Source organism: Thauera sp. (assembly GCF_047601425.1).
In the GTDB taxonomy this organism is placed as follows: domain Bacteria; phylum Pseudomonadota; class Gammaproteobacteria; order Burkholderiales; family Rhodocyclaceae; genus Thauera.
In genome coordinates, this window is sequence record NZ_JASGJL010000001.1 from 2,027,879 (window position 1) to 2,085,549 (window position 57,671).

Consider the following 57,671-nt stretch of genomic DNA (forward strand, 5'->3'; position numbering starts at 1 on the left):
CCGTTTTTGCTTCGGCCATGAATCTCAGGCCGAGAACGACGAACCGCAGCCACACGTGCTGGTGGCATTCGGATTGCGGATCACGAACTGCGAGCCTTCGAGGCCTTCGGTGTAATCGATTTCCGCGCCGACCAGGTACTGGTAGCTCATCGAGTCGATCAGCAGCATCACGCCATTCTTCTCGTAGGTCGTATCGTCCTCATTCACCTCCTCGTCGAAGGTGAAGCCGTACTGGAAGCCTGAGCAGCCGCCGCCGCTGACGAACACACGCAGCTTCAGTTCGGGATTGCCTTCTTCCTCGATCAGTTCACGCACCTTGTTGGCGGCGCTGTCGGTAAAGACCAGGATGTCGGGGGTTGCGACTTCTGCGCTCATGATTTCTCCTCTGTAGGGGATGCGGCGGATGATGGAGCCATCCGCTCTGCGCTTGAAAGAATCGGATCGTGCTCCGCGGCCAAGGTTCCCGTCAAGGACTGACCGGGACGATGTCCAGCCCGGCCTCTTCATCGAAACCGAACATGATGTTGAGGTTCTGCACCGCTTGCCCCGCCGCCCCCTTGACGAGGTTGTCGATGACCGACAGCACGACGATAGTGTCACCACCCTGCGGCCGGTGAACCGCAATACGGCACAGATTCGACGCACGCACGGAGCGCGTCTCGGGATGGCTCCCCGCCGGCATCACATCGACAAAGGCTTCGTCCGCATAGCGCTTCTCGAACAAGGCCTGCAGGTCGGGCAGCTCGGCCCCCGGCTTGATCCGGCCATACAAGGTGGCATGGATGCCGCGGATCATCGGCGTCAGATGGGGAACGAAAGTCAGGCCCACCGCCTGCTTCGCGGCAAATGACAGGCCCTGGCAAATTTCCGGCAGATGGCGATGACCCGGCACGCCGTAGGCCTTGAAGCTGTCCGCTGCCTCGGGCAGCAGCGTATGCACTTCCGCCTTGCGCCCAGCGCCGGACACACCGGACTTGGCATCCGCGATCAGGTGATCGGTATCGATCAGGCCGGCCTCGACGAGGGGCAGGAAGCCGAGCTGAACGGCTGTCGGGTAGCAACCGGGGTTGGCCAGCACGCGTGCGCTACGTATCTGCTCCCGATTCACTTCAGGCAGGCCATACACCGCCTCGGCAACCAGCTCGGGCACGGCATGTTCCATGCCGTACCACTTCTGCCACTCGGCTACGTCGCGGATGCGGAAATCGGCCGCCAGGTCGATCACACGCACGCCAGCAGCGACGAGTTCCGCCGCCTGCTTCATTGCAATGCCGTTGGGCGTGGCGAAGAACACCGCATCGCATTTTTCGAGCGCGGCATCCTGCGGCGCGACGAACTTCAGATCGACACGGCCGCGCAGGCTCGGAAACATCTCGGCAACCGCCATGCCGGCTTCGCCACGCGACGTGATCGCGGTCAATTCCACCTGCGGATGACGCGAAAGCAGGCGCAGCAACTCTACGCCCGTGTAACCGGTACCACCGACAACACCAACCTTGATCATCTCGTTTCCCTTTTGCAAGTCAGGACGTGAGTGCGATTATCTCACCCCGGCGCCCAAGGACAATGAAGAAGCGATGAAAGCGCCCACCCGCTCTCTCACTGTACGCGGCAGGCCACGGAGGCACAAAAAAGCAAAAAGCCGCCCCTCGGGACGGCTTTCCGCATACAGCCAGAAGCAATCAGCGCTTCGAGAACTGCTTGGCACGGCGCGCCTTGCGCAGACCGACCTTCTTACGCTCGACTTCGCGCGCATCGCGGGTCACGAAGCCTGCGGCACGCAGTTCGCCCTTCAGCTCGGCGTTGTAATCGACCAGCGCACGGGTGATGCCGTGACGCACGGCGCCGGCCTGGCCGGATTCGCCACCACCGGTGACATTCACCATGATGTCGAACTTGCCTTCGTTGCCGGTCAGAACCAGCGGCTGGCGCACGATCATGCGGCCGGTTTCGCGCGAGAAGAACTCGTCGACCGGCTTGCCATTGACGACGATGTTGCCGGTACCCGGCTTGATGAACACACGGGCAACCGCGGTCTTGCGGCGGCCGGTTCCGTAGTTGTAAGTCACAGCCATTTATCGGCTCCTGTCAGATCTCGAGAATTTGCGGCTGCTGAGCGGTGTGCGGATGCGACGGACCCGCGTAGCACTTCAGCTTCTTCAGCATGGCGTAGCCCAGCGGGCCCTTCGGCAGCATGCCCTTCACCGCCTTCTCGAGCACACGTTCGGGGAAACGCTGCTGGAGCTTGGTGAAGTTGGTTTCGTAGATACCGCCGGGGTAACCCGAGTGGCGGTAGTACTTCTTGTCCTGCGCCTTGTTGCCAGTCACGCGCAGCTTTTCGACGTTGACGACGACGATGAAATCGCCGGTATCAACGTGCGGAGTGTAAATGGCCTTGTGCTTGCCACGCAGACGGCGGGCGACTTCGGCGGCAAGACGGCCAAGTACCTTGTCCGTGCCGTTGACAACGAACCAGTCGCGCTTGACCTCGTGCGGCTTGGCAGAAAACGTCTTCATGTAAAACCTCGATTTTTGTCAGGCCGGACACATTCAGGCCGTCAAACGGAAAGCTCGCAAGCTTAATGCGACCACCGCCCTCATGTCAATCACTAAACGAAGTGCAGGCAGTATCGAACAGCTCGGACGAAAAAAAACGCAGTCCGCGAGGACTGCGTTAAATCCACACCAAAGGAGGAGGGTGGAGGAGACACCATTTGGATCGGCGCGTCGTTGTCGCCGCGTCAGCGATCCGACTGATGCGCATTATCCAGACTCACCTCTGCTCCCGCAAGCGGAATTTTGTGCATCGCACTATAAATGTTTTGATTTTTTTATAAGACAGGCTTATTAGAAAATAAGCCATTGATTTTTATACTTTTTTTAACAATACATGAAACCAACACCCTCTACCAATGGAGCGCCATTTCCATCCCGAAAAGCACTTTTTGTGCACCGCACGAATACGGAGCCGTATTGAAACACAGAACCGCCATGCAGACAGCCTCCCAGCCTTCCCCCGCTTGCTCTCCGGTAGAATCCTCCACTGCAGCGCACCGCCAATCCTCGGCGGATCACAAGCAAGCCCTCGAACAGGAAAGAAACACATGGAATGCACGATCAGATGGTCCGACGGCATGAGCTTCGTCGCCGAAACCGGCTCCGGCCACCTCGTCACGATGGACGGTGCACCGGAAGCCGGCGGCCGCAATCTCGCGCCGCGGCCGATGGAGCTGATGCTGGCCGGTGCAGGCGGCTGCACGGCCTTCGATGTGGTGCTGATCCTCAAGCGCGGCCGCCACGACATCCGCGGCTGCAGCGTCCGTCTGGAAGCCGAGCGCGCGGACACCGACCCGAAAGTATTCACCCGTATCCGCTTCATCTACACGGTGACCGGCCGCCAACTGAAGCGCGAAGCCGTCGAACGCGCCATCCACCTGTCGGCGGAGAAATACTGCTCGGCCTCGATCATGCTCGGCAAGACTGCCGAGATCACCCACGAGTGCGAGATCGTCGAAGCCGACTGAGCTTCGCAGCGCATGCGGCGCCGGGCAGCCCGGTGCCCGGCTCAGATGCGGTAGGTCAGCGTCGTCATTACCTTGGAGGCGAGCTTCATCGCCCCCTTCACCGGTGCAGGCAATTCATGCCCGCCCAGCCGGATCGCCATTTCGGCGTGCTCGGCTTCATCGACCTTCATCTGCTCGACGATCGCGCGTGATTTCTGATCGTGTGCCGGCAAGGTGTCGAGATGACCCTTGAGATGGTTCTCGACCTGGCGTTCGGTTTCGGCCAGAAAGCCCAGATTCCAGCGATCGCCGAACCGACCTGCCAGCAGGCCAAGGCCGAGCGCGCCGCCATACCACAACGGATTGAGCAGGCTCTTGCGACCGCCAAGTTCGGCGATACGGCGCTCGGTCCAGGCGAGATGCTCGGTTTCCTCCACTGAAGCCTGCTTCAGCGCATCGCGCAGCGACGCGTCCCTCGTCATCAGCGCCTGTCCCTGGTACAGCGCCTGGGCGCAGATCTCGCCCACATGATTGATCCGCATCAGTGCCGCGGCATGGCGGCGTTCCGCCTCGTCCAGCTCGGCCTCGGGCAGGCCGTCACCCGGAACGTCCCGAATGCTGCGCGCCGGCGCAAAGACGGTACGCAACGCCTTGTCGAATTCGATGATGGCGGTATCGAACATTATCGGACTCCATAAGTTCTGGACGCGTCGAACGGACTGCGCAACAGCCTCAGCGCATGCTCCAGATCGCGCGGCGCAGCAGGCCCATCACAGAAATGATCGTAGGCCAGCGCCGCCCGCGGGCGATTGTAGGCATTGTCGTTGATCGGCTGCCAATCGCTCTTCTTCATCGGCGTCCATTCGCCGTTCCGGCGCCCGCTGGCGTAGATCCGGCGCTCACCGGTGGCACAGCGCAGTCCTTCGTAGGTGATGTTCTCGGCACCGCCGGGCGTGCGGACCACCAGGGTGTAACGCACCACACGGTCTTCACCGACGCTGAGGCTGCCTTCATCGACGAAGAAGCTGTTCGGCGACGCGCTGCTGACGAAGAAGGGTCGCAAGCGGGCATCGTCCACCGGTGGCGGCATCGTCACCTCGCTCTCCTTCCAATCGGGATCCTCTTCGAACAGCAAGCCGCCCAGGGCGTTGCCGGAAACCAGGGCCAACGCGGCAAGGCCTGCGCCAATGGCGCTACATACACGTGAAAAATTCAATCCCAGCAGCCTCCAGGGAGATGAGAGAGCCTCAAGGTCCGGGGCCTCAGCGTTGCGACGCACCGAGGACCACCTGCACCGGGCGCTCGGCGTCAGGCAGGCGATAACTTTCCGGCAGCTCGAAGGTTCTAGAGCGGAACAGGACGCGCGCCAGTTCGACGAGTGCCATCTGGTAAACCTGCCGCTTGAACTCGATCACCGCATCCAGCGGCACCCAGTAATTGCTCCATCGCCAGGCATCGAATTCCGGGTGCGAGCTCGCACGCAGGCAGACGTCGGAATCGCGTCCCACCAAACGCAACAGAAACCAGATCTGCTTCTGTCCACGGTAGGTGTTGCGCCATTCGCGCCGTATCCAGTGCCGCGGCACTTCGTAGCGCAGCCAGCCCCGCGTGCGGCCGAGGATCTTGACGTGCTCCGGGCGCAATCCGACTTCCTCGAACAGCTCCCGGTACATCGCCTGCTCAGGCGACTCGCCGTGCTTGATGCCACCTTGCGGGAACTGCCAGGAATGTTCGCGGATGCGCTTGCCCCAGAAAACCTCGTTGCGCGCGTTTACCAGAATGATGCCGACGTTCGGGCGGAAGCCTTCACGATCAAGCATGACTAACCTTCAAATTCGGTTCATTGGTGTCGATTTTTTCACACTTGGGTGCGCTTTGAAAGCGCACCATCGGCGTGCATCACCCCACCGCACCCGATACGCCCCTTTGCAGACGGTGCCTTGCGCTAGAATCGCGCGTTCGACAACGCCTTTCCAGACTGAAGACCCTCATGCGTGCCAGCCAGTTCCATCTGTTCACCCTCAAGGAAGCCCCCTCCGACGCCGAAGTCGTCAGCCAGAAGCTGATGCTGCGCGCCGGCATGATCCGCAAGGCCGCTGCCGGCATCTACAGCTACATGCCAATGGGCCTGCGCTCGATCCGCAAGGTCGAGACCATCATCCGCGAGGAAATGAACCGCGCCGGCGCGATGGAGCTGACCATGCCGATGGTGCAGCCCGCCGAGCTGTGGCAGGAAACCGGCCGCTGGGACAAGATGGGTCCGGAACTACTGCGCCTGAAGGATCGCCACGACCGAAACTTCGCCATGCAGCCGACCTCCGAGGAAGTCGTCACCGACATCGCGCGCCAGGAACTCAAGAGCTACCGCCAGCTGCCACGCAACTTCTACCAGATCCAGACCAAGTTCCGCGACGAGCGCCGGCCGCGCTTCGGCATCATGCGGGGGCGCGAATTCACCATGAAGGACGCCTACTCCTTCGATCGTAACGAAGAAGCCGCCGGCCGCAGCTACGAAACGATGTTTGCGGCCTACACACGCATTTTCGACCGCCTCGGCCTCCAGTACCGCGCCGTCGCTGCTGACACGGGCGCCATCGGAGGCGACCGCTCGCACGAATTCCAGGTCATCGCCGACACCGGCGAGGACGCCATCGTCTATTGCCCGGATTCCAGCTACGCCGCCAACATCGAACTGGCCGAAGCCGTGTCGCTGCTGGCGGGCCGCGCCGAAGCGAAGCAAGCGCTGGAAAAGACGCCGACTCCCGGCAAGGCCACCTGCGAAGACGTCGCCGCCCTGCTCGGCGTCCCGCTCGACACCACGGTCAAATCGCTGGTGCTGGCCACCGACGACGTCGATGACAAGGACGAGCCGTCCGGCGTCACCGTCTGGCTGCTGCTGGTGCGCGGCGACCATGCCCTGAACGAAGTCAAGGCCGGCAAGCTGGAAGGGCTCAAGGCCGGCTTCCGCTTCGCCACCGAGGCGGAAATCCTCGAGCACTTCGGCTGCAAGCCGGGCTACCTCGGCCCGATCGGGCTGAAGAAAACGGTCAGGATCGTCGCCGACCGCACGGTCGCCGACATGGCCGACTTCATCTGCGGCGCCAACGAAGCCGACTACCACTTCACCGGCGTCAACTGGGGCCGCGACCTGCCCGAACCGGACCTCATCGCCGACATCCGCAACGTCGTCGAAGGCGATCCATCGCCCGACGGCAAGGGCGTGCTCGCGATCCAGCGCGGCATCGAAGTCGGCCACGTGTTCTACCTCGGCACCAAATATTCCAAGGCAATGAACGCCACCTTCCTCGACGAGGACGGCAAACCCAAGCATTTCGAGATGGGCTGCTACGGCATCGGCGTGACCCGCATCCTGGGCGCCGCAATCGAGCAGAACCACGACGCCCGCGGCATCATCTGGCCCGAGGCGATCGCGCCTTTCGAAGCCGTGATCTGCCCTGTCGGCTGGGGCAAGTCGGAAGCCGTGCGCGACGAAGCGCAGAAGCTCTATGACGCGCTGCTGGCGCAGGGCGTGGACGTCATCCTCGACGACCGCGACGAACGTCCCGGCGTGATGTTCGCCGACTGGGAGCTGATCGGTGTGCCGCACCGTATCACCATCGGCGACCGCGGCCTGAAGGAAGGCCTGGTGGAATACCAGGGCCGCCGTGACGCCGAGGCCGGCAAGCTCGCCACCAGTGACATCGCGGCCCACGTCCTGGGCCTGCTCGGCAAGGCCTGAGCATGCACCCGTCGTCGGCCCTGCTCCGCACTGCCGCCGCGCTGCTGCTCGCGCTGGCAGCCAGTGCGGTACAGGCCGGCGCGCAGCAGTATGAGCCGCTGGCCGCCAGCGTGCGTGCAGCACTGCACGAAGCGGTCAGCGACGCAGCGGCGCCGATGCTGCCGATTCCCGACGCTGGCGAGCGCGCGCAGTGGCTGGCGGAAATGTCACGCCGGCTGCAGAAGCGGATTCCTGATGCCAGCTACCGCAACGAACTGCTGACCAGCATCCACTACGAAGCCACCCGCGCCGGCCTCGACCCGCAACTGGTGCTCGCGCTGGTCCAGGTCGAAAGCAACTTCCGCAAATATGCGATCTCGTCGGCCGGCGCGCGCGGCTACATGCAGGTGATGCCGTTCTGGCTCAAGGTCATGGAGCGCCCGGACGACAACCTCTTCCACCTGCGCACCAACCTGCGCTACGGCTGCACGATCCTGCGTCACTATCTCGACATCGAGAAGGGGGATCTTTTCCGCGCGCTCGGCCGCTACAACGGCAGCCTGGGCAAGCCGGCCTATCCCAACCTGGTGCGCACGGCCTGGGAAAAGCAGTGGAGCTGGCAAGCCCAACGGCTTGCAGCCAATGCCGGCGCGCTCCCAGCCCCACAGTAAATCGAACCCGCGGGGGCGCCACCGCCCCCGCCAGGATTTCAGCCGGCCACCGCCGCGATCGGCTTGCTGTCGTTGCTGCGGCTCTCGACCGCACGAAGCCCTTCCTTCGTCCCCGCCCTGGCAAGCGACTGCACGTCGCCCGAGACTTCACCACCTTCCTCGATCAGGATCTTGCCGTAGCGAATCTTGCCGCTGACACGCCCGGTGGCATGGATGATCAACTGCTGGCGGGCAGTCAGTTCGCCTTCGAAGCGGCCATGGATCTCGGCGACATCGATGCCGACCGTGCCTTCGTAGGAGCCGTTCTCGGCGATACGGATGACGCGGCTGTCCATCGTCGCTTCCACCCGGCCTTCGACGACCAGGGTATCGCAGTCCAGGATCTCGGCCCCCTTCAGCTTGACGTCAGGCCCGACGATCAAGCGGCTGCCCCCCGTCTCGACATCCGCGGGCGCAGCAGCAGGTTTCGCCGCATCCGCTTGCGCCACCTCCTGCACCGGGTCGGAAGACGCAGGTACGCCGGAAGCAAAAGTGCTGCTTCCCATCGTTGCGGGTCGCGCCGGTGCGGCACGCTGACCAGCGGCGGGTTCGGGCTGCTTCGGAAAAAGACTTGGCTTGTTGAACATGGACATGGCATCTCCTTGGACTGGCTTCAACCGTCCGACACGGTTGCTGAACCTTCAGCCCATTGGCAAATCTCATGCCACTGATTTTTTCCGGAGTGATTTCAGACGTTTGCAAGCTGGCGGCGGGCAGCACACCATCCCGGCACCGATAGCCGGCCGCCTATTTGTCGCCCTAGCCCGACATTCGATCAGCACTACTCCGGCAACCATTTGTTATTCAATGGATTTACAGTGTCACTCCAGAGCGACAGGCATCTGAACCAGCCCAATTCCAGATGATTTGCCTGCGCCAGCCAGCCCGAGGCTCGCTAGAATCGCAAAGTCAGTTCTTTCCGCCGAGCACCTCCACGATGCTGCGTCCGTCCTTCACTTCGACCCTGCTCGCGAGCTTCCTGTCGATCGTCGCCATTCTGAGCGCTGCGGCCGTCAGCGGCTGGCTCGACCTCGAAAGCTTTGCTCGCGACAGCCGTCGCAGTTCCGCAGCAGCACTCGCGCTCAACAGCGACATGCAGCAACTCGCCGAACGCACCGTCGATTTCGAGCGCGGTGCGCGCCAGTACCTGGTGCACGAAGAGGCGTCCTTCCTCGAACGCTTCAACGGCGCCAAAGCCGAAGCCCTCTCCGCCCTGGCCCGCATCGAGACTCAACTGGCCAGCGTCGCCCCCCTCGCTTCCCGGTGGCGCGATCAGGCAGCAGCGGCCGACACCGCAGTCGCCAGCGACGCCTCGTCCATGTCCCCCGAGCTGCGCAGCCAGACAGCCTTCACCGCCCTGGGGGAACTGGTGCAGCTCAACGACAGCCTGGCCCAGGCCGTCCGCACGCATATCGTCGACAGCAACGTCGAACTGCTCGACGCGCTCGATCAGCGCCGCGGACAGCTGAGCCTGCAGATCCTCGGCGCGCTGGCTCTTGCCGTCGCCCTTGCCGCACTGACCGGCTGGTGGCTGCTGCGCCCGCTGCGCCACATCGGCCGGAGCATCTCGGACCTCGGTGAAAACCGCCTCAACCAGGCCATCCGCATCGGCGGCCCTGCAGACCTGCGCCAGGTCGGCAAGCAGCTCGACTGGCTGCGCGTGCGCCTGAGCGAACTGGAAGCCAACCGGAATCGCGTATTGCGCCACGTCTCCCACGAACTCAAGACGCCGCTCGCATCCCTTCGCGAAGGCGTCTCGCTGCTCGCCGACGGCGTACTCGGCCGGCTCACGCCCGAGCAGCGGGAAGTCACGACCATCCTCGAACACAATACGCGGGCCCTGCAGGAACGCATCGAACAGCTGCTGCACTACAACGCCATCCAGTTCGACTCCCGCCGCCTCGACCTGCAGCCGAGCGCGCTGCTGCCGATGGTGCGCGAAGTTGCCAGCGAGCTGCAGTTGCAGGCACAAGCACGCGGCGTGGCGATCGACATCGCCGGCGACGCCCCGCTCGTGCGCGCCGATCCCGGCAAGCTGCGCATCGCGCTGTCGAACCTGATTGCCAACGCCGTAGGCTTCAGCCCGGCGGGAAGCAAGGTACGCGTCGAGCTATCGACCCGGGATGAAAAAGTGCTGATCGACTGCATCGACGACGGCCCAGGCATCCGCCCGGAAGAATCCGAACGCATCTTCGAGCCCTTCTTTCAGGGCAGCCATCCCGACGAACGCACTTCCAAGGGCACCGGACTCGGTCTGGCGATCGTGCGCGAGTTCATTGCCGCACATCACGGCAAGGTTTCCGCGCTGCCCACCGAACGCGGCGCTCATTTCCGAGTCGAACTCCCCCATGCAACCTGACTCCCATTCGACGCCGATGCCACGCGCCTCCGCCCACGCCACCCCGTTTGGCACCTCATCCGCCGCCCTTCTCCTGCTGCTGGGTCCGCTACTGCTGTCGAGTTGTGGCTTGCTGCCTCCCCAGCCGCCACATGATCCGCCTTCGCCCAAGGCAGGCGCCGAACAGACCTTGCAGGCCGCAATCAGCGCCGCCAGGCCGCGCCAGTCCAACCTGCCGCGCGCCCGCAACCTGCTGCAAGGCCTGCTGGCCGCCGAAGACGCCGAGTCACGCGCACTGCAGCCCTATGCGCGGGCGCTTCTCGATCAGATCCAGGAGCGTCAGCGGCTCCTCGGGCTCAACGAACGCCTCAACCAGCAGCTCGAACAAAGCGCCGCGGCACTCAAGGACAGCGAACAACGCAACGAGGCACTGCAGCGCAAGCTCGACGCCCTGGCCGAAATCGAGCGCAGCCTGGCGCCTGCCGTTCCGCATTCGCGTCCCCAGTGAGCCGGCGCCATCCTCCCGTTGCAGCAGCCTGCGCGCAGCACCTGCTGCTGATCGACGACGACACCGACCTGCTGCGCCTGCTGTCGATGCGCCTGAAGGCCAGCGGTTATCGGGTCGCCACCGCGGCATCCGCCGTCGAGGCACGCAGCCGGCTCGGCACCGAGCGTTTCGACCTGGTGCTCAGCGACGTGCGTCTGCCCGATGGCGACGGCCTCGCCCTGTTCGATGAAATCCGCCAGCAGCACCCGGCGCTGCCGGTCATCCTGATCACCGCCCACGGCACGATTCCGGATGCGGTCGAAGCCACCTCGCGCGGCGTCGCCGGCTACCTGACCAAGCCCTTCGACAGTCAGGCGCTGCTGACGCGCATCACCCAGACCCTTCAGCTCGGCGCTCCTGCCCCGGCTACCGGCCACGCCGCGGACGAAAGCTGGCGGGCCGACATCATCAGCCACAGCACGCGCATGCACGCGCTGCTGGACGAGGCGAGGCTGGTTGCCGCATCGGACGCCAGCGTGCTGATTCGCGGCGACAGCGGCACCGGCAAGGAGCTTCTCGCCCACGCCATCCACCGCGCCAGCCCGCGTGCCGCAGCGCCTTTCGTCGCCATCAACTGCGGCGCGATTCCCGAACCCCTGCTCGAATCCGAACTGTTCGGCCACGTACGCGGCGCCTTCACCGGCGCCACCAGCAACCATAGCGGCCTGGTGCAGGCCGCGCATGGCGGCACCCTGTTCCTCGACGAGATCGGCGACATGCCGCCTTCGCTGCAGGTCAAGCTGCTGCGCGTGCTGCAGGAACGCGCCGTACGCCCGGTGGGCGCCACGCGCGCCGAGCCGGTCGATCTGCGCATCCTGTCCGCCACCCACCGCGACCTCGATGCAGCGCTGGCCACCGGCCAGTTCCGCGAAGACCTCTATTACCGCATCAACGTCGTCGGCCTGGAACTGCCCACGCTCGCCGAACGGCGCGAAGACATTCCGCTGCTGGCCGAGCATTTCCTGCGCCAGGTGGCACAAAAATACGGCAAGGAACTGAGCGGCTTCGCCCCGGATGCGCTCGAAGCGCTGGCCCTGGCCAGATGGCCGGGCAACGTGCGCCAGTTGCAGAACGTCATCGAACAGGTCTGCGCCCTGGCGACGACGCCGCTGATTCCGCGCAGCTTGGTCGAACGCGCGCTGCGGGTACAGCCGATCGAAGCGCTCGGCTATGCGGAGGCCAAGCGCCGCTTCGAGAGAAACTACCTGATACAGCTCCTCAAACTGACTGCGGGTAACGTGTCCGACGCTGCACGGCTGGCCGAACGCAACCGCACCGAGTTCTACCGCCTGCTGCAGCGCCACGGCCTGACGCCCGATCTGTTCCGCGGCGGCAGTCCGGACGTCGAACGCTGAACGGACCAAAGGAGCACACCATGATCAAGCGTCAGACCATCATCACCCTCATCACCACCACCGCGCTCGCCTACGCCATCTGCACGCCGGCGCAGGCCACCAGCCTGCTGCCGGCCACCGAACTGGATCGGACGAGCAACTGCACCGGCGACGAACACGATACCAGCGGCACCAAGGACAAGGCCGGCAAGCCCGTCCAGAGCTGAACGGGCGCCCCCGGCGCACGGACTTCAGGCCGTGCCGCCAACCGTCAGGCCGTCGATGCGCAACGTCGGCTGGCCGACACCCACCGGCACGCTCTGGCCGTCCTTGCCGCAGGTGCCGACGCCGGGGTCGAGCCGCATGTCGTTGCCGATCAGCTTCACCTTGGTCAGCGCATCCGGGCCATTGCCGATCAGCGTCGCCCCCTTCACCGGGCGCGTGACCTTGCCATCCTCGATCAGGTAGGCCTCGGCGGTCGAGAACACGAACTTGCCCGAGGTGATGTTGACCTGGCCGCCACCGAAGTTCACCGCATACAAGCCCTTCTTCACCGACTTGATGATCTCTTCCGGGTCCTTGTCGCCGTTCAGCATGTAGGTGTTGGTCATGCGCGGCAGCGGCAGGTGGGCAAAGGATTCGCGCCGCCCGTTGCCGGTCGGCGCCATGTCCATCAGCCGTGCATTCATCATGTCCTGCATGTAGCCGGTAAGGATGCCGTCCTCGATCAGCACCGTCCGCCGGGTCGGGTTGCCTTCGTCATCGATCGACAGCGAACCGCGGCGGTCCGGCAGCGTGCCGTCATCGACCACGGTGACGCCCCTGGCAGCGACCTGCTGGCCGATGCGGCCTGAAAACGCCGAACTGCCCTTGCGGTTGAAATCGCCTTCCAGGCCATGGCCGATCGCCTCGTGCAGCAGGATGCCCGGCCAGCCCGGCCCCAGCACCACCGGCATCGAGCCGGCCGGCGCCGGGTCGGCACCGAGGTTGACGCGCGCCTGATGCACCGCGGCGTGCGCATATTCATGCAGGCGCTCGTCGCTGAAATACCCATAGTCGTAACGTCCGCCGCCACCGCCGCTACCCTGCTCGCGACGGCCGTCCTCTTCCATGATCACGGTGATCGACACCCGCACCAGCGGCCGCACGTCGGCCGCCAGGTGGCCGTCGCTGCGCGCCACCATCACCACTTCCCAGGTGCCGGCGATATGCGCCATGACCTGGGTGACGCGCGGGTCTTCGGCGCGGGCGAAACCCTCGAGCCGTTCCAGCAGCCTGACCTTGGCGGTGTCGTCGAGCGAATCGAGCGGATCGTCGCTGCGGTACAGCCGCGTCTTGAGCTTGTGCGGCACGATGCTCACGCTGCGGCGCTCGCCGGCCGCGGCGATCGCGCGGGTGGCAGTCGCAGCTCCCAGCAACGCATCGAGCGAGATGTCGTCCGAATAGGCGAAAGCCGTCTTCTCGCCGCTGATGGCGCGCACGCCCACGCCCTGCTCGATGTCGAAGCTGCCCGACTTGACGATGCCTTCCTCCAGGCTCCAGGCCTCGGAGCGCTGATACTGGAAATACAGGTCGGCGAAGTCGATGTCATGGCGCATCAGCTTGCGGAAGGTCTTCTCCAACTCCGCCTCGCCCAGGCCATAAGGCGACAACAGGTAACGGTCGGCGATTTTCAGCGGATTCTGGCTCTTGCTCATGCTGGGTCCTTGGATTCGTTGCCGGCTTGGACCGGCCAGACGCACAAATGATCGCGCCTGATTCTGGTTCGATATATTCGGCGGCCCGCTCAGCCCAGGCAGCGGTGATGCAGCGCCGGCAGGCTCTCGCGCACAGCCGCGATGCGCGCGACGTTGACCTCCGCCAGCACTACGCCGGGGCCTTCGTCGCGGCAGGCGAGCACCTCGCCCCATGGGTTTACGATCATGCTGTGGCCCCAGGTCACCCGCCCGCTTGGATGGCGCCCGCCCTGGGCCGGCGCCATCACGTAGCACTGGTTCTCGATCGCACGGGCACGCAGCAGCACCTCCCAGTGCGCACGGCCGGTGGTATGGGTGAAGGCAGCCGGCAGCACGATCAGGTTGACCTCGCCCATGGCACGAAAGAGTTCGGGAAAACGCAGGTCATAGCACACCGACAGCCCCACGCGTCCAACGGGGGAATCGAAGCTGCACACGGTAGCGCCCGGCTCGATCGTCACCGCCTCGTCATAACGCTCGGCCCCGCGCTGGAAACCGAACAGATGGATCTTGTCGTAGCGCGCCACGCGCCGGCCAGCATCGTCGTACACCAGCGTACTGTTGCGCACCTTGTCGTCGGCCTCGGCCACCAGCGGCACGGTCCCGCCCACCAGCCACACGCCATGCCGGCCAGCCAGCCCGGCAAGGAAATCCTGCAGCGGCCCGCTGCCATCGGCCTCGCGGATGCCGATCTTGGCCTGCTCATCGGCGCTGATCAGCGGAAAATATTCCGGCAAGGCCACCAGGCGCGCGCCTGCCGCAGCGGCCTCCGCCACCAGGCCGGCGGCGGTTTCGAGGTTGGCGGCCACATCGGGGCCGGACACCATCTGGATGGCGGCGACAGGCGTGCAGCCGGAAGCGGATACGGGTGCGGAAGAAGACGATCTGTTCATGCAGGACTTGGCAATCAGGGATGGGAGTGGTTCCAGGAAGGACACTAAATCACAGGCAGGCCATCCAGCATCTCATTCGGCCGGCGGCGGCTGTGCGCCGCCCAGGCGCCGGACGGCTGGATCGCTCCAGGTACCAGTGATTTCGTATTCATAGGCAAAGAGTCTTTCGATCGGATCGCTGAGCGCCTTCTGCGCCAGATAGGTCACCACGCCCGCAACCGGGTTCAACAGACCCGCCGCAGCGCCGATCGCGACCGACTCCGACAGGGTGGGCTGCACCGCGACACGCAGATCCTGTGTTTCGGCCTCGACGTCGGCCGAACCTCGCATGCGCACACGCGCAGCCGGCCCGCGAATCTCGAGATCATCGGTGCGCATCACGCCGTCGGCCACGTCGATGCTACCGGAAATGCCATCGAAGGCGAATCCTGCCGAAAACACATCGCGGAAATCGAGCGTGATCCGGCGCGGCAGGGCCTGCAGACTGAGAATGCCCAGCAGGCGGCCGACACCGGGCTCCAGCTTGTTGAACTGGCCCGCCTCCGCCGCCAGCTCCATCCGGCCGGCCAGCGTCGGGTAGTCGAGCCGGGTCGGCGCTCCATGCCAGCGCACTTGCCCGCCCAGCGTGGCCTTGCCGCCGCGCACCACGTCGCCGTAGCCGAGCCGCTGCGAGAAGCGGCCGATGTCCTCCACCTGCAGATCGAAATCGAGCCGGGTGGACTGCTGGCCTGTGGTACGCCATTCGCCACTGCCGTTCAATCGGCCATCCGCATTGCGGAGCCCGAGATGTTCGAGCTGCCATACGCCGGCGCGATTGCGCGCGAACACTTCAAGCCGGCCGAGATCCCTGCCTCCCAGTACGAACTGCTCGGCGACCACGTCGAGCGCCGGCAGCCGGCGCGGCGGCGTTTCGGTCTCCGAGGCAGACGCCTCGTTCCGCCCGCCCTCCTCCGTCTCCTGCGCCTGGCCGATGTTCAGCCGCTCGAAGCGCGCGCGCAGGGCACCGGGGCCGCTGTCGCGCCAATCGAGCTCGCCCGCGGCACGGTCGCTGTCGATGCGCGCCTTCCAGCCGCCCGCATCACTCACGCTGTGCAGGGCAAAGCCATTCAGCGTCTGGCCGAAAACCTGCAGCCGGCCGATCTGCAGCGTCAAATCGGCCAGCGGCAGGGCCACTTCTCCCTCGCCATTACCCTCACCGGCTTCAGCGTCGAAACTCTTGCGCCAGGCGTCGGCGTCGAGCGCATCGAGACGCCCCTCCACCCGCAGGCCGCGCTCGGCCAGCTTCATGGGGGCCGTACCTGCAGCATTCAGCACCACACCACCGCGCATCGCCCCCCTGGCAGGCCAGAGCAGCTCGGCCCGCAGCGGCATGCCGTGCTCTCCAGCCAGCTCCAGCTTCAATGTCCGAGCCTCCGATCCGCCCGGCGCATCGAAGCGGACCTGCAGCGGCCAGCGCTCGCCCACGCTCTTGTTCAGGGGAGGGGGCAGGCTCGACGCCAGTCCGGTAAGGTCCGACTCCACGCCCACGTGTACGCCGCCGCCAGCCACGCCGACCTGCGCCTTCCACGCCATGCTGCCCGACAGATGTGCCAGCAGGGGCAGCTCCCCGGCTGCCGACAACGCCCCGGCGCTCGCCGCGCCGCTGGCCTCGAAACGGACCGTGCCATCGTCCAGCGTACGCGCGGTGATGCGGACGGGCGAGCCGAGAAATTGCGCCCGCCCCTCGGACATCGACAAGCTGTCCTCGGTAAAGCCCAGCCGGCCTGCCGCGCCTTCCAGCACCGGCAGCCCCTCGGCCAGCCACAGCCGGTTGGCGCTGAAGCGGTATTCGCCGGCGACCGTGCTCTCATCGACGTTCTCCAGCGGCATCACCAGGCGAAGATCGAGCGTCCCCCTGCCCTCTGCCCGCATGCCGTCGGTGAAACCGCCGATGCGGGCCGATACCGGACTCTCCGACACGAAACGCAGGAAATCGGCAGTCGTCCCGCTGGCCTTGCCGGTGATGGTCATCAGGTCGGAAAGCCCCATGTCCAGTTCCGGCATATTGACGACGACGTCGCTCAGCGCCACACCGAAGATGCGGCCACGGGTCGCTTCGATGCGCATCCCCGGCCCGATGAAACGCACTTCGCCGAAGATGCCCTCGATCGCAGGCCAGCCATCCGCATAGTCGAGCACCCCATCGGCAACACGCACCGCGACACGGAATTCGCCCTCGCCATTGCGGAACGGGAAGTCGTCCAGCGCGCCACGCAAGCGCAAGCTGGCCTCCGGTACGTCTGCACGGCGGATGGCGTCGCGCACCCAGTCATGCGTGTGGGAGCCGACCACGCGCGGCAGATATCGCCATACGGCCCGGCCCTCGGCGCGCGTCAGCCGGGCCTGCAGGTCGATCTCCCCTGCGCTGCCTGCCTGCGGCCGATAGACGCCGGAAGCACTGCCGGCGGCATCCGCGTTATCGAACTGGGCGCTGTCCAGCGTGACCTCGAGCCGCCCGCCGCGCTGTTGCCAGCCGCCGTCGGCACGCAGCATGTCGAACTGCAGACGGCCGGACTCGAACACCTCGGGCAGGTCGAGGTGGGCATCGCGGCTATCCAGCCGGTACCGCCCGCCCTGCTCGTTGCCGTCGAACATGCCGCTCAGGCCGCCGAGGCCGGGCATGCCTTCTCCCGCCTGCAGCCCCAGTCCGGCAAAACGTGCGGCAGCAGCCCAGCTCCTTGGTTCGGCCGGCGCTCCGTCCCAGCGCCAGCTCAAGGCCTCAAGCCGGCCCTGCGGCTCGAGTGCGGCGAGCCGGGTCCGTACTGCCTCGTCCAACGGCAGGAAAGCGGCCAGGCGAGCCAGCGTATCGAAATCGAGCCGGTTGGCCACCAGCTGCCCGCCTTGCTGACCGGACGCTTCGTCCCTGAACTGCAGTTCCAGATCGGTCGGCTGCAGCGCCAGACCGTCCATCGTGCGCAGCGCCAGCCCCTGCGTGCTCAAGCGGTATTCGCCAGCCGAACGCTCAACGCTCAAGCGCCCGTCCAGGCGCTCCAGCAGCAGCTCCGGCAAGGCCTCGCCGAGCTGCGTGCGCACCCCGTCCAGCGCAAGGTCCGCCGTCACCGCCCAGCCGCGCCCAACCGTCTGGCCGAAACCCAGGCCGCCCGGCAGCGCGAAGCGCCCTTCCTGCCGCGACTCCAGCCACGCACGCACGCCGCCATGGCCCTGCAGCGGCAGCGGATAATCCAGCCATGGCTGCCAGCCCCCCAGATCGGCGCGGTCGAGCGAAACATAGAGCCGCCCGGCCGACGCCGGCGAAAATGGCGCATCGGCATCAAGGCGCTGCAGTTCGCCGCGCACGTCCAGCATCGACGCCAGCGCCAGCGGCGGCTGGGCGCGCAAGGCGAAGCGGCGCTGGCCGAAACGCTGGTCGAGGCGCAGCTCCACCTTTTCCAGCACCAGCTCCGGCGCTACCCGCAGCCGGTCGTCCCAGCGCAGCACGGCGTCGTGGATCACGATCTGGCGCTGTGCCAGCAGCCAGTCCAGGCCGCCACCATCGCCCTCGCCGTCTGACACCGGCAGGCCGGCAACGAACACCCGCCCATCCACATCGCGCCTCAGCCTCAGCTCCGGCGCCGTGATCTCCAGGCGGTGGAAATGCGCCTGCCCGCGCAGCAGGGAAGTCCACGCCAGCGTGGCGTCCACCCTGGGCAGGTGCAGGGCCGGCCGGCCCTCCGCATCCGACACGGTGACACGCTGCAGCACGAGGCGCGGACGCCAGCCGGCCCAGTCGCCGTCGATCGACTCGATCGCCACCGGCAAGCCGAGCGAACGCCCGGCGATGCCGGCAATCTCGTCGTTGAACCCGCCGACCGCGGGCAGCACCACATGCCTGAGCAACAGCATCACGCTGGCGACGGCGATCCAGCCCCAGACCAGCGCCCTGCCGATCCGGCCCAGCACCACGCGCGAACGCCGGGCACGCCGCGCCGTGGGCGACTCCGGCGCGGGCGACTCGGGAAGGGGTTCGGGAAGCGGATTCATGCAGCATCGCAACGGCTTGCCGAGCCGAAATTCGGGATGAACGGACAACCGCGGCACGCAGGATCGCGTCCAGCCCCGTTCCCGGGCACCCGCCGGCACGCACGGAGACGGCGGCGCCCGGATACACTACGCATGCTCGCGCAGACGGCGCCCGCCAGCGCCATTCGCCGCGGGGCCGACATTCTATCAATGATCAGACCAAGGCACCGGAACCGCCATGCCCGCCACCCCCGACGCCCCGCCGGCACTGCCACAAGCGGTGCACGACGCCCGCCGCTTCTCCCGCTACCTGGGCCGCATGCTCGACAGCCAATCCTGGCTGGGCGAAGCGCTGGCGGCCAGCATCGGCGGCCCGATCGACGCGCGCCGCATGGAAGCCTTCATCGCCGCGCGCGAAGCCGCCTTCGGCAGCCCGGACGAAGCCTTGCGCCCTACCCTGCGCCAGTTGCGCATCTGGGTGCTGTGCCACCTGATCGTGCGCGACCTGTGCTGCGGCGCGCCGCTGGCCGAAGTCACCGAAACCATGACGACGCTGGCCGAAGTCGCGGTGCGCCACGCCCACGACGTGCTGCGCGCCGCCTTGGTCGAACGCTACGGCCTGCCGCTGTCACCCACCGGCTGGGAGCAGGAGCTGCTGGTGATCGGCATGGGCAAGCTCGGCGGGCGCGAACTGAACGTATCCTCCGACATCGACCTGATCTTCATCTACCCCGAAGACGGCGACACCGGCGGCAACAAGGCCATCAGCAACTACGAATTCTTCGAGCGCCTGGGCAAGCAACTGATCAAGGCCCTGGCTGAAGTCACCGAACACGGCCAGGTCTTCCGCGTCGACATGCGCCTGCGCCCCAACGGCGACTCCGGCCCGCTGGTGTGCTGCTTCGACATGCTGGAAAACTACTTCGTCACCCAGGGGCGCGAATGGGAGCGCTACGCCTGGATCAAGGCGCGGGTGATGCTGGGCGAGCGCTGGACCGAACTGGGCAACATCGCCCGCCCCTTCGTGTTCCGCAAATACCTCGACTTCGGCGCCATCAACGCCATGCGCGACCTGCATGCGCAGATCCGCCGCGAAGTCGCCCGCCGCGACCGCGCCAACAACGTCAAACTCGGCCCCGGCGGCATCCGCGAGATCGAATTCATCGCCCAGGTGTTCCAGCTCATCCGCGGCGGTCGCGACACCGCGCTGCAGATCCGCCCGACCCTGGCCGTGCTGGCACAACTGGCCGAACGCGGCATCCTCGCGGCCGAAACCGTGGCCGAGCTGACCGCGGCCTACGACTTCCTGCGCCGGCTCGAACACCGCCTGCAGTACCTCGACGACGCCCAGACCCACGACCTGCCCGCCAGCGAGGACGACCAGGCGCTGATCGCGCAGGCGATGGGTTTTGCCGACTCCGCCGCACTGTTCGCCGTGCTCGACACCCACCGCGCGGCGGTCAGCCGGCACTTCGACGCGGTGTTCGGCGACCCTTCGGACGAGGACCACAGCCTGGACACCACCTGGGCCAACGCCGAGGACGTGGACAGCGTCGCTTCGGCACTGGGCGAACTCGGCTACCGCCGGCCGCGCGACGCCGCCGAACGCCTGGCCTCGATCCGCGCCAGCGCGCGCTACAGCCAGTTGCCCAACAACATCAAGAGCCGCTTCGACGCGCTGATTCCGCGCATCCTCGAAGCCGCCGCGGCCACCCCGGGGCCGGACGACACCCTCGCCCGCTGCCTCGACCTGATGGAAGCCATCGGCCGCCGCGGCGCCTACCTCGCCCTGCTCCAGCAGTATCCGCAGGCGCTGCGCCGCGTCGCCGATCTGGTGAGCGCATCGCGCTGGGGCGCGCAGTATCTGACGCGCCATCCCATCCTGCTCGACGAGATGCTGGACACCCACAGCCTGGAGAGCACGCCAGACTGGCAGTCTTTCCGCGCCAGCCTCGACGCCGAACTCGAAGCGCTGGAGCCCGACATGGAGCGCCAGATGGACGTGATGCGCGAACAGCACCACGCCCAGGTGTTCCGCCTGCTGACGCAGGACATCGCCGGCCTGCTGACGGTGGAAAAGCTCGCCGACCACCTCTCCGAACTGGCCGACATCATGCTCGACCTGACGCTGCCGCGCTGCTGGAGCCGGATCAAGATCCGCCACCGCGACCAGCCGGCCTTCGCCGTCATCAGCTACGGCAAGCTCGGCGGCAAGGAGCTCGGCTACGCCTCCGACCTCGACATCGTCTTTCTCTATGACGACGAAGCGTTCGAAGCCGCCGAGGTCTACACCCGGCTCGCCCAGCGCACCAACACCTGGCTGTCGAGCCAGACCGCAGCCGGCCAGCTGTTCGAAACCGACCTGCGCCTGCGCCCCAACGGCGACGCCGGCATGATCGCGGTGTCGCTCGAAGCCTTCCGCAAGTACCAGCTCGAATCGGCCTGGGTGTGGGAACACCAGGCGCTAACCCGCGCCCGCTTCTCGGCCGGCGACCGCCGCCTCGGCGAAGCCTTCGAACGCATTCGCGACGAAGTCCTGCGCCTGCCGCGCGAACTCGACAGCCTGCGTGCCGAAGTGCTGGCAATGCGCCACAAGATGCGCGATGCCCACGCCGGCAAGGACCCCGAGCGCTTCGACCTCAAGCACGACCGCGGCGGCCTGATCGACGTCGAGTTCCTGATCCAGTATCTGGTGCTGGGCCACTCGTACGCCCATCCGCAGCTCACCGGCAACCTCGGCAACATCGCGCTGCTGCGCATCGCCGGCGAGCTCGGCCTGATCCCGGCCGAACTCGCCGCCGCCTGCGCCGACAGCTATCGCGAACTGCGCCGGCTGCAGCACCGCCAGCGGCTCAACGGCCTGCCCTCGCGCGTCCCGCCCGAGGAAGCAGAAGCCGCGCGCGCGCCGGTCGTCGCGCTGTGGCAGCACGTCTTCGGCGAATGACGCCCGACTTGAAACATAAACATCATCGAACCGTGCATGACGCCCTCTTGGCGGATGACTAGAATCCGGAGGTTTTCATCCCAACGCCCCTCGCCGGGGCCAAGCATCATGAGCCAGGAAATCGAGCTGAAACTTGCCTTGCCGAAGCGCGCACTCGCCGCGCTGCGCCGCCACCCGCTGGTCGCCAGCGCGGAAAAGCTCGGCAACACCGTGACCCTGGACAACACCTACTACGACACGCCGCGGCTGCAGCTCAAGGCGCACAAAGTCGCCGTGCGCACCCGCCGCCAGGGCCGCACCTGGCTGCAGACGGTGAAATGCGCCGCAGTGTCGAGCGGCGGACTTTCGCAGCGCCCCGAGTGGGAGCAGCCCTATTCGGGCAGCTTCGATTTCTCGCAGATCGATGCCCCCGAAGCCGCCAAGCTGCTGAACCGCCACGCCGACACGCTGGTGCCGGTATTCACCACCCGCTTCCGCCGCGAGACACGCCGTCTGAGCCCGCGCGAAGGCACGAGCATCCTGCTGATGATCGACACCGGCGAAGTCCTCGTGACGACGCCCGAGGGCGTGGCGCGCCAGGCGCCGATCTGCGAACTGGAGCTGGAACTCGAGCAGGGCGAGGCCGACGACCTCTTCGCGCTGGCCTGCGAGCTGGCGCAAACCCTGCCGCTGATGCCTGCCGACGTGTCCAAGGCCGAGCGCGGCTACCGCCTGTTTCTCGGCACACCGCTCAGCGCGGCGCGGGCGGAGGCCTCCGACATCCAGCCCGGCGGCAACGTCGTCGACGCCTTCCGCCGCCTGGCCTTCAGCTGTGTGCGCCAATGGCAGGCCAATGCCACGGCCTTGCTGCCGGACACCGGCGCGGACACCGCCCACGCCGACTTCATCCACCAGCTCCGCGTCGCCCAGCGCCGGCTGCGCGCGCTGATCAAGCTGTTCACGCCCGCCCTGCCGGCCGACTTCGCCGGCCGCTGGAACGCACGCCTGCGCGAGAATGCCAAGCGCTTCGGCGACGCGCGCGACCTCGACGTCCTCCACCACGAGCTGCTTGCGCCGATCACGCCCGAAGGGCTGGCCGACGACGCCTCGATGGCGAAGCTGCTGCAGAGGGCGGCACAAGCCCGCGACGCAGCCTACCAGACCACCGAAAAGGCGCTCGACATGGCCGCGCAGGGACGCCTGCTGCTCGAACTCAGTGCCGAGTTGCTGCGCCTGCAGGGCAACAACCTGGTTGACGCCGCCGACCTTCGCACCTTCGCCCGCCTGCGCCTGGCTCGCCTGCGCAAGCGGGCGCGGCGCCAGTTCGAGACGGCATCGGCGCTCGAACCCACGCAACTGCACATGCTGCGCATCGGCTTCAAGCAGCTGCGCTACGGCATCGAGTTCTTCGCCCCGCTGTTTCCCGCCAAGGCCGTCGCCCGCTACCGCGAAACCCTCGTCGAAACCCTTGCCACGCTGGGCTTCCTGCAGGACGTTGACATCGCCCGCGAGCGCCTGCTCGGCTGGGCCGCGGCCGACACATCGCTGCAGCCCGCCGCCGCCTTCGTGCTGGGCTGGCACGCGCCGCGCTACGCCAGCCTGCGGCACGGCGTGCTGCAGGCTGGCGAGCCCGTGCTGTGGGGCAAGACACCGTGGTAAGCGGCGCCGGCAGCCACGGGCACACCGCCGGCATGCCGGACAGCGTCACGAGCCTGCAACAGGAGCAGGGCATGATGCAGGCCCCCGATCCGATGGAGAAGCGAATGGACCTCCTGCTCTGGCGCCACGCCGAAGCGGTCGACGGCACCCCCGACCACACGCGCGAGCTGACCCAGCGCGGCCATAAACAGGCCAGGCGCATGGCGGCATGGCTGGCGGAAAACCATCCCAAGCGCATGCGCGTGCTGGTGAGCCCGACGGTGCGCACACGCCAGACCGCCGCTGCCTTTGCCAACGACTTCGAGATCGTCAACGGCCTCGGGCCGGAAGGCAACGTCGCCGACATCCTCGCCGCCACCGGCTGGCCGGACGCCAGCGGCGCAGCCCTGGTGGTCGGCCACCAGCCCTCGCTCGGCCGCCTCGCCGCCCTGCTGCTGTCGGGCCAGGAGGCCGACTGGACGATCAAGAAAGGAGCGTTGTGGTGGTTCACCAACCGCGTGCGCGAGCATGAAACCCAGACCGTGCTGCGCGCGGTGATTCCCGCCGACCTGATCTGAGCCCGGCCCGCCACCGACAAGGCTTGTGCTTTCGCGCGCATTGCGCAAGACTCCGCGTCCCGGCCGGATCGCTGTCCCGGCCGGAACAGCTGGCGCCAACCCATCCGGCGCCCCCAATCGCAAGCCATGAAGGTCGGAATGGCCATGAACGCTCCTACCGAAAACGGCACCATCGCTCTCGTCGATGGTGTCCGCCGCATTTTCTGTGACGGCTACTGGATCAAGGTTTACGACCCGCCCGCCAATTCGCTCAAGGCCAAGAAACAGCTCATCCAGGCACTGACGCGCAGGCTGTTCAACCACGTCGAGCACGGCATCAACATCCCCGGCAAGCGCCTGGACGATGCCCGCAAGGCCTACGAGGCCGAGCAGGACCCTGCCCGCAAGCGGGTCAAGGGCGCGATGCTCGCCGGTGCGCTGTTCAACCGCGCCACCGACATCTTCACCAAGCTGGTCGAGCTGCAGGAACTGGGCATCGAGATCGAGACCGACAACGCACTGATGCGCGAATGCGGCTTCTGCCTGCAGGAAGCGCTGAGCCTGGGCAAGCTGGTGCTGCACCGCAGCGGCGAGGAAGGCATCGACGAACTGTGGGGCGAGCCTTTCCGCGCCTTCTCGATCCCGGTCGAGGCCTTCTACGACAGCCGCATCATCAAGATCGCGCAGACGCTGCGCGACATCGACCGCCTGGCCGAGACGCTGAGCGCCACCCTTTCTGCCACGCCGCTGTACGAGGGTATCCAGCCCGCCATCGCCCGCTTCGCCGAAGCAGCCAAGATCAAGTGCGAGACGCTGCGTACCGACCCCGACATCTTCGACGTGTGGTCGGATTTCGTCGTCGCCTCGGAAGAACTCGCCGCCTTCGCGCCGCGGCTGTCTCACGGCGTCAGCGCCGCCGAACGGCAGCTGGCCACCGACGGCCACGGCCTGCTGCTGCAGGGCCGCGACCTCGTCACCTACATCACCCGCGCGCGCGTGCCGATGCCCAAGAGCACGCGCGAGTTCATCGAACGCTGCGAAGCCTTCGCCGCCAGGGCGCACCAGCAGGGCCAGCCGCGGCTGGCCGGGTCGATGCCCTGTTGAGCACGGCCGGCCTCAGACGATGATGCCGCCGCCGAGGCAGACCTTGGACTCGTAGACCACCACGCTCTGCCCCGGCGTCAGCGCCCACTGCGGCTGGGCGAAGGCGATCTCGGCGCGCCCGTCGGCAATGCGGTCAATCTCGCACGGCATGTCGGGCGTGCGGTAGCGCGGCTTGGCGGTGTACACCCAGTTGGTGTGCGGGTCGCGGCCGGCGATCCAGTTGAGGTCGGCCGCCGCCAGGCGGTCGCGCAGCAGCGCGGGATGGTCGTGCCCCTGCACCACGTACAGCACGTTGGCCTTCACGTCCTTCTTCGCCACGTACCAGGCATCGTGCTCGCCGGCCTCGTCCTGGTTGCCCTTGATGCCGCCGATGTGCAGGCCCTTGCGCTGGCCGATGGTGTGGTACATCAGGCCCTGGTGCTCGCCCAGCACGCGCTCGTCGTCGAGCGCGCGGATCTCGCCCGGTTGCGTCGGCAGGTAGCGCATCAGGAACTCGCGGAACGGCCGCTCGCCGATGAAGCAGATCCCGGTCGAATCCTTCTTTGCCGCGACGTGCAGGCCCGCCTGCTCGGCGATGCGGCGCACCTCGCGCTTGTACAGGGTGCCGAGCGGGAACAGGGTCTTCGCCAGCTGCTGCTGGTTCAGGCGGTAGAGGAAATAACTCTGGTCCTTGGTGCCGTCCTCGGCCTTCATCAACTGGAATTCGCTGCGGCCGTCGCTGCTCCATTCGCGCACCTGGGCGTAATGGCCGGTGGCGATGCGCTCGGCACCGAGCTGCATGGCGTGGTCGAGGAAACAGCGGAACTTGATCTCGGAGTTGCACAGCACGTCCGGGTTCGGCGTGCGCCCGGCCTCGTACTCGCGCAGGAAGTCGGCGAACACCCGGTCCTTGTATTCGGCGCTGAAGTTGACGACTTCGAGGTCGATGCCGATCACATCGCAGACCGAGGCCACATCGACCAGGTCCTGCCGCGTCGAACAGTATTCGGAATCGTCGTCGTCCTCCCAGTTCTTCATGAACAGGCCGGTCACGTCATAGCCCTGCTGCTTCAGCAGCAGCGCCGTCACCGACGAATCCACGCCGCCGGACATGCCGACGACCACCTTCATGCCGTTTCCATCCTGCTTACTGGACATTCGGTCCACCTCCATTGAGCCATTCGGCGAGCGGCAGCACGATTGCCGCCTCGCCATTGTCGACGAACCAGCTGTCGACCGCATAACGTTCGCCCGGCGCGGGCGCTTCGGCACCGTCCGGGCCTTCGATGATCAGACCGTCTTCCGTGCAACTGCAGCGCGCCAGCGCCGAACCCGGCGGCAATCGCTCGATGGACTCGGCCAGCGTCAGTTCCTCGATCACCGCGCTGAAGTGCTGGAAGATCAGCCAGCTGCGCCGCCCGGGTTCGAGCACCCGGTGAAAGCGCAGCACGCCGCGCGACTCCAGCAGCTTCAGCAGGCGGGTGGTCGAGGTCGAATGGTCGATGCAGTCCATGCGGCCTTCCACGCCATCGTCCAACAGATTGCCGCCACGGTCCGCCCCCACCGGCAACTGCCGGCCAGCCACGCGGTACAGCCGGCCCACCGCCTCGCCGAGCAGGGCGCGCTCCTCCGCCGGCGTCCGCGCCTTGCCCAGCCACTCGGCCAGGTTCGCCAGTTCCGCCGCGTCATAGCGCGCCACACCCTCGTATGTACAACCGTAGCCATGGCAGATGCCGACTTCCGCAGCCGGCTCCATGGCCTGCGCCAGCCCCGCAACAGCCAGCAGAATCGCCAGGCAGATGCCGTACATCCGCCGGATCAGTAGTGCCGCACCAGCGACAGCGGATGCCGCTGCCCCGCCAGCCAGTCCTCGATGCACTGCAGGATCAGCGGGCTGCGGTGACGCTCTGCGGTGGCACGCACCTCGTCGATGGTCATCCATACCGCACGCACGATGCCGTCGTCGAGCCGGCGGCCGATCTCCTCGCCTTCCACCCGGCCGCCATAGGCAAAGCGCAGGTAGGTGACGTCGCCCTGCGGCCGCGTCCATTGGTAGATGCCGACCAGGTACTCGGGCACGAAACGATGCGCGGTTTCCTCCAGCGCCTCGCGCGCCACCGCCTCCAGCAGCGATTCGTCGCGCTCAAGATGCCCCGCGGGCTGGTTGAAACGCAGGCCGCCGGGCGTGTGCTCCTCGACCAGCAGGAAGCGGCCGTCCCGCTCGATGACGGCAGCGACGGTGACATTGGGTTTCCACTCGCGATCGATCAAGGTCCACTCCGGAAAAGACAGCCCGGCATTCTAGCGCGCCTGTGCCTTTTCCCACGGAAGCAAGGCTTCCGGCGATGCGACAGGACGTTCGCAGCCCCTGCCTTTGCGCTAGAATTCGCAGGTTCCGCCCGCCGGACGCGGGCTGCCGAATTCAACTTTCCTGAGGTGGAGAACCCAATCATGTCCATGGCTGATCGCGACGGTTTCATCTGGCAAGACGGCAAGCTCGTTCCGTGGCGCGAAGCGACCACGCACGTGCTGACCCATTCCCTGCACTATGGTCTGGCCGTCTTCGAAGGTGTCCGTGCATACAACGCCGCCAAGGGCACCGCCATCTTCCGCCTCGCCGAGCACACCCAGCGCCTGATCAACTCGGCCAAGATCTACATGATGGACATCCCCTACTCCAAGGATGAACTCATGGAAGCGCAGAAGGAGGTCGTGCGCGCCAACAAGCTCGAATCCTGCTACCTGCGCCCGCTGGCCTTCTACGGCTCGGAGAAGATGGGCATCTCGACCCGTGGCGCCACCGTGCACGTCGCCATCGCCGCCTGGCCGTGGGGCGCCTACCTGGGCGAGGACGGCCTGGAAAAGGGCATCCGCGTCAAGACCTCGTCCTACACCCGCCACCACGTCAACTCGACGATGCCGCGCGCCAAGCTCGCCGGCACCTACCCCAACTCCATCCTCGCCAACCTCGAAGTCACCAAGATGGGCTACGACGAGGCGCTGCTGCTCGACAACCAGGGCTTCGTCGCCGAAGGCGCGGGCGAGAACCTGTTCATCGTCAAGGACGGCAAGATCTACGAACCCGAGATCGCCTCAGCGCTGACCGGCATCACCCGTGACTCGATCATCACCGTGGCGCGCGAACTCGGCTACGAGTTCAGCTCCAAGCGCCTGACCCGCGACGACGTCTACCTCGCCGACGAAGCCTTCTTCACCGGCACCGCGGCCGAAGTCACGCCGATCCGCGAACTCGACGACCGCATCATCGGCGAAGGCAAGCGCGGCCCGGTCACCACCAGGCTGCAGGCCCGCTTCTTCGACATCGTCAATGGCCGTGCGCCGGAATACGAGCACTGGCTCGCCTACGTCTGATCTCCACGCAAGAGGACTTTTCCATGGTCGAGAACACCGACAAGACCCAGGCCGTCGCCATCACCGCCAAGGACCTGCCGCTGCACTGCCCGCCGCCGGGCGCGCCGCTGTGGGCCCGCCACCCGCGCGTCTTCCTCGACGTGCTCAAGACCGGCGAGGCCGTGTGCCCCTACTGTAGCGCGCACTACGTCTTCACCGGCGAGCATCCCAAGGGACACCACTGAGCACAGCCTGCGCGGTTCCGGCCGCGCAGTATCGTCTATGCCAAGGGGGCCGATACCGCCAGGTATCCGGCCCCTCTGTTCTTCTGCGGCCGTGCAGCAATTTTGCACGCACCCGGAAACAACCTGCCTCAATCCCGCCGCCTGACCGGCAAGCCCACCCGGCATACAATGCCGGCTTTCGTCCAATCCACGCAGCCCCATCCATGACCTCGAACCGCCACGCCCTGCCCGCCCCCGAAATCTTCAAGGCCTATGACATCCGCGGCATCGTCGACACCGTGCTGACGCCGGACGCGGTACGCGCCATCGGCCATGCCCTCGGCTCCGAAGCCGTCGCCCGCGGCCAGCAGGCCATCGCCGTCGGCCGCGACGGCCGCCTGTCCGGCCCGGCGCTGGCCGGCGCCCTGGCCGACGGCATCCGCGCCGCCGGCGTGGACGTCATCGACATCGGCTGCGTGCCTACCCCGCTAACCTACTTCGCCGCCCACCACCTCGGCTGCGATTCCTGCGTCTCGGTCACCGGCAGCCACAACCCGCCCGACTACAACGGCCTGAAGATGGTGCTCGGCGGCCAGACCCTGTACGGCGACATGATCCAGGCCCTGCGCACCCGCATCGCCGACGACGACCTCGTCCGCGCCGCCGCGCCCGGCGCACTGCGCACCGCGGACGTGACCGAAGCCTATGTCGAACGCATCGTCGGCGACGTGAAGCTGGCGCGGCCGATGAAGATCGTCATCGACTGCGGCAACGGCGTCGCCGGCAACACCGCCCCGGCGCTGTTCCGCCGCCTCGGTTGCGAACTGGTCGAGCTGTTCTGCGAAGTCGACGGCAGCTTCCCCAACCACCACCCCGACCCGTCCAAGCCGGAAAACCTGCAGGACGTGATCCGCGCCCTGCGCGACACCGACGCCGAACTGGGCCTGGCCTTCGACGGCGACGGCGACCGCCTCGGCGTCGTGACCAAGGACGGCGAGATCATCTACCCCGACCGCCAGTTGATGCTGTTCGCCGAGGACGTGCTGAGCCGCGTGCCCGGCGGCGAGATCATCTTCGACGTCAAATGCACCCGCAAGCTCGCCCCCTGGATCCGCGAGCGCGGCGGCAAGCCGACGATGTGGAACACCGGCCACGCGCTGGTGAAGGCCAAGCTCAAGGAAACCGGCGCCCCGCTGGCCGGCGAGATGAGCGGCCACATGTTCTTCAAGGAACGCTGGTTCGGCTTCGACGACGGCCTCTACTCGGGCGCCCGCCTGCTCGAGATCCTGTCCGCCCGCGCCGACGCCAATGCCGCGCTGAAGGCGCTGCCGGACTCGATCAGCACACCCGAGCTGAACCTGAAGATGAAGGAAGGCGAGCCCTTCGAACTGGTCAAGCGGCTGAAGGAAACCGCCCGCTTCGACGGCGCGCAAGAAGTCATCACCCTCGACGGTGTGCGCGTCGAATACGCCGACGGCTTCGGCCTGGCGCGGCCGTCCAACACCACGCCGGTGGTCGTGCTGCGCTTCGAGGCCGACAGCGCCGAAGCGCTGGCGCGCATCCAGGCTGACTTCCGCCGCGCCATCGAAGGCGTGTGGCCGGAGCTGGCACTGCCGTTCTGACACCCACCCTCTCCAGCGGCAAGCCACTTCCACCGCCCCGCACCGGTTCCATCCGGTGCGGGGCTTTTTCATAGCCCAACCGAGCCGGCAGCACAACATTGCGACAAGCCCCATCAAATTCCGGTTGCATGTTTAATGAACTGAAAATAACATCGTCATAAATCCATATGGAATATATGCGATGTCGCGCGCCACACGGACTGCTGCTTCCTTGCTGATAGCCGCTACGGCGGGCGTCGCAACAGCCCAATCCGGTTTTTCCGATGCCTTGATTGCCGAAGAGCTGCAACGCCAGCAGGCACGTGAACGCGCCCTGCGCGAACGGCTGCAAATCGCGCCCGACGTCAGGCTGCAGGCACCGGCCGCCGCCAGGCCAGGCCGCTTCCCCGACGCCGAAACACCCTGTTTCAGCCTCCGCGAGGTCGTGCTGCAAAGCGCGGCGCCCGGCTTCGACTGGGCGCTCGCGGCGGCAGACCCCGACGGTGCCCTGGCCGGCGGCCGCTGCCTGGGCAGCGCCGGCATCGGCCTGATCATGGAGCGCGTGCAGAACGCGATCATCGCCCGCGGCTACGTCACCACCCGCGTACTGGCCGAAGCCCAGGATCTGCGCAGCGGCGTGCTGAAACTGACGGTCGTGCCCGGCCGCATCCGCGGCATCCGCTTCACGCCCGACAGCGACGCCCGCGCCGGCGCCTGGAACGCGATGCCGGCCAAGCCCGGCGACATCCTCAATCTGCGCGACATCGAGCAGGCGCTGGAGAACTTCAAGCGCCTGCCCACGGCGGACGCCGACATCCAGATCGTGCCCGGCGAAGCCCCCGGCGAGAGCGACCTGCTCGTCACCTGGCGGCAAACCTTCCCTTTCCGCTTCACACTCAATCTCAATGACGGCGGTTCGAGGAGCACCGGCCGGCACATCGCCTCGGCCACCGTGGCGGGCGACCATCTGCTCGCCTCCAACGACCTCTTCTACCTCAACCTCACCCGCGACGTCGGCGGCAAGTACGGCAAGGAGCCGGGCAAGCGCGGCACCCGCGGGCATGCCGCGCACTACTCGATCCCCTATGGATACTGGCTGCTCGGCCTGAGCACGAGCAGGAACCGCTATCACCAGACCGTCGCCGGCGCCAGCCAGGACTACCGCTACAGCGGCACCAGCGACAACCACGAAATCCGCCTGACCCGCCTGGTGCATCGCAACAGCCACAGCAAGACCAGCATCCACCTGCGCGGCTACCTGAGCGAGTCGGCCAACTACATCGACGACACCGAAATCGACGTCCAGCGCCGGCGCATGGCCGGCTGGGAAATCGGCCTCCAGCAGCGCAGCTTCATCGGCGCGGCGGTCGCCGACCTCGAACTGACCTGGCGACGCGGCACCGGCGCCTTCGGCGCGATCCCTGCCGCCGAGGAAGCTTTCGGCGAAGGCACCCACAAGCCGCGCATCCTCGGCGCCAACGCCAGCCTCGAACTGCCCTTCCGCGTATTTGGCGAGGACTTCCGCTACCTCGGCAGCTGGCGCGCGCAGTGGAACCGCACGCCGCTGGTGCCGCAGGACCGCTTCTCGATCGGCGGGCGCTACACCGTGCGCGGCTTCGACGGCGAATCGGTGCTGATGGCCGAACGCGGCTGGCTGCTGCGCAACGAACTCGGCTGGCGCATCGGCGCCCTCAACGCGGAACTCTATGCCGGCATGGACCACGGCGAAGTCGGCGGCCCCAGCGCCAGACTGCTGGTCGGCCGCCGGCTCACCGGCGCCGTCGCCGGCCTGCGCGGCAGCTGGAAACAGCTCAGCTGGGACGTCTTCGCCGGCACCCCGATTGCCAAACCGGACGGCTTCCACACCCCGCACCGCAGCGGCGGCTTCAACCTCACCCTCAGTTTCTGACCCGGCACCGGCCCCTGCCAGACACCGTACCCGCAAGGAAGATCGCCATGAATTCGCGCCGCTACCGCCTCGTCTTCAACCGTCTGCGCGGCATGTTCATGGCCGTCGCCGAAACCGCGATCGCCCAGGGCCGCACAGGCCGCGGCAGCGCCGGCGCAACCCCGCCGGCGCCGGCCAGCCTTGTCCTCGTCCGCCTGCGCCCGGCCGCCTTCGCCCTGCTGCTGGCGTTGGGCGGCATTCCGCTGGGCGGCATCCCGCTGGCCCAGGCCCAGATCGTCGCCTACAAGCCCGCCCCCGGCGGCCAGCAGCCCACCGTGCTCAATGCCACCAATGGCGTGCCGGTCGTCAATATCCAGACGCCCAGCGCCGCCGGCGTCTCGCGCAACAGCTATGCGCAATTCGACGTCCAGGCCCAGGGGGCCATCCTCAACAACAGCCGCGGCAACGTCCAGAGCCAGCTCGGCGGCTGGCTCCAGGGCAATCCCTGGCTGGCCGCCGGCGATGCGCGCGTGATCCTCAACGAAGTCATTTCGGCCAGCCCCAGCCAGTTGCTCGGCTACGTCGAAGTCGCCGGCAGGCCGGCCCAGGTCGTCATCGCCAACCCGGCCGGCCTCACCTGCGACGGCTGCGGCTTCATCAACGCAAGCCGTGCCACCCTCACCACCGGCACGCCGATCCTCAACGGCGGCCAGCTGGACGGCTACCGGGTCGAAGGCGGCAGCGTGCGCATCACCGGCGCGGGCCTCGACAGCAGCGGCGCCGGCTACACCGACATCATCGCCCGCGCGGTCGAAGCCAATGCCGGGCTGTGGGCGCAGTCGCTCAAGATCACGGCCGGCGCCAATGTCGTCGATGCCGGCCACGGCCAGGCCGCGCCCATCGCCGGCAGCGGCGAAGCCCCGCGCTTCGCCATCGACGTGGCGCAGCTGGGCGGCATGTACGCTGGCAAGATCCACCTGGTCGGCACCGAGGCTGGCGTCGGCGTACGCAATGCCGGCACACTGGCCGCCACGGCCGGCGAAGTGCTGATCACGACCGACGGCCAACTGATCAACCGCGGCAGCGTCCTGACCGGCGAAGCATCGCTCGGCATCCAGGCACGCGGCGTGGACAATGCCGGCACGCTCGCCGCTGGCGAACGCCTTGCACTGGCAAGCCACGGCGACCTGATCAACCGCGGCCTGCTGCAGGCGGGCGAAGAACTCCAGGCCGAGGTTGCAGGCACGCTGGGCAACGAGGGCGGCACCCTCGACGCGCAGCGCCTGGACGTCCGGGCCGATACGCTCGACAACACCGGCGGCGTCCTGCGCCAGAGCGGCCGGCAGGCCCTGCTCGTCGAAGCGGCCCGGATCGACAATCGCGCCGGCGGGCATATCGGCCATATCGCCGCCGCCAGGACGAGCAGCGGCGCGGGCAGCAGCACGGATGCAGAAAACGGCAGCAGCGCCGACAACAGCACTGCCGACACCCTCGAACTGCCGGCCGGCAGCGACACGGCCGCAGTGCGCGTCGGCACCGCCGCGCCGCGCACGCTGGCCGACGGCCGCATCGCCGTGCGCAACCAGCTCATCAACGCCGGCACGCTGAGCGCCAGCGGCGCCGTCGCCCTGGCCGCCACGCAGAGCCTGGACAATGCCGGCACGCTCAACCTCGACCGGCTCGACGCCAGCGGCGAATCCCTGCGCAACCAAGGCACGATCGATGTCGCCCGCGCCAGCATCGGCACCTCGACCTTCGACAACCGCGGCGGACGCCTGGCGCAGAACGGCGCCGCGCCCGGCAGCATCACCGTGGCGGGCCGGCTGGACAACCGCGGCGGCCTGCTGGCCAGCGCCGCCTCGCTCGAGCTCTCGGCCGGCGAAATCGACAACCGCGGCGGCGGCCGGATCACCGCCGACGGCGATCTGGCGCTGGACACCACCCGCGGCGCACTCGACAACGATGGCGGCTCCATCAGCGCCCGGCGCCGCCTGAGCGCCGAGGTGGCCGGCCCTCTCGGCAACGAGCGCGGCCGGATCGTCGCCGGCACCGAGCTCGCCCTCGTCGCTGCCGGCGCAATCGACAACACCAGCGGCACCCTCGGCGCCGTCGCCGGCCGCGCCGGCATTTCCGCCGGCGGCACAGCCAGCAACACCGCCGGACGCATCGAAGCCGCCACCGACCTCGTCCTCTCCAGCCACGGCCTGGACAACAGCCAGGGCACGATCATCGCCCGCAGCGTCAGCCTCGACAGCCGCAGCCAGGCACTGGACAACGCAGCGGGCCGGGTCATCGCCGACACGGCCCTGTCCATCGACAGCGGCCGCCTGGACAACACCGCCGGCCTGATCCAGGCCGGCGCCGCGCTCGGCATCGACACCCACGGCCAGGCGCTGCTCAACCACGGCACCGCCGACAGCGGCGGCGGCATCCTGGCCCGGAACGCTCTCACGCTGGCCACGGGCACGATGGACAACACGCACGGCTTCATCCGCGCCGGCGGCACGCTCGACGTCGCCAGCCACGACATCACCAACCAGAACGGCAACATCCAGAGCGCCGGGAATCTCGACGTCCGTACCGTCGGCGTGATCGACAACCTGGGCGGCAGCTTCGTCGCCGACGGCGCACTCTCGCTGCGGGCGGGGCGCATTTCGGGCGACGGCCGGCTGCGCTCGAACGGCGACCTGAGCTTCGAGCTCGATGCCGACCTCGACAACACCGGCGAGATCGTCACCGCCGGCGACATCCGCATGCGCACCGCCGGCGCGCTGACCAACAGCGGTACGCTGCGGGCCGGCGACGAACTGGTGCTGAACGCCGCCTCGCTCACCAACACCGCCAGCGGCACCCTGGCAGGCGGCACGGTCGACATCAGCGTCAGCGGCAGCCTGAGCAACCGCGGCCTGATCGACGGCGGCGAAACCCGCATCCAGGCCGGCACGCTCGACAACCTGGGCAGCGGACGCATCTACGGCGACCACCTGGCGATTGCCGCCGGCACGCTGAACAATCTCGCCGAAGGCAGCAGCGCGCCGGTCATCGCCGCGCGCGAACGCCTGGACCTGGGCGTCGGCACGCTGCTGAACCAGGACGAGGCGCTGATCTTCTCCGCCGGCGACCTCGCCATCGGCGGCCGCCTCGACGCCCACGGCCACGCCAGCGGCAGCGCGGACCGCATCGACAACGTCAGCGCCACCATCGAAGCCCAGCACGACCTTGCCATCGAAACCACGCACCTCGTCAACCGCAAGCGCGCCTTCGCCTTCGAACGCAGGCCCAGCGAAGGGACACTGAGCCCGGCCGAACTGCTCGAACACATCCCCGAACTGGCATTCCGCTGGCCGGTCCCGGAATCACGCATCCTCACCTGGCGCAACTACATACGCGACCGCTACATCAACGTCGTTGCCAAGCTGCTGGGTGCCGGGCCGGACCAGGCGCTGGTCGACGCCTTCACCTTCACGGAAGAGCCCGGGGAGAGCATGCCCATCTTCCGGCCCAATTGGCGCACTTACCACGAATTCACCAGCGTCTGGGGAAATCTCATCGGCTACACCGGCCCCGTCGGCGGCGGCCTGCTCACTGATGCCGAGCGCACGCGCCTTGCCGCTGCGGTCGATGCCCAACCGCTGATGTTGACGGCCGATTCCGCCGCAATCTGGCGCGCCATCGTCGATACCCTCACCACCGAATACCCGGAACACCTGGCCCGCATGGTCGCTGCCGTGGGGCCACAAGGCGCAACCCACACCGCTTACCGCACGGTCTGCGTCGATGCCGACGACGACTGCAGCTACGTGGACAACTTCACCACCACCCGGCGCTACCAGCGCGACGCCATCACCGCCGACTCGCCCGCGGCCGTGATACGCGCCGGCGGCGGCATGGCCATCCATGCCGCCGCACTGGACAACCACTACAGCTTCATCCAGTCCGGCGGCGACATGGTGCTCGCCGGCACGGCGCTGACCAACATCGGCGCCGAACTCTACGAACTGACCGACGTCACCTCCATCAAGCAACTCTGGCACTGGAGCGACCGCAACCACGGCTCGACCGCTTCTGCCTACAGCACACAGACCCAGATCGGCAGCGCTCCCGGCATCATCAGCGCCGGCGGCACGCTCAGCGGCAGCTTCACCGACCGTATCGACAACCTCAGCATCCGCCACAACGCCGCCCCGGTCACCGGCCCCACCGGCAGCACGCCCGCAGCCCTCGGCCCGTCCGGCCAAGGCCCCGCCGCCGCGACCGGCACGGACCGCGCCACCACCGCCAGCCGTACTGCCGCGACCGATGCCGCCCATCCCCATCCCGCCGACACCCGGCTGGCGCTGCCCACCAGCCGGCTCTACCACGTCCGGCCCGATGCCGGCGCGCACTACCTGGTCGAGACCGACCCGGCCTTCGCCGACTACCGCCAGTGGCTTTCCTCCGACTACATGCTCGAGGCCCTCGGGCTGGACCCGGCCGCGATCCAGAAGCGCCTGGGCGACGGCTTCTACGAACAGCGCCTGATCACCGAGCAGGTGGCCCAGCTCACCGGCCGCCGCCTGCTGCCCGGCCATGCCGATGACGAAGCGCAGTACCGCGCGCTGATGAACGCCGGCCTCACCTATGCCGACGAATGGCAACTGGTGCCGGGCGTGGCGCTGTCGGCCGAGCAGATGGCCCGGCTCACCAGCGACATCGTCTGGCTGGTCGAGGAAAGCGTCACCCTGGCCGACGGCAGCACGCAGCGCGTGCTGGTGCCGCGCCTGTACGCCAGCGTCCGCCCGGGCGACCTCGAACCGTCCGGCGCCCTGCTCGCCGCCGACACCGTCCGCCTGGACACCGCCGGCGAACTGCTGACCAGCGGCACCATCGCCGGCCGCCAGGCCGTGCTGCTCACCGGCACCGACATCAGCGTCGAGCGCGGCGCGGTCGTCGGCCGCGACGTCGCCGTGCAGGCCAGCCAGGATCTCACCGTGCTCGGCGGACAGATCCGCGCCGAACGCACGCTGCAGGCCGGCGCCGGCCGCGACCTGCGCATCGAAAGCACCACCGTCGACCGCGACTACGCCCCGGAGGAAGGCCGTGCGGCCAATGCCGCCGTGCAGCACACCGCCGTCGAGCGCGTCGCCGGCCTGTACGTCACCGGCGAAGGCGGCACCTTGGTGGCCGCCGCCGGGCGAGACCTCAGCCTGCTGGCCGCGGCCGTGAGCAACGCCGGCGACGGCGGCACCCGCCTCAGCGCCGGGCGCGATCTGGTGCTCGGCACCGTCACCGAAACCAGCCGGGCCTCGACCTCCAGCAAGGGCAATCGCTGGCGCGAGGACAGCAGCACCGAGCGCGGCACCCTCATCGACACCGCCGGCGACCTCGCGCTGGCCGCCGGCCAGGACATCCGCGCCCGCGCCGCCGATCTCAGCGCCGGCGGCGCCCTCACCGCCTCCGCCGGGCGCGACCTCGACATCGACGCCGGCGAAGCCACGCTGTCGACGGAGCGCTGGCGCAAGAGCAGCGGAGGCAGCGCGCTGTCCAGGCGCAGCCGCGAAACCCTCGACACCCTGGACCAGAGCACCGCCGTGGCCAGCACCTTCTCGGGCGACACCGTCACGCTGGCCGCCAGCAACGATCTCGGCGTGCGCGGCAGCAACGTCGTCGCCACCGGCGACCTCGCCCTCGCCGCCGGCCGCGACCTGACGATCGAAGCGGCCACCGAGACCCATGCCGAAACCCATTTCCGCAAGGACAAAAAAAGCGGCCTGTCCAGCTCGGGCGCGAGCATCAGCATCGGCTCGCAGAAGCTGAGCCAGAACACCGACACCGACGCCACCACCGCGCTGGGCAGCACCGTCGGCAGTGTCCAGGGGGACGTGACCCTGCTCGCCGGCAGGCAATACCGCCAGGTCGGCAGCGACGTGCTCGCCCCCGGCGGCGACATCGACATCGCCGCGCAGACCGTCGACATCGTCGAAGCGCGTGAATCCAGCGCCTACCGCTTCGAGCAGAAGGCCAGCCAGTCCGGCCTGACGCTGAGCATCAGCAACCCGGTGGTCACCGCCGTGCAGACCGCCCGGCAGATGAAGCAGGCCGCCAGCGACACCCGCGATACGCGCATGAAGGCGCTCGCCGCCGCCAGCACCGCGCTGGCGGGCATGAACGCCTACGATGCGGTGATGGCCGGCCAGGGCACGACCATCGCCGGCAAGGACGGCCAGATCGCCACCGAATTCAACGACAAGGGCGAGGCCATCGCCGGGCGCGACGCCACCGCCGCCGAGAAGGTGGGCGGCATCAACGTCGCCATCAGCCTGGGCAGTTCCAGCAGCAAGAGTAGTCGCACACAAACCACCCACACCGCCGCAGGCTCCACCGTGCAGGCCGGTGGCGACATCCGCATCAGCGCCACGGGGGCGGGCGAACACAGCGACCTCACGCTGCGCGGTGCGCAAGTCAGCGCAGGCGGCAACGTCACCCTCACGGCCGATGACCAGATCAAGCTGCTCGCCGCCGAGAACCGCGCCGAGCAGCACAGCAGGAACAGGAGCAGCAGCGCCAGCGTCGGCATCGGCTTTGCGCTGGGCGGCAGCCAGAACGGCTTCACGCTCCAACTCGGTGCCAGTCAGGCCCGGGGCGAGGCCGACGGCAGCGACCTCACCTGGAGCCACACCCACATCGAGGCCGGCGACACCCTCACGCTGATCGCCGGCGGCGACACGACAATCAAGGGCGCCCTCGTCCAGGGCGAGCGCGTCGTCGCCGACATCGGCGGCCGCCTCGACATCGAAAGCGTGCAGGACACCCACACCTACGACAGCAAGCAAAAGAGCGCCGGCTTCAGCCTCAGCCTGTGCATTCCGCCCTTCTGCTATGGCGCCACCAGCACCGGCAGCATCAGCATGGCCAGCAGCCGCATCGACAGCGACTACGCCAGCGTCACCACACGCAGCGGCCTCGAGGCCGGCGACAAGGGGTTCGACGTGCGCGTGGGCGGGGACACCACCCTTACCGGCGCGGTCATCGCCAGCACCCAGCAAGCGGTCGACGACAATCTGAACCGCTTCAGCACCGGCGGCAGCCTGACGCTGACCGACCTCGAGAACAAGGCCGACTACGACGCCAGGGGCGCCAGCATCAACATCGGCACCGGTATCAGCACCAACGGCCAACTCACGCCCCAGGGCACCAGCGCAGGCTTCGGCGAGGATTCCGACAGCGCCCACAGCACCACCACCGCCGGCATCAGCAGCATCGCCGGCGACACTGCCGTGCGCACGGGGGACGCCCCCACCGGCATCGCGCCGATCTTCGATGCCGACACGGTGCAGAAAGAAATCGATGCGCAGGTCAAAATAACCCAGACCTTCAACCAATACGCTCCCAAGGCCGCAGCCGACTTCGCCGCAGCCCGGGCCAGCGAACTTCGGAAACAAGGCCAGCACGAAGAAGCCACGCTGTGGGAAGAAGGCGGCGCCTACCGCATCGCCCTGCATGCCGCCATCGGCGGCCTGTCGGGTAACGTGGAAGGCGCCCTGGGCGCAGGCGCGGCTGCCGGCAGCGCCCTGCTGCTCGACGACCTCCAAACCGCCATCCGCCATGCGCTCAAGGAAGCCGGCGCCAGCGACGGCGTGGCCGACCTGGCCGGGCAGTTGATCTCCGGCACCACGGCCGCCGGCATCGGCGCGGTCGTCTCCGGTGGCAGCACCGCGGGTGCGGCCATGGGGATGAGCGTCGATGCGAACAATCGGCAGTTGCATCCGAACCAGATCAAAGCACTTCAGGACAAGGCGAAAGAACTGGACGGCAAGGACGGCCTGACGGCCGAACAGTGGGAACAGCGTCTGACTCAGCAGCTGCTCTACCAGAACGACAGCCAACAGCAGTCTTTCGGTAATGATCTGGAAGCGGAAAGCATCTTGCAGCAGATTGCGAACACAACCGGTATCGACATGGATGCCAGAAGCACTGCAGCGTATTGGAACCATGCAATGAATAGCGAATTCCTCGGCCAACTCGCCAGCAGCTACGCATTGGCAGGGACGCCGGGAGACATGAACATCGATTCGGTCATCCGTGTGATGAGCCAAGCAGCACATGATCCAAACATGGTCAGACAGAACCCTCAGCAGCGTAAAACTCTGTTCGACGCGATGCTCGGTATTGCCTTGTCTCTGCCTCCAGAGTCAATCACCAGTTCGATGACTGAAGACAGCAATCAGTCACAAATCTTTACTGCACTGAACCGGCTCGGGAACAGCTTGCTCGGAACGGGCATGCTCACAGCACAGGAGGAAGAGTCCGTCCGCCAGCGCCAGATGCAGGCGCTGGTAATGGGGTATGGGCATGCCATTGCCGCTGCGGGCTTGGGAACACGCAATCTCTTGGGTGGCAAGGCGAATGCGTCAGCTCAGGAGATCATCGCAGCAGAACGGATCAGTCAGCTTGCTCAGGAGGCAAAGACGGCAAATGCAAAACTTACCAAGCTGAGCGATGAAGTAGGCGACGGACCTTATGCCGTGCCAAAACATACCGGCCCGGATTCGTTCCAGACGCATGGACTGAAGCCAGCGCAAGTACCGCTAAGTATTCGCAACCAATTGACGAAGGATTTGGAAGAAATCTTCGGCCAAGGCGCTCTTGGCAAAGTGCAAGAGGTCATCAGTTCTGGCAAATCGATTCCAGTGCCGATGGCCGCAGCCTCAGAAACCAAGCTATACCGGATTCAGATGGATGGCTATGAATTCAATCATAAATCTGTTTACTACATGGATGCCGCACAACTACAGCGAGTACAAAGCAACCCACAATTGTTGCAAGACATGCTGGGCTTACCCCCGGGCTCGAAAGGGGTGTCATACACCGTCTTTGAGCGACAACCGTTACCGGGACAAACACCTACGGTTTACCAATCAAATGTCGCAACAGTCAGCATTGATGCAGGTAAAATTTCAGTTGGCTCAGGAATTCAAACCATTCTCCCTAATGGCAATCTGTGGTCGAAGCCCCTACCGATTGCCACGATAAAAATCGGGAAGTAGACCATGGCACAATATGTCATACAGAAAGAGGAATTAGCGCAAGCAGCATTGAAACTCAGAGAAGTGCTGCATGTCGCCCGCGAAGATTTTTTAAACAGAGGATTCTCAGGAAGTGCAGAATGTGTTGACTACGCACTCAAAAAATTGAATCCGATCTTGGATCTTTGCATCTCTAAGGAGCTAAATGAACCTTTCGATTTCATTGGATATATGGGACGAATCATGGGAGATCATTTGGACTTCCCTAACATTCGGCCTTTTTGGTGGAACCTTTGTACCTTAGGACGAGGGGGACTGACTCCGGAAGAGTTTTGGAATACAGATTTTGTAAACCTCCAATTAATACCAGAACAGTTGCGCCCATCACCAGAATACCAACCCAGCAAGGCAATGCAAGAGAATATCAAGAGAGAACAGAAGTTCAAGGAGAGATAATCAGACCGCCTAAGTCCAGGGCCAGCAACTAGTGCCGGGGGGTGGCGCTGCCAGCCGAGCACATAGCCCGACTCACCAGCGGCATCGTCTGGCAGGTCAGGTCAGCTCCAGCAGCAAGAGCAGCAGCACGCAGACCACCAACACTGCCGCAGGCTCCACGGTGCAGCAGGCCGGCGGCGACACCGCGATCCGGGGTGCCCTCGCCCAGGGCGAGCGCGTCGTCCCCGACATCGGCGGCCACCTCGACATCGAAAGCCTGCAGGACACCAGTACCTACGACAGCAGGCAACGCAATGCCGGTTTCAGCATCAGCGTCCCTATCGGCCCCGGCGTAAGCTTCCCCTATCGCTAGACAGCTAAAATTGGAGAATGCGGCCTCAAAGAGGTAGGAGAGGACGCGATGAGAAAGAGTAAGTTCAGCGAGAGCCAGATTGTGGCGATCTTGAAGGAAGGCGAAGGAGGCCTAGGGGTTGCCGAGTTGTGCCGCAAGCACGGAATCAGTGCTGCAACGTACTACAACTGGAAGAGCAAGTACGCAGGGGTTTCGGTCAGCGAACTGACACGGCTACGTGAGCTTGAAGCCGAGAATGCCCGACTGAAGCGCATGTATGCGGAGCAGGCGCTGGAGATCGCAGCCATGAAGGATGTCTTGTCGCGAAAGTGGTAACGCCGTCTGCGAAGCGGCATGTGGTGCAGATCATGGCGGACGAGCATCATCTGTCGGTCAAGAAGGCCTGTGAGCTGGCAGGCCTGTCGCGGGCGGCTTTCTATCGCAAGCCGACTGACGCGCTGGAGCGGGATCGTGCAGTACTCGAAGCCTTGGGCGCCATTGTCGAGCGCCACGGCCGCTGGGGTTTCTGGAAATGCTATCAGCGGCTGCGCCTGGATGGAATCACAAAAAGGTATGGCGCGTCTATTGCCAGATGGGTTTGAACCTTCCCAGGAGAACGAAGCGACGTGTGCCACAACGCGTCCCCGCGCCCTTGCAGGCGAGTCGCCAGGTCAATGCAGGTTGGGCGCTGGACTTCATGCACGACGCACTCTACGACGGAAGGCGTTTCAGGACACTGAATGTGATCGATGAAGCCAACCGGGAGGCACTGGCGATCGAGGTGGGTACATCCATTCCTGCACGACGTTTGATTCGCACGCTCAGCCGACTGATCGAGTGGTATGGCACATCGGGTGCAATTCGTCTGGATAATGGCCCCGAGATGACCTCACAAGCATTCATGGAGTGGGCCGCAGCGAAGGGCATTGCGCTGCGCTTCATTGAACCGGGCGAACCCAATCAGAATGCCTATATCGAGCGTTTCAACCGTACTTACCGCACAGAGGTACTGGATGCATGCCTGTTCAAGTCGATCGAGCAGGTACAACACATCACCGAAGAGTGGCTACTCGAATACAACGAGCGCCGCCCTCATGACGCGTTGGGTGGGGTGCCTCCGAGGCAGTTCTTGACCAGGAGCACAACTGCCGCAGACTCTAGTTATCAACTGTCTGCTTGACAGGGAAGCTTACGTTTTCACTGGCCACCCGATTAAAATCACCAGGAATAAACAATGAAAACCGAGTCCACGCCGGAATTCTTGATACTTAATTTCTTAAAAAAATTTGAAGACCAACTGCGCCCAGAGGCCATCAAATATGCCCGACAAGATGCAGAGCACAATGAATGCGACCTAGCATACGATGCAATAATATCTGAAATTGAAAGCAGCAATTTCACACCAAGCCCCGAAGCCCTGATAGAAATCAAAAAAATAGAATCATCAATGAATATCAAGCGTCCAAAATCGTCATGACCAGTCAAAAAGGGCTCAATAATTCGAATTATCGAAGATGGTCATATGAATTACTGGCTTGGTTGAATTATTGGGATCACCGGTATAGCTTTAATGCTTTACGCTTACATTAAAATAGAGGAAGGGATTTTCCGCTGACTAGTATGGGGAGTTGGCTTTCCAATGGCCGGATTTTCTTGCTACGAATCACAGGCAGCCGCTCCCCGCATCAAGCCCTTCGAGAAATTCACTTGGCGCGAAGCACGAAAAACCTACACCGAAGAAGAGAAAAACCCTGAGAGTAAGCCGGACTAATCCCACTCATCGAGACCGACTCACGCTTCACCCTACCACCGCCGGCTGCTCAGCAATTCGACTTGGAGGTAAGAGCTGATGCGACGAAATTTTCGATCTAAACAAGAAGCTTCAATTGAAAGGGCGATTTCGACCATTCTTAATTCATTTTTCCTTGAAAAACTTCCTCCCGACTTGATCGATCAGATGATCAATTTGGTCACCGACGATCTCAGCTTCAACCTCGTTGAAGTGGAACGTCAATCGTGGAAGGCAATTATCAGCGATAACAATTCGGGGGAACTCAACACCGAAGCAGAAGCCTTGATTCATTGGTGGAGGCAGAAAAAAATTTCTCCAATCTACGCCACATCACTGAAACGAAAAAAAATGGGCAAGACAGGACCTGTCGTGACTATGCGATTGAGTGATCCTGATTTTTGGATTTTTAATCAGATTCAATTTGGCTCATGGATGTTTGATAAAGATCTATCAGATTTGGGCCGACAGCGCATCTCGGATTGGCGGGAAGATATGTATTTCTCCTACCCGTTGAGCTTCATCGTGCTATCAGTTTACGACGGTTACGGAGGAACTGCGATTGCCGGTCCACCTGAATTAGTCGATCGTGTGCTAGAGGCCTCAAGAGATTCATCTGAAAAAGGCCCTATCCATTGGCGAGAGATGCTATAGAACACTTCGAAGAAACCTCACCCAGCCCGCTAAATCAAAAAATCAATTCCGGAGTCAAACAGCTTTAATTAAAATTCAGGTAAGCATATGCTTTCAGATGAATAATTTAAATTTATCATTGATAACACGCAAGGAATGGCTCTTGATGCCGTTTGGCTTTATCTAGAAGAAAACGGTAAATCCTACAATGACAGGAAAACTAAATTCCTATGGGTATTTAATCGTATGCTGTCCGATGGAATTATAAATTTAGCAAAAAATGGAGTATTAATCGACGCCCCATTGAAGACGTGATAAATAATTTCCATTTATCATTCCCTGAAAATGACGAAGATGTAAACAATGGCGTCTGGTTTTTTACCGAATCATGCCCAGCAGGTATTGGATGGGCACTACCAGATGGTTCAATTGATTGGGCTTGACACCCAATCCGATCAAAAACCAGCCGGACTCTCAAGGCTACCAGTGCCTCCAGTGGCATGCGCATGAACGCTCGCCGCGGCCAGCACCGCGCTGGCGGGCATGAATGCCTACGATGCGGTGATGGCCAGCCAGCGCATGACCATCACCAGCAAGGACGGCCAGATCGCCACTCGCTTCGACAGCCAGGGAGGCCATCGACAGCCGCACGCCCTCGACAAGGCCGGCAGCAGCGATTTGAACTGGACGCGACCACCGATACGCTCACTGTCCGCTCCGGCGTTGACACTGCGATCAGAGGCGCCTTCATCCAGGGCAAGGGCATCGTCGCCGACATCGATGGTGAGCTCGACATCGAAAACCTGTAGCTACAGAATACCCATCCGAAATGATATGATTGACAGACATATCCCCCCGAGCCAGATCCGACTTCTCATCTCGCTATGAAAGCAGTTTACTTTCTTATTTTGTCCGTTTCGCTAACCGGTTGCGCCTCGGAGCTCCACAAAAGGAACGCACAGAACTACACCTTGATGGGAGCTCAAGCTCAGGCCAAAGGCGACTGGGATGCGGCTCGCAGGGCCTACGCGCGCGCAGTAGTCAATGCCGAACAAGCAAAACTGCCGCCAACAACACGTGCGGTTTTAACTTACGAGTATGGACGATCACTCGGGGCGACATGCTTCTTTGATCTCTCTGAATCAGAGTTGAAACTTGCTCATGATCTGGACAAAGAGGCTGGCAATCCACTCTATTTGACCCTTACTGAGTTGGCCCGACTGACATTCGACCAACAGAAATTCCAGGCTTCAATCGATTATTTCGAACGCGCCCTGATTGAACTGGATAGAGCAGAAGCCAAGGAGAAGGCGCCCGTCGCGTACGCCGATGTACTGTCTGAATACTCTGCCGCGTTATCGGAGACTGGACGGGAGAATGACGCCGCCAGCATCGTGAAAAGGGCTGCCGAGATCAAGAGCGCCAACCCGCAGGGGCAATCCATAACGAATCGAACGCCTTATGGGAAATTCTGCACCCCCAAAAAATAACGCTCTATCCAATTCAAGCCACAGAACAAAATGGCTGGAAGGGTATTTCCCTTCCAGCCATTTTTCATCAGGCCATTGTAAAGCCGCAACCCGTCAGAGCTTCCCGCTCACCCACTCCCTGACCCCCGCCAGCGCCGCCGGCAGGTTTTCCGGCTGGGTGCCGCCGGCCTGGGCCATGTCCGGCCGGCCGCCGCCCTTGCCGCCGATCTGCTGGGCGACAAAGTTCGACCAGCTCGCCGGCCTTGATCTTCGATGTGCTGTCGGCGGTGACGCCCGCGATCAGCGAGACCTTCCCGTCCGTCACCGAGGCCAGCACGATGGCGGCGGTCTTGAGCTTGTCCTTGAGCTTGTCCATGGTCTCGCGCAGCGTCGGCACGTCGGCGCCGTCGAGCGTGGCGGCCAGCACCTTGATGCCGCCGACTTCGACCGCCTGGTTCGCCAGGTCGTCGCCCTGGCTGGCGGCAAGCTTGCCCTTGAGGCGGACGAGTTCCTTTTCCAGCGCGCGGACGTTGTCGAGGATGCCGGCGACGCGTTCGGCGACCTCGTCGGGCTGGACCTTGAGCAGCGCCGACATGCCCTGCACGCGGCGTTCCTGTTCCTGGGCGTAGCGCAGCGCGTTTTCGCCGGTGATCGCTTCGATGCGGCGGATGCCGGCGGCGACGCCGCCTTCGGCGACGATCTTGAACAGGCCGATGTCGCCGGTGCGCGCGACGTGGGTGCCGCCGCACAGTTCCTTGGAGGAACCGATCGACAGCACGCGCACTTCGTCGGCGTACTTTTCACCGAACAGCATCATCGCGCCGGACTGCTGCGCGGCTTCCAGCGCCATCACTTCGGCCTGGGTCGGCGAGTTGGCGAGGATTTCGCGGTTGACGATTTCCTCGACCTCGCGGATTTCCTCGGCCGTCATCGGCGCGGTGTGGGCGAAGTCGAAGCGGGTCTTGTCCGGATCGACCAGCGAGCCTTTCTGCTGCACGTGGGCGCCGAGCACCTGGCGCAGCGCCTTGTGCATGATGTGGGTGACGGAGTGGTTGCGCGCGGTGGCGGCACGGGCGGCGACGTCGACGCGGGCGGCGACGCCCTGCCCGACCGACAGCTTGCCGGTACGCACCACGCCATGGTGGCCGAACACCGCGGCCTGGACCTTCTGCGTGTCCTCGACGCCGAAGATGCCGCCGGTGGCGCGCAGTTCGCCGCGGTCGCCGACCTGGCCGCCGGATTCGGCGTAGAATGGGGTGTTGTCGAGCACCACCACGCCCATTTCGCCTTCGAGCAGTTCATTGACCGCGGCGCCGTCCTTGTACAGCGCGAGGATGTTGCCTTTTTCCTCCAGGCGCTCGTAGCCGTGGAAGGTGGTCGCCGGGCCGTCGTATTCGAGGTTGATCGCCATCTTGAACTTGCCGGCGGCGCGCGCCTGCTCCTTCTGGCGCGCCATCGCGGCGTCGAAGGCGGCGGCATCCACCGTCACCTCGCGCTCGCGGCAGATGTCGGCGGTGAGGTCGAGCGGGAAGCCGTAGGTATCGTGCAGCTTGAACGCAGTGCCGCCGTCGAAGATCTTGTTGCCGGCCTTTTCCATCGCGGCGAGTTCGGCTTCGACGATGGCCATGCCGTTTTCGATGGTGGCGAAGAAGCGGTCCTCTTCCTGGCGCAGCACTTCGGTGATGCGGCGCTCGCCGTCCTTCAGTTCGGGATAGGCGGCGCCCATCTCGGCGACCAGATCGGGCACCAGGCGGTGGAAGAAGGCGGCGCGCGCGCCGAGCTTGTAGCCGTGGCGGATGGCGCGGCGGATGATGCGGCGCAGCACGTAGCCGCGGCCTTCGTTGCCCGGAATGACGCCGTCGGCGATCAGGAAGGCACAGGCACGGATGTGGTCGGCCAGCACCTTCAGCGACGGCGAATCCATGTCGGCGCCCGAAGTCTCACGCGCGGCGGCCTTGATCAGCGCCTGGAACAGGTCGATCTCGTAGTTGGCATGCACGCCCTGCAGCACCGCCGAAACACGCTCCAGGCCCATGCCGGTATCCACCGAAGGCTTGGGCAGCGGATGCATCACACCCTGCTCGTCGCGGTTGAACTGCATGAACACGTTGTTCCAGATCTCGATGTAGCGGTCGCCGTCCTCTTCGGGCGATCCCGGGGGGCCGCCCCAGATGTGCGGGCCATGGTCGTAGAAAATCTCGGTGCAGGGGCCGCAGGGGCCGGTGTCGCCCATCATCCAGAAGTTGTCCGAGGCGTAACGCGCGCCCTTGTTGTCGCCGATGCGGATCACGCGCTCGGCGGGCACGCCGACTTCCTTGGTCCAGATGTCGTAGGCTTCGTCGTCCTCGGCATACACCGTGACCCACAGCTTGTCCTTCGGCAGCTTGAAGACTTCGGTCAGCAGCTCCCAGGCGTAGGCGATCGCATCGCGCTTGAAATAGTCGCCGAAGCTGAAGTTGCCCAGCATCTCGAAGAAGGTGTGGTGGCGCGCGGTGTAGCCGACGTTTTCGAGGTCGTTGTGCTTGCCGCCGGCACGCACGCATTTCTGCGAGGTGGTGGCGCGGCTGTAGGGGCGCTTGTCGAAGCCGAGGAAGACGTCCTTGAACTGGTTCATGCCGGCGTTGGTGAACAGCAGCGTCGGGTCGTCGTGCGGCACCAGCGAAGACGAAGGCACGATCTGGTGCCCTTTCGACTCGAAGAACTTGAGGAATTTTTCGCGGATTTCGGCGGCTTTCATGGAGATTGGCGTGTTTTCTGGACGATAGGCCCGTGCTGCGGGCGAATGTGCAAGTTTATCATGAGCTTAAACCGGCCATGAGCCGGCCCGCGCGGCCGGGGCCTTCGCCTATAATTGACGCGAACGTCAACCTTAACCGCAACCGATAGCGAGGCACGACACGCCATGGGTAACCGCCTTTCCAAGATCTACACCCGCACCGGCGACGCCGGCACCACCGGCCTGGGCGACGGCAGGCGCGTTTCCAAGGACAGCCTGCGCATCCATGCGCTGGGCGAAATCGACGAGACCAACTCGGTCGTCGGCCTGCTGCTGTGCGAAGAGCTGCCGGAAGACGTGCGCGCACTGCTGACCGACGTGCAGCACGACTTGTTCGACCTCGGCGGCGAAGTGTGCATCCCGGGCATGAGCATGATCACCGAACGCCAGGTGACCCACCTCGAAAACGAGCTGGACCGCTTCAACGAGCCGCTCGAACCGCTGAAGGACTTCATCCTGCCGGGCGGCACCCGCGCGGCGGCGCTGGCCCACCATGCCCGCACCGTGTGCCGCCGCGCCGAACGCGCGCTGGTGGCGGTGGCGCTGGAGGAAACGATCAACGACGGCCCGCGCCAGTATCTCAACCGCCTGTCCGACTTGCTGTTCGTGCTCGGCCGCGTGCTGAACCGTGCCGGCGGGCGCGGCGACGTGCTGTGGCAGAAGCGCAAGAACGCCTGACGGCGCTCCCTGCCCCTGGGTTTCAGCGCGCCTGCGACTGAGCCTCCGCCCCCTGCGCGGCGAGCAGTTCGCGGAACAGTGCCGACGACTGCGCCAGTTCCCAGGCGCTGCCGGTCGCCTCGATCCGTCCGCCGCGCATCAGGATGACGCCGTCGAAGCGGTCGAGCAGGTGCAGCCGATGCACCGAGGACACGATGGCCGCATCGGCGAAGTGCTCGAACAGGCGGCCGTAGAACCCGGCCTTCGGTTTCGGGGTCGAGGCTGCTGCTCGGTTCGTCGAGCAGCACCAGCGAACTGCCTTCGGCCGCCAGCACGCCGCGCGCCAGCGCCAGCCGCTGGCGCTGGCCGCCCGACCAGTTCGCGCCGCCTTCGCTGACGCGCGACTCCAGCCCTCCCGCCAGTCCATCGACGATGGCGTCGGCGCAGCTCGCATGCAGCGCGGCGGCGATCCGCTCGGCCAGCGCCTCGCCGCCGAGCAGCAGGTTCTCGGCCAGCGTGCCGTCGAACATCTCGGCCTGCTGCGGAATCAGCGTCGCCATGTGGCGCAGCGTGTCCGCCTCGGCGGGCACTTCCCGGCCATCGATCCGCAGGCTGCAGCCCGGCGCCTCGTCCAGCCCGGCCAGCAGGCGCAGCAAGGTGCTCTTGCCGCCGCCGCTCGGCCCGACCAGCGCATAGCGCCGGCCGCGCGCCAATTCGAGCCGTTCGACCCGCAGCGACGCGCCGCCGCGGGCTGCGGCATGGGCGAAGCGCACGTCCCGCAGTTCAAGCTCGTGCCAGCCGCCTGTCTCGGCGTCCAGCAGCGGCACGACCGGCGACGCCTGCCCTGCTTCCAGCACCGGCTGCGCGGTGGCGTAGTCGGCGCGCTGGCGTGCCAGCGACTGGAAGTGCGCCGCGATCGCGGTGATCACGCCGCCGGCCTGCTGCGCGTATTCGTACACCATGAAGACCTTGCCCAGCGCGATGCCGCCAGCCGCGCCGGCCAGCACGGCCGCGCCGCCACCAAACTCGATCAGCCCGGCAGCCTCGGCCGCATACACGACGACCAGCACGCACCACAGCGCATTCGCCAGCAGGTCGACGGTGCACCACTTCAGTTCGTTGAGCACGATGCCGCGCCGCAACGGGCCGAACACCGCCGCCAGGCGTTTGCCGATCAATTGAGCCACGCCCTCTCCCCGGCGCAGCGCCAGCACCGAGAACACATTGCCCAGCACATCCACCAGCGTAGCCGAATAGGCGCGCTCGGCGCGGTTCTCGTCCAGCGCGATGCGCATCATGACGCGGTCGAAACGGGTGATCAGCAGGCCGATCAGGCCGTAGCCCAGCATCGCGACGATGCCGACCAGCGGCGAGATCAGCCACAACGCGATGATCGGCCCGACCAGCTTCACCGTGTTCTGCAAATAGATGAACTGGCTCTGGGCGAAGTCGTACAGCGCGCGCGTGCTCTGCTGCACGCGGTGGGTGGTTTCGCCCGAATGGTGGCCTTCGTGCCAGGCCAGCGGCGCGCCCACCAGGCGCCCGACGAGCAGCGCCGACATGCGCTCGCGCACCTTGAGCGCGACGTTGCGCTCGAGGATGCGGCCCGGCCCGTGCAGCAGCCAGCTGGCAACGATGGCGGCGAACACCAGCGCCAGCCAGCGCGACGCCCCCGGCAGCCCTTCCACGCCGCCGGCCTGGATGGCGTTGATCGCATTGCCCGCCAGCCAGGGCACGCCGAGCTTGAAAAGCTGGGACACCAGCAGCAGCGCGAAGGCAAACAGGATCAGGTGGCGCGCGCCCGCCGCGTGCCGCCACAACTCGCGGTACAGCGTCGCAAGGCTTGCCGGCTGTTCGTGCGCGGGCATCACGGAGGGAGGATCGCCGTCAGCGAGGGCTGCGGCATCGGCACGTTCGGCCATCGGGATATGTCCTGCAGGGAAGGTCGAGAAAGGTCGGCAGACTGCCGGATCAGGGGGTGGAAAGATAATGAGCAAACAAGGCTCAGCCGGCGAAATCCAGCGCGATCTGCCCGGCGCCGGCTGCCGCGCCCTCATCCTCGGCGAAACGCACGCCGACCCCCAGCAGCCGCACCGGCCGCGCCTTGCGCGCATGCGCCTCGTCGAGCAGCGCCAGCCACACCTGCTCGTCCGGCGCCTCGCAGACGCATTCGGCGGTGGTGCGGGAAAAATCGTCGAATCGGATCTTGACCACCGCCTTGTGCACCGGCCGTGTCTCGCGCGCGCGGTCGAAGCGCTCGCCGAACTCGCCGATCAGCACTTTCAGTTCGGTCCGGCAGGCTTCGAGATCGGGCAGGTCGGTGACGTAAGTGGTCTCGATCGACAAGGATTTGCGGATGCGGTCGGGGCACACCAGCCGTTCGTCGATGCCCCGGCACAGGCGGTACAGGCTGGCGCCGAAGCTGCCGAATTCCTGCGCCAGCTCGGCCAGGCTCCAGGCGCGCAGGTCGCCGCAGGTGTTCACCCCCAGCGCCTGCAGTCGCGCCGCCGTGACCTTGCCGACGCCGAAGATCTTCTTCACCGGCAGCGCGGCGACGAAGGCATCGACTTCCTCGGGCCGCACCACGAACTGCCCATCCGGCTTGTTCCAGTCGCTCGCCACCTTGGCGACGAACTTGCTGGGCGCGATGCCGGCAGACGCGGTTATACCGACTTCGGCGCGGATGCGGCCGCGGATCTCCTCGGCCATCAAGGTGGCCGAGCCCTTGCAGCGATCGACGCCGCTGACGTCGAGATAGGCTTCGTCGAGCGACAGCGGCTCGACCAGCGGCGTGTAGTCGCGGTAGATGGCGAGGATCTGCTTCGACGCCGCGCGGTAGCGCTCGAAATCCGGCGGCAGCAGCAGGAGCTGCGGACAGAGTTGCTGCGCCCGCGCGGTCGGCATCGCCGAATGCACGCCGAAGGCGCGCGCCTCGTAGTTGCAGGTGGCGATCACGCCGCGCGTTTCCGCCCGCCCGCCGACCGCAAGCGGCCGTCCACGCAGCGCCGGGTCGTCGCGCATCTCGACCGAGGCGTAGAAGCAGTCGCAATCGCAGTGGATGATCTTGCGCATCGCAGTCCGGAAACGCGCGCCGGCAGCGCGCAGGGGCAGGAAGGACGCGATGGTACGCCTGGTATCACATTCCTTGGTAGATCGGCCCCTCTCCGCCCTGGGGCACGACCCAGTTGATGTTCTGGGTCGGGTCCTTGATGTCGCAGGTCTTGCAGTGCACGCAGTTCTGCGCGTTGATCTGCAGCCGCGGGCCGGCCTCTTCCCGCACGATCTCATACACCCCGGCCGGGCAGTAGCGCTGCTCGGGCGCATCGTACCTGGCGAGATTGATCGTGATCGGCACCGTGGCGTCCTTCAACTGCAGGTGGCAGGGCTGCTCTTCCTCGTGGTTGGTGTTCGACAGGAACACCGAAGAGAGCCGATCGAAGCTCAGCACGCCGTCCGGCTTCGGGTAGTCGATCTTCGCGCAGTCGGCTGCGGGCTTGAGCGCCGTGTGATCCGCCGTGTTGTGCAGCGTCCACGGCACCTTGCCCTTGAACAGCACCTGATCGATGCCGAACAGCAGCGAGCCCAGGTACAGGCCCTTTTTCATGTAGGGCTTGAAGTTGCGCGTCTTGTGCAGCTCGGCGTGCAGCCAGGAATCCTGGAAGGCCGACGGGTAGGCGGTCAGCGCATCGCGCTGGCGCTGCTGCTCGAGCGCTTCGAAGGCCGCTTCGGCCGCGAGCATGCCCGACTTGATCGCCGCGTGGCTGCCCTTGATGCGCGCGGCGTTGAGGAAGCCGGCATCGTCGCCGATCAGCGCGCCGCCCGGGAAGATCAGCCGCGGCAGGCTCTGCAGCCCGCCCGCGGCGATGGCGCGGGCGCCGTACTGCAGCCGCTTGCCACCTTCGAGATATTTGCGGATCTCGGGGTGGGTCTTGTAGCGCTGCATCTCCTCGAAGGGCGACAGGTGCGGGTTGCTGTAGTTCAGCCCGACGACGTAGCCGACCGCGACCAGGTTGTCCTCGAGGTGATAGACGAAGCCGCCGCCGTAGGTGGCGCTGTCCATCGGCCAGCCGGCGGTGTGCACCACCAGGCCGGGACGGTGATTCTCAGGCTTGACCTCCCACAGCTCCTTGATGCCGATGCCGTAGGTCTGCGGGTCGGCGCCGTCGCGCAACTTGTATTTCGCCTCGAGTTGCTTGCCCAGGTGGCCGCGACAGCCTTCGGCGAACAGGGTGTACTTGGCGTGCAGTTCCATGCCCGGCTGGTGGTGCGGGCCGGGCGTGCCGTCGCGGTTCAGGCCCATGTCGCCAGTGGCCACGCCCTTCACCGCACCGGCCTCGTCGTACAGGATCTCGGCGCCGGCGAAGCCCGGATAGACTTCCACCCCCAGCGTCTCGGCCTGCTCGCCGAGCCACTTGACCACGTTGCCCAAGCGCACGATGTAGTTGCCGTGGTTGACGAAACAGTCCGGCAGCAGCCCGTTGGGGATCTGGCGCGCGCCGCTCTCGTCGAGGAACAGCACCTTGTCCTCGGTCACCGCGGTCTTGAGCGGCGCGCCCTGCTCCTTCCAGTCCGGCAGCAGCTCGCTCAGCGCCCGCGGGTCCATCACCGCGCCCGACAGGATGTGGGCGCCGATCTCGGCAGCCTTCTCGATCAGGCACACCGACAGTTCCTGGCCCTTGGCCGACGCCAGCTGCTTGAGCCTGATCGCCGCCGACAGCCCCGCGGGGCCGCCGCCGACAATCAGCACGTCGAACTCCATCGATTCGCGTTCGATGCTCATCAAAAGTGCTACTCCTCTGTCAATGAATGCGGCAAAACCGGCTCAGGCGAGCCCGGCCGCCGGTTCGCGCCAGTCGGACACGATGCCGTGCTCGAGGGCGAAAGGCTGTGCCTGGATGGTACGGCGCTGGAAGCGGGCGGCCTCCGCCGCAGTCGCCAGCCAGCACAGCACGGCAGCCGGCACCTCGGGCGGCGCCACCCCGTTGCGCAGGGCGACGACGCCCTTGTCGCCGATGGTCGCGTGCAGCGCCTCGGTCGCCACCACGCCCGGATTCAGCGTGTAGGCGCGGATGCCCCGTTCGCCGAACTCCGCCGCCAGCACCCCGGACAGGCGCGACACTGCGGCCTTGCCGGCGCCGTAGGCGTAACCCCAGCCGCCCTTGCCGGCGGCCACCGGCGGATCGCTCTCGCCGGCCCCCGAGCTCACGTTGATGACCGTGCCGCCGCCCTGCGCCAGCATCGCCGGCAACAGGCACTGCGTCAGCAGCATCGGCGCCACCACATAGCCCTGGAACATGCGCTGCAAGCCATCGACGTCCAGCGCCATGAAAGGGGCGTTGATGTCCGCGCCCTGGTAGATCGCGTTATTGACCAGCACGTCGATCCTGCCGAAATGCTCCAGTACCGCACTGGCCGCGCCGCGCACCGAGTCCTCGTCGAGCAGGTCCATGCGCACCGCAAGCGCCTCGCGCCCCAGTGCGCGCACCGCCGCGGCCGTGGCGGCAAGGCTGCCGGCAAGCGGGCGGCCATCGGCGTGGGTCAGCGCATGGGCATGCGTCTCGCCCTCTTCCAGCGTCCGCGCGCTGAGCGCCACGTCGAAACCGGCACGGGCGAACGCCAGCGCCGTCTCGCGGCCGATGCCGCGGCTGGCGCCGGTAATGAAAGCCACCTTGTTCATCGCCTCACTCCATCGAACCATCGGCGCCAGTCTAGCGGCGGGGCGCGGCCCGTCATCGTCGGTTCGGACCATGCGGCGGTGGCAGCGTAAACGCCGAACCGGCCACGCGGGCCGGTTCGGCTGGACACGGTTGCAGCGCGACGGTCAGAAGCGGTCGCTGCGGGTCATCGCATCCATGCCGCCATCGACGAAGACGACCGTGCCATGCACGAAGCTGGCCTGTTCCGACTGCAGGAAGGCGACCACGCTGGCGATCTCGTCCGGCCTGCCGGGGCGCCCGACCGGCGCCACGAACTTGCGCGTGGCCTCGCCATAACGCGCATCGGCGAGCGACGCGGCGAACAGCGGCGTCTCGACCGCGCCCGGCGCGACCACGTTGATGCGGATGCCTTTCGGCCCGAACTCGACCGCCTTCTTGCGCGCAAACACCGAGATTGCATACTTCGAGCCGGAATAGGCGGCCTGCGGCACGGCCATTTCGTCGGCCTGGGCAAGCGCCCCCGCCTCGTCGCCGGCCAGCATCGCCGCCACCATCGGCAGCTTGTCGACGCCGTGGACCGCGGCCACCGAACCGATCAGCAGGACCGCCGGCTTGTCGCCCCGCGACAGCGCCTCTTCCAGGCCATCGACCAGTTCGGTCATGCCGAAGTAGTTCACGCCGACGATCACGCCGCTGGAGGGTGCGGTCGGCCCGAGGCCGGCGCAGCAGACCAGGCCGTCGAGCGTGCCGCCACAGGCCGCCAGCGCGGCCTCGACCGCGGCCTTGCGTCCCGCCGCGGTCGACAGGTCGGCGACGATGTCGGCGTTCTGGCGGTCGATGCCGATGACGCGGTGTCCCGCGCGCTTGAGCTGCTCACTGACGGCTGCGCCGATGCCTGAGGCCGAGCCGGTGACGACGGAAATGGTCACGAATCACTCCTGGAAATGCCCGCACAGGGCGCAAAAGAAGATGAGGCAGTATCGGCGGCGGCATTCCGCGCCGGCATCGTCCAGGCGGACTAAGACCGGATCGGCGCCCTGAACCTACAATCGCAGGACGCCAAGTCCATACCGAGGATTCGTCCCATGACACCGCTCAAGACCCTCGCCGTCGCCGTCACGCTGGGCTGCACGCTGCTGGCCGGCGCGCTTCACGCCGCGGATGCCGCCGCTCCGCCCGCCTCCGCAACCGCCACGCGCAGCGATGCGGCCAAGGCGCAGGTGCTGCTCGACCAGGCCGAAGCCCACCTGCGCGCGCATGGCGACCAGGCCATGGCGGGCTTCAGCCGCGCGGGCGAATTCGTCGATGGCGAGCTCTACGTGTATGTGCTCGACATCCAGGGCAATTTCCTCGCCAGCGGCGGCAGCTCGACCACGCTGATCGGCCGCAACGTGGCCGGCGTCACCGACACCGATGGCCGCTTCTTCTTCCGCGACATGATCGAAAGCGCCAAGGCGCGGCCCGCCGGGCAGATCGAATACCGCTGGAACAACCCCGTGCGCGGCGTCAACGAGACCAAGATCGCATCCTGGCGCCGGGTGGGCGACCACATCCTGGTGATCGGCTACTACGCGCCGCATCCCAGCTTCGAACTGGCGAAATCGCTCCTCTGGCGCGCGGTGCACACCCTCAAGCTCAGCGGCGAGGACGCCTTTGCCCGCTTCAACAGCCTGAACGGCGGCTTCGTCCAGGACGACCTCTACGTCTTCGTGATCGGCCTCGACGACGAGATCATGCACGCGCACGGCGGCCAGCCCCGCCTGGTCGGGCGCAAGGCCACCGACTTGATCGACCCGGTGAACGGACGCCACTTCGTCAAGGACATGATCGACATCGCCCGCAACAAGGGCGAAGGCGAAATCCGCTACACCTTCCGCAACCCGCTCACCCGCAAGAACGAAGGCAAGCGCAGCTACATCGTGCGCGTCGGGCAATACCTGATTGGCGTCGGCGCCTACGCCGAACCCGCGCGGCAGGACGGCGAATAGCCCTGTCCGCAGGTCCTGCCGGCCGCGCCCAGGCCGGCACCTACTGGCTGCGGCTGAGCGCGGCGACGCTGTTGAGCATGATGCGCACCAGTTCGGTCTGGCGCCGCACGCCGGTCTTGGAAAAGATCGAACGCAGATGGGCGCGCGCGGTGTTGCGGCGGATGTTCAGCGCCTCGGCCGCCTCTTCCAGCGACAGGCCGTTGGCCAGTTCCATCGCCAGCGCGGTTTCGGCCGGCGTCAGGTTGAACAACTGCTTCGCTGCCGCCGTGCTCGCCAGCGACTTGCCGGTGGCGTCGCGGATATAGACCAGCACCGAGGGCTGGCCCTTGCCTTCGGCCCATTCCTGCGACGGCACCGGCTCGACCACCACGCCCAGGCTGACCAGCCCCGACGGCCGCGACACCGACATCGCCGACGCCGCCATCAGCGCATCGCCGCCGTCCGGGCGCTGGCGCACGAAGGCATTGCGGATCAGCGACTGCAACTCGCGGTTGTCGCTCGGATAGGAGGCTTCGAGCCTGCCGCCGACCAGCTTCAGGCCGTCGCTGGCCTCGAGCAGCTCGCGCGCGATCAGGTTCTGTTCCAGCACCCGGCCGCCGTCGTCGAGCACGATGGTGCCCACCGACAGGCGCCCGATGGCCTGCGAATACAGCGTGCCGAGCGATTCGCTGCGGTCGAGCAGGTTATGGATGTGCAGCGCCCGCCGCAGGTGCGGCAGCAGCGCCTCGCAGCGGGCGCGATCCAGGTCGCTGAAGCGCGGCGCGGATTCGGGACGCGTCAGGCGGAAACGCAGCTTGCCCGAATCGGGCGTCGAGATGTCGGCGCCCATGACGTGGAACACGTTGACCGGCTCACACCAGTGCTGGT

General features: G+C 65.9%; 43 protein-coding genes and 3 pseudogenes (1 of these 46 cut by a window edge). 25 read left to right on the top strand and 21 right to left on the bottom strand.

All coding sequences use genetic code 11. The features are described 5' to 3' along the window. Positions 1 to 24 precede the first annotated feature (24 nt). The 4 genes from erpA to rplM all read right to left on the bottom strand — a co-directional run bounded on the left by erpA (position 25) and on the right by rplM (position 2,517). Positions 25 to 375 carry an iron-sulfur cluster insertion protein ErpA gene (erpA, locus tag QM748_RS10005; RefSeq protein WP_263461894.1) on the bottom strand — a complete coding sequence of 117 codons (351 nt, stop codon included), beginning with the start codon at positions 373 to 375 and terminating at the stop codon, positions 25 to 27. Positions 376 to 466: 91 nt separating this feature from the next. Beyond that, a complete protein-coding gene (gene argC, locus QM748_RS10010; RefSeq protein WP_415246838.1) occupies positions 467 to 1,504 on the bottom strand; it encodes an N-acetyl-gamma-glutamyl-phosphate reductase in 1,038 nt (345 codons plus the stop codon). A 178-nt stretch (positions 1,505 to 1,682) separates the two neighbouring features. After that, a complete protein-coding gene (gene rpsI / locus QM748_RS10015) occupies positions 1,683 to 2,075 on the bottom strand; it encodes a 30S ribosomal protein S9 (RefSeq protein ID WP_345792737.1) in 393 nt (130 codons plus the stop codon). Positions 2,076 to 2,088: 13 nt separating this feature from the next. Next, complete coding sequence (rplM, locus tag QM748_RS10020; protein WP_415246839.1) at positions 2,089 to 2,517, bottom strand: 50S ribosomal protein L13; 429 nt, start codon at positions 2,515 to 2,517, stop codon at positions 2,089 to 2,091. A 587-nt stretch (positions 2,518 to 3,104) separates the two neighbouring features. On the opposite strand from rplM, the gene QM748_RS10025 reads away from it, so the two are divergent. Then, positions 3,105 to 3,524, top strand: a complete 420-nt coding sequence (locus QM748_RS10025; RefSeq protein ID WP_415246840.1) for an OsmC family protein — start codon at positions 3,105 to 3,107, stop codon at positions 3,522 to 3,524. Positions 3,525 to 3,565: 41 nt separating this feature from the next. Here the strand turns inward: QM748_RS10025 and coq7 are convergent, their stop codons facing one another. From coq7 to QM748_RS10040, 3 genes are read right to left on the bottom strand one after another with little or no spacing between them, the layout of a single operon-like run. Further along, positions 3,566 to 4,186: a 2-polyprenyl-3-methyl-6-methoxy-1,4-benzoquinone monooxygenase gene (gene coq7, locus QM748_RS10030; RefSeq protein WP_415246841.1), complete on the bottom strand. Its 621-nt coding sequence runs from the start codon at positions 4,184 to 4,186 to the stop codon at positions 3,566 to 3,568. Then, positions 4,186 to 4,719, bottom strand: coding sequence for a CNP1-like family protein (locus tag QM748_RS10035; protein ID WP_415248046.1), 534 nt, complete (start codon positions 4,717 to 4,719; stop codon positions 4,186 to 4,188). The genes coq7 and QM748_RS10035 overlap by 1 nt, the downstream gene beginning before the upstream one ends. Positions 4,720 to 4,765: 46 nt before the next feature. Further along, on the bottom strand, positions 4,766 to 5,323 hold the full coding sequence (locus QM748_RS10040; protein ID WP_415246842.1) for an RNA pyrophosphohydrolase: 558 nt from the start codon (positions 5,321 to 5,323) through the stop codon (positions 4,766 to 4,768). A 170-nt stretch (positions 5,324 to 5,493) separates the two neighbouring features. Between QM748_RS10040 and QM748_RS10045 the strand changes: the two genes are divergently transcribed. Together QM748_RS10045 and QM748_RS10050 are read left to right on the top strand one after the other, a co-directional pair. Further along, on the top strand, positions 5,494 to 7,242 hold the full coding sequence (locus QM748_RS10045; RefSeq protein WP_415246843.1) for a proline--tRNA ligase: 1,749 nt from the start codon (positions 5,494 to 5,496) through the stop codon (positions 7,240 to 7,242). 2 nt (positions 7,243 to 7,244) lie between these two features. After that, the gene (locus QM748_RS10050) at positions 7,245 to 7,892 is read left to right on the top strand and encodes a lytic transglycosylase domain-containing protein (protein ID WP_415246844.1); all 648 of its coding nucleotides are present in this window, start codon (positions 7,245 to 7,247) and stop codon (positions 7,890 to 7,892) included. Between the two features lie 38 nt (positions 7,893 to 7,930). Here the strand turns inward: QM748_RS10050 and QM748_RS10055 are convergent, their stop codons facing one another. Further along, positions 7,931 to 8,518, bottom strand: a complete 588-nt coding sequence (locus tag QM748_RS10055) for a bactofilin family protein (protein WP_415248047.1) — start codon at positions 8,516 to 8,518, stop codon at positions 7,931 to 7,933. 350 nt (positions 8,519 to 8,868) lie between these two features. Here QM748_RS10055 and QM748_RS10060 point away from each other — a divergent pair, with 350 nt between their 5' ends. From QM748_RS10060 to QM748_RS10075, 4 genes are all read left to right on the top strand, one after another. Beyond that, positions 8,869 to 10,290 carry a sensor histidine kinase gene (locus QM748_RS10060; RefSeq protein WP_415246845.1) on the top strand — a complete coding sequence of 474 codons (1,422 nt, stop codon included), beginning with the start codon at positions 8,869 to 8,871 and terminating at the stop codon, positions 10,288 to 10,290. 109 nt (positions 10,291 to 10,399) lie between these two features. After that, positions 10,400 to 10,777: a hypothetical protein gene (locus QM748_RS10065; protein WP_415246846.1), complete on the top strand. Its 378-nt coding sequence runs from the start codon at positions 10,400 to 10,402 to the stop codon at positions 10,775 to 10,777. After that, entirely contained in the window at positions 10,774 to 12,171 is a 1,398-nt protein-coding gene (locus QM748_RS10070; protein WP_415246847.1) for a sigma 54-interacting transcriptional regulator, read from the top strand. The genes QM748_RS10065 and QM748_RS10070 overlap by 4 nt, the downstream gene beginning before the upstream one ends. Before the next feature lie 20 nt (positions 12,172 to 12,191). Continuing rightward, positions 12,192 to 12,377: a hypothetical protein gene (locus QM748_RS10075; RefSeq protein ID WP_415246848.1), complete on the top strand. Its 186-nt coding sequence runs from the start codon at positions 12,192 to 12,194 to the stop codon at positions 12,375 to 12,377. A gap of 24 nt (positions 12,378 to 12,401) precedes the next feature. On the opposite strand, the gene tldD is transcribed toward QM748_RS10075, so the two are convergent. The 3 genes from tldD to QM748_RS10090 form a co-directional block, all read right to left on the bottom strand. Then, complete coding sequence (gene tldD, locus QM748_RS10080) at positions 12,402 to 13,847, bottom strand: metalloprotease TldD (RefSeq protein ID WP_415246849.1); 1,446 nt, start codon at positions 13,845 to 13,847, stop codon at positions 12,402 to 12,404. An 89-nt stretch (positions 13,848 to 13,936) separates the two neighbouring features. Further along, positions 13,937 to 14,779, bottom strand: a complete 843-nt coding sequence (locus QM748_RS10085) for a carbon-nitrogen hydrolase family protein (protein WP_415246850.1) — start codon at positions 14,777 to 14,779, stop codon at positions 13,937 to 13,939. Positions 14,780 to 14,851: 72 nt separating this feature from the next. Next, complete coding sequence (locus QM748_RS10090; RefSeq protein WP_415246851.1) at positions 14,852 to 18,799, bottom strand: YhdP family protein; 3,948 nt, start codon at positions 18,797 to 18,799, stop codon at positions 14,852 to 14,854. A 217-nt stretch (positions 18,800 to 19,016) separates the two neighbouring features. Between QM748_RS10090 and glnE the strand changes: the two genes are divergently transcribed. The 4 genes from glnE to QM748_RS10110 all read left to right on the top strand — a co-directional run bounded on the left by glnE (position 19,017) and on the right by QM748_RS10110 (position 25,000). Further along, positions 19,017 to 21,722, top strand: coding sequence for a bifunctional [glutamate--ammonia ligase]-adenylyl-L-tyrosine phosphorylase/[glutamate--ammonia-ligase] adenylyltransferase (glnE, locus tag QM748_RS10095; protein WP_415246852.1), 2,706 nt, complete (start codon positions 19,017 to 19,019; stop codon positions 21,720 to 21,722). A 108-nt stretch (positions 21,723 to 21,830) separates the two neighbouring features. Continuing rightward, the gene (locus QM748_RS10100) at positions 21,831 to 23,360 is read left to right on the top strand and encodes a CHAD domain-containing protein (protein WP_415246853.1); all 1,530 of its coding nucleotides are present in this window, start codon (positions 21,831 to 21,833) and stop codon (positions 23,358 to 23,360) included. A gap of 104 nt (positions 23,361 to 23,464) precedes the next feature. Next, positions 23,465 to 23,917, top strand: a complete 453-nt coding sequence (gene sixA, locus QM748_RS10105; protein WP_415246854.1) for a phosphohistidine phosphatase SixA — start codon at positions 23,465 to 23,467, stop codon at positions 23,915 to 23,917. Positions 23,918 to 24,055: 138 nt separating this feature from the next. After that, positions 24,056 to 25,000, top strand: coding sequence for a hypothetical protein (locus QM748_RS10110; RefSeq protein WP_415246855.1), 945 nt, complete (start codon positions 24,056 to 24,058; stop codon positions 24,998 to 25,000). A 12-nt stretch (positions 25,001 to 25,012) separates the two neighbouring features. On the opposite strand, the gene mnmA is transcribed toward QM748_RS10110, so the two are convergent. Genes mnmA through QM748_RS10125 form a run of 3 tightly spaced genes read right to left on the bottom strand, consistent with a single transcriptional unit; the run spans position 25,013 to position 27,250 of the window. Further along, positions 25,013 to 26,110 (bottom strand): tRNA 2-thiouridine(34) synthase MnmA, encoded by a 1,098-nt coding sequence (gene mnmA / locus QM748_RS10115; protein WP_415248048.1) that lies wholly within the window; start codon positions 26,108 to 26,110, stop codon positions 25,013 to 25,015. Between the two features lie 16 nt (positions 26,111 to 26,126). Beyond that, positions 26,127 to 26,789 carry a hypothetical protein gene (locus QM748_RS10120; RefSeq protein WP_415246856.1) on the bottom strand — a complete coding sequence of 221 codons (663 nt, stop codon included), beginning with the start codon at positions 26,787 to 26,789 and terminating at the stop codon, positions 26,127 to 26,129. Positions 26,790 to 26,797: 8 nt separating this feature from the next. Next, a complete protein-coding gene (locus QM748_RS10125; protein ID WP_415246857.1) occupies positions 26,798 to 27,250 on the bottom strand; it encodes an NUDIX hydrolase in 453 nt (150 codons plus the stop codon). A gap of 180 nt (positions 27,251 to 27,430) precedes the next feature. On the opposite strand from QM748_RS10125, the gene QM748_RS10130 reads away from it, so the two are divergent. The 12 genes and pseudogenes from QM748_RS10130 to QM748_RS10185 all read left to right on the top strand — a co-directional run bounded on the left by QM748_RS10130 (position 27,431) and on the right by QM748_RS10185 (position 45,747). Continuing rightward, positions 27,431 to 28,351: a branched-chain amino acid transaminase gene (locus QM748_RS10130; RefSeq protein WP_415246858.1), complete on the top strand. Its 921-nt coding sequence runs from the start codon at positions 27,431 to 27,433 to the stop codon at positions 28,349 to 28,351. A 23-nt stretch (positions 28,352 to 28,374) separates the two neighbouring features. Next, the gene (locus QM748_RS10135) at positions 28,375 to 28,575 is read left to right on the top strand and encodes a zinc-finger domain-containing protein (protein WP_415246859.1); all 201 of its coding nucleotides are present in this window, start codon (positions 28,375 to 28,377) and stop codon (positions 28,573 to 28,575) included. Positions 28,576 to 28,778: 203 nt separating this feature from the next. Continuing rightward, positions 28,779 to 30,176, top strand: a complete 1,398-nt coding sequence (locus tag QM748_RS10140) for a phosphomannomutase/phosphoglucomutase (RefSeq protein WP_415246860.1) — start codon at positions 28,779 to 28,781, stop codon at positions 30,174 to 30,176. A 211-nt stretch (positions 30,177 to 30,387) separates the two neighbouring features. Continuing rightward, positions 30,388 to 32,064, top strand: coding sequence for a ShlB/FhaC/HecB family hemolysin secretion/activation protein (locus QM748_RS10145; RefSeq protein WP_415246861.1), 1,677 nt, complete (start codon positions 30,388 to 30,390; stop codon positions 32,062 to 32,064). Between the two features lie 47 nt (positions 32,065 to 32,111). Next, the gene (locus tag QM748_RS10150) at positions 32,112 to 41,069 is read left to right on the top strand and encodes a hemagglutinin repeat-containing protein (RefSeq protein WP_415246862.1); all 8,958 of its coding nucleotides are present in this window, start codon (positions 32,112 to 32,114) and stop codon (positions 41,067 to 41,069) included. A gap of 3 nt (positions 41,070 to 41,072) precedes the next feature. Continuing rightward, positions 41,073 to 41,504 (top strand): hypothetical protein, encoded by a 432-nt coding sequence (locus QM748_RS10155; protein ID WP_415246863.1) that lies wholly within the window; start codon positions 41,073 to 41,075, stop codon positions 41,502 to 41,504. Positions 41,505 to 41,535: 31 nt separating this feature from the next. Beyond that, the gene (locus QM748_RS10160) at positions 41,536 to 41,856 is read left to right on the top strand and encodes a hemagglutinin repeat-containing protein (protein WP_415246864.1); all 321 of its coding nucleotides are present in this window, start codon (positions 41,536 to 41,538) and stop codon (positions 41,854 to 41,856) included. Between the two features lie 48 nt (positions 41,857 to 41,904). Next, a pseudogene (locus tag QM748_RS10165) lies at positions 41,905 to 43,015 on the top strand (IS3 family transposase). Between the two features lie 54 nt (positions 43,016 to 43,069). After that, the gene (locus QM748_RS10170) at positions 43,070 to 43,312 is read left to right on the top strand and encodes a MafI family immunity protein (RefSeq protein WP_415246865.1); all 243 of its coding nucleotides are present in this window, start codon (positions 43,070 to 43,072) and stop codon (positions 43,310 to 43,312) included. A gap of 372 nt (positions 43,313 to 43,684) precedes the next feature. Then, a complete protein-coding gene (locus QM748_RS10175) occupies positions 43,685 to 44,278 on the top strand; it encodes a hypothetical protein (RefSeq protein ID WP_415246866.1) in 594 nt (197 codons plus the stop codon). Positions 44,279 to 44,763: 485 nt separating this feature from the next. Further along, positions 44,764 to 45,066, top strand: coding sequence for a hemagglutinin repeat-containing protein (locus QM748_RS10180; RefSeq protein WP_415246867.1), 303 nt, complete (start codon positions 44,764 to 44,766; stop codon positions 45,064 to 45,066). A gap of 75 nt (positions 45,067 to 45,141) precedes the next feature. After that, complete coding sequence (locus tag QM748_RS10185) at positions 45,142 to 45,747, top strand: hypothetical protein (protein ID WP_415246868.1); 606 nt, start codon at positions 45,142 to 45,144, stop codon at positions 45,745 to 45,747. A gap of 93 nt (positions 45,748 to 45,840) precedes the next feature. On the opposite strand, the pseudogene alaS reads toward QM748_RS10185, so the two are convergent. Then, positions 45,841 to 48,463 (bottom strand): annotated as a pseudogene (alaS, locus tag QM748_RS10190) (alanine--tRNA ligase). A 165-nt stretch (positions 48,464 to 48,628) separates the two neighbouring features. Between alaS and QM748_RS10195 the strand changes: the two are divergent. After that, positions 48,629 to 49,180 (top strand): cob(I)yrinic acid a,c-diamide adenosyltransferase, encoded by a 552-nt coding sequence (locus QM748_RS10195; protein WP_415248049.1) that lies wholly within the window; start codon positions 48,629 to 48,631, stop codon positions 49,178 to 49,180. A 326-nt stretch (positions 49,181 to 49,506) separates the two neighbouring features. Here QM748_RS10195 and QM748_RS10200 read toward each other — a convergent pair. The 5 genes and pseudogenes from QM748_RS10200 to QM748_RS10220 form a co-directional block, all read right to left on the bottom strand. Beyond that, positions 49,507 to 51,273 (bottom strand): annotated as a pseudogene (locus QM748_RS10200) (ATP-binding cassette domain-containing protein); the annotation flags it as partial. Then, on the bottom strand, positions 51,164 to 52,231 hold the full coding sequence (dinB, locus tag QM748_RS10205; protein ID WP_415246869.1) for a DNA polymerase IV: 1,068 nt from the start codon (positions 52,229 to 52,231) through the stop codon (positions 51,164 to 51,166). The pseudogene QM748_RS10200 and the gene dinB, both read right to left, overlap by 110 nt. Before the next feature lie 64 nt (positions 52,232 to 52,295). Then, a complete protein-coding gene (locus tag QM748_RS10210; protein ID WP_415248050.1) occupies positions 52,296 to 53,933 on the bottom strand; it encodes an electron transfer flavoprotein-ubiquinone oxidoreductase in 1,638 nt (545 codons plus the stop codon). Positions 53,934 to 53,981: 48 nt separating this feature from the next. After that, on the bottom strand, positions 53,982 to 54,836 hold the full coding sequence (locus QM748_RS10215; protein WP_415246870.1) for an SDR family NAD(P)-dependent oxidoreductase: 855 nt from the start codon (positions 54,834 to 54,836) through the stop codon (positions 53,982 to 53,984). Between the two features lie 144 nt (positions 54,837 to 54,980). Next, on the bottom strand, positions 54,981 to 55,745 hold the full coding sequence (locus tag QM748_RS10220) for an SDR family oxidoreductase (protein WP_415246871.1): 765 nt from the start codon (positions 55,743 to 55,745) through the stop codon (positions 54,981 to 54,983). Between the two features lie 156 nt (positions 55,746 to 55,901). Between QM748_RS10220 and QM748_RS10225 the strand changes: the two genes are divergently transcribed. Continuing rightward, complete coding sequence (locus QM748_RS10225) at positions 55,902 to 56,804, top strand: cache domain-containing protein (RefSeq protein ID WP_415246872.1); 903 nt, start codon at positions 55,902 to 55,904, stop codon at positions 56,802 to 56,804. A 40-nt stretch (positions 56,805 to 56,844) separates the two neighbouring features. Here the strand turns inward: QM748_RS10225 and QM748_RS10230 are convergent, their stop codons facing one another. Continuing rightward, positions 56,845 to 57,671: the 3' portion of a helix-turn-helix transcriptional regulator gene (locus QM748_RS10230; protein ID WP_415246873.1), read on the bottom strand. It continues 322 nt past the right edge of the window; only the last 827 of its 1,149 coding nucleotides appear in the window; its start codon lies off the right edge, out of view; its stop codon occupies positions 56,845 to 56,847.

What these genes read in the sequence shown, in the direction of transcription:
- erpA (WP_263461894.1), bottom strand. Translation starts at nt 375, where the DNA reads ATGAGCGCAGAAGTCGCAACCCCCGACATCCTGGTCTTTACCGACAGC.
- argC (WP_415246838.1), bottom strand. Translation starts at nt 1,504, where the DNA reads ATGATCAAGGTTGGTGTTGTCGGTGGTACCGGTTACACGGGCGTAGAG.
- rpsI (WP_345792737.1), bottom strand. Translation starts at nt 2,075, where the DNA reads ATGGCTGTGACTTACAACTACGGAACCGGCCGCCGCAAGACCGCGGTT.
- rplM (WP_415246839.1), bottom strand. Translation starts at nt 2,517, where the DNA reads ATGAAGACGTTTTCTGCCAAGCCGCACGAGGTCAAGCGCGACTGGTTC.
- QM748_RS10025 (WP_415246840.1), top strand. Translation starts at nt 3,105, where the DNA reads ATGGAATGCACGATCAGATGGTCCGACGGCATGAGCTTCGTCGCCGAA.
- coq7 (WP_415246841.1), bottom strand. Translation starts at nt 4,186, where the DNA reads ATGTTCGATACCGCCATCATCGAATTCGACAAGGCGTTGCGTACCGTC.
- QM748_RS10040 (WP_415246842.1), bottom strand. Translation starts at nt 5,323, where the DNA reads ATGCTTGATCGTGAAGGCTTCCGCCCGAACGTCGGCATCATTCTGGTA.
- QM748_RS10045 (WP_415246843.1), top strand. Translation starts at nt 5,494, where the DNA reads ATGCGTGCCAGCCAGTTCCATCTGTTCACCCTCAAGGAAGCCCCCTCC.
- QM748_RS10050 (WP_415246844.1), top strand. Translation starts at nt 7,245, where the DNA reads ATGCACCCGTCGTCGGCCCTGCTCCGCACTGCCGCCGCGCTGCTGCTC.
- QM748_RS10055 (WP_415248047.1), bottom strand. Translation starts at nt 8,518, where the DNA reads ATGTTCAACAAGCCAAGTCTTTTTCCGAAGCAGCCCGAACCCGCCGCT.
- QM748_RS10060 (WP_415246845.1), top strand. Translation starts at nt 8,869, where the DNA reads ATGCTGCGTCCGTCCTTCACTTCGACCCTGCTCGCGAGCTTCCTGTCG.
- QM748_RS10075 (WP_415246848.1), top strand. Translation starts at nt 12,192, where the DNA reads ATGATCAAGCGTCAGACCATCATCACCCTCATCACCACCACCGCGCTC.
- tldD (WP_415246849.1), bottom strand. Translation starts at nt 13,847, where the DNA reads ATGAGCAAGAGCCAGAATCCGCTGAAAATCGCCGACCGTTACCTGTTG.
- QM748_RS10085 (WP_415246850.1), bottom strand. Translation starts at nt 14,779, where the DNA reads ATGAACAGATCGTCTTCTTCCGCACCCGTATCCGCTTCCGGCTGCACG.
- QM748_RS10090 (WP_415246851.1), bottom strand. Translation starts at nt 18,799, where the DNA reads ATGAATCCGCTTCCCGAACCCCTTCCCGAGTCGCCCGCGCCGGAGTCG.
- glnE (WP_415246852.1), top strand. Translation starts at nt 19,017, where the DNA reads ATGCCCGCCACCCCCGACGCCCCGCCGGCACTGCCACAAGCGGTGCAC.
- QM748_RS10100 (WP_415246853.1), top strand. Translation starts at nt 21,831, where the DNA reads ATGAGCCAGGAAATCGAGCTGAAACTTGCCTTGCCGAAGCGCGCACTC.
- sixA (WP_415246854.1), top strand. Translation starts at nt 23,465, where the DNA reads ATGGACCTCCTGCTCTGGCGCCACGCCGAAGCGGTCGACGGCACCCCC.
- QM748_RS10110 (WP_415246855.1), top strand. Translation starts at nt 24,056, where the DNA reads ATGGCCATGAACGCTCCTACCGAAAACGGCACCATCGCTCTCGTCGAT.
- mnmA (WP_415248048.1), bottom strand. Translation starts at nt 26,110, where the DNA reads ATGAAGGTGGTCGTCGGCATGTCCGGCGGCGTGGATTCGTCGGTGACG.
- QM748_RS10120 (WP_415246856.1), bottom strand. Translation starts at nt 26,789, where the DNA reads ATGTACGGCATCTGCCTGGCGATTCTGCTGGCTGTTGCGGGGCTGGCG.
- QM748_RS10130 (WP_415246858.1), top strand. Translation starts at nt 27,431, where the DNA reads ATGTCCATGGCTGATCGCGACGGTTTCATCTGGCAAGACGGCAAGCTC.
- QM748_RS10135 (WP_415246859.1), top strand. Translation starts at nt 28,375, where the DNA reads ATGGTCGAGAACACCGACAAGACCCAGGCCGTCGCCATCACCGCCAAG.
- QM748_RS10140 (WP_415246860.1), top strand. Translation starts at nt 28,779, where the DNA reads ATGACCTCGAACCGCCACGCCCTGCCCGCCCCCGAAATCTTCAAGGCC.
- QM748_RS10150 (WP_415246862.1), top strand. Translation starts at nt 32,112, where the DNA reads ATGAATTCGCGCCGCTACCGCCTCGTCTTCAACCGTCTGCGCGGCATG.
- QM748_RS10155 (WP_415246863.1), top strand. Translation starts at nt 41,073, where the DNA reads ATGGCACAATATGTCATACAGAAAGAGGAATTAGCGCAAGCAGCATTG.
- QM748_RS10170 (WP_415246865.1), top strand. Translation starts at nt 43,070, where the DNA reads ATGAAAACCGAGTCCACGCCGGAATTCTTGATACTTAATTTCTTAAAA.
- QM748_RS10175 (WP_415246866.1), top strand. Translation starts at nt 43,685, where the DNA reads ATGCGACGAAATTTTCGATCTAAACAAGAAGCTTCAATTGAAAGGGCG.
- QM748_RS10180 (WP_415246867.1), top strand. Translation starts at nt 44,764, where the DNA reads ATGAACGCTCGCCGCGGCCAGCACCGCGCTGGCGGGCATGAATGCCTA.
- QM748_RS10185 (WP_415246868.1), top strand. Translation starts at nt 45,142, where the DNA reads ATGAAAGCAGTTTACTTTCTTATTTTGTCCGTTTCGCTAACCGGTTGC.
- QM748_RS10195 (WP_415248049.1), top strand. Translation starts at nt 48,629, where the DNA reads ATGGGTAACCGCCTTTCCAAGATCTACACCCGCACCGGCGACGCCGGC.
- dinB (WP_415246869.1), bottom strand. Translation starts at nt 52,231, where the DNA reads ATGCGCAAGATCATCCACTGCGATTGCGACTGCTTCTACGCCTCGGTC.
- QM748_RS10215 (WP_415246870.1), bottom strand. Translation starts at nt 54,836, where the DNA reads ATGAACAAGGTGGCTTTCATTACCGGCGCCAGCCGCGGCATCGGCCGC.
- QM748_RS10225 (WP_415246872.1), top strand. Translation starts at nt 55,902, where the DNA reads ATGACACCGCTCAAGACCCTCGCCGTCGCCGTCACGCTGGGCTGCACG.